Here is a 56,736-nt window from a genome sequence, read left to right on the forward strand (position 1 = left end):
AGCTGATGACCGCCGAGGTCAACGGCGAGGCGCTCACGCCGGACGAGCTGGCCGAGTTCTTCATCCTGCTCACCGGCGCCGGCACCGAGACCACCCGCAACGCGATCACCTGGGGCATCCACCTGCTCACGAAGCACCCCGAGCAGCGCGAGGCCTGGCTGGCCGACCTCGACGGCGTGACGCCGACCGCGGTGGAGGAGATCGTCCGCTGGACGACGCCGGTCATCGCGCAGCGGCGCACGATCGCCGAGGACGCCGAGCCGGTGGAGCTGTCCGGCCAGCTGCTCGTCCCGGGCGACAAGGTGATGATGTACTACTGGGCGGCCAACCGGGACCCGAAGTACTTCACCGACCCCGCGGGCTTCGACGTCCGCCGCGACCCGAACCCGCAGATCGGGTACGGCGGCCCGGGCCCGCACTTCTGCCTCGGCGCGCACCTGGCGCGGCTGGAGATCGGCGTGATGTTCCGCGAGCTGCTGACCCGCATCCCGGACCTGCACTCGACGGCGGAGCCGGCGCGGCTGACGTCGCCGATGATCAACGGCATCAAGCGCCTGCCGGTGGCCTTCACCCCCGGCGGTGCGCGGTAGCCGGTTGCCGGACGTGCCCGGGCGTCGAGGTCCGTGAGTTCCTCTCGCTCGGGCCGCAGCCGGCCTGCCTGTTCCCGGCGGACGCGGCGGCCGAACCGAGGTGGCCGCTCGACCTCGCGTTCTGCCCGCGCTGCGGCCTGGTCCAGATCGTGACGCCGGTGGGTGAACGCGTGCTGTTCGCCGGCGACTACCACCACCTCGACGGGGTGACCGGCAGCTACCGGCGGCACCTGCGCGGGCTGGCGGCGGACCTCGCCACCGCGTACCCGAGCGCCTCGGTCGTCGAGATCGGCAGCAACCACGGGGTCCTGCTCGCCGAACTGGCCGCCCGCGGGCTCGACGTGCTCGGCGTCGACCCGAACGGCTTCGGCCCGGCCCCGGTCGTCCGGGAGTTCTTCGGCGCGGAATCCGCGCGGCGACTGTCGCCTGTGGACATCGTCGCCGCGGTCAACACGCTGGCCTACGTCGAGGACCCGGCCGACTTCCTGACCGGGGTGCGCGCGATCCTGCGTCCCGGCGGGGTGTTCGTCTCGGAGTCGCACTACCTGCCGGATCTCCTCGAGACGCTGCAGTACGACTTCTTCTACCACGAGCACCCGCGGTACTACTCGCTGACGGCGCTCGAAGCGGCGTTCGCCCCGCACGGGCTGGAGGTGTTCCGCGTCGAGCGGATTCCCACGCGCGGCGGATCGCTGCGCGTCTACGCGGGCTCCCCCGGCGAGTCCGAAGTGGACGAATCCGTCGCCGCGCTGCGGGAGTTCGAGAAAACCCTGCGGCTGAACGAAGAAGGGACCTACCGGAAGTTCGCCGCGCGGGTGGCCGAGCACCGCGAACGCCTGCGCGGCTTGCTGGCGGCGGTGAAGCGGGACGGCTCGCGCGTCGCGGCCGCGACGTCACCGGCGCGCGCGACGACCCTGCTGACCTACTGCGGGCTGGGACCGGCCGACCTCGGGTTCGTCTCGGAGGTCAACCCGCGCAAGATCGGCAGGCTGTCCCCGGGCGCGCACCTCCCCGTGGTCGCCCAAGAGCGGCTGTGCGGGCCGGACCAGCCGGAGTACGCGCTGCTGCTGTCCTGGCACATCGCCGACGAGCTGATGTCCCTGCTGCGCGCCGACGGGTTCCGGGGGCGGTTCATCGTCCCGCTCCCGGAACCCGTCGTCGTCTGAGCTACGCGGCCGGCACTTCGTCCGGAATGGGCTCCGCCGCCGGCGCGGGTTCCTGGCCGCTCTTCGGCACGTGCCGGAACAGCAGCAGCGCCACCGCCGCGAGCACCACCATGAGCACCGCGCAGACGATCGCCGCACCGGCGAACCCGCTGGTGAAGGCCTCGCGGATGGCGGTCAGCAGCGAACCGGCCAGGTCACCGGGCAGGCTGCCGGCCGCGGCCGTGCCCTCGGCGATGCCCTCGCGGGCGGCCGCGGCGACGTCGGACGGCACCCCGGCCGGGACCTCGGCCACGCCGCGGTAGACGGCCGTGGCGATCGAGCCGAACACCGCGATGCCGAAGGCGACGCCGAGTTCGTTGCTCGTCTGCGAGATCGCGCCCGCCGCCCCGGCCTTCTCCGGCGGCGCCGAGCCCATCACCAGGCCGATGCCCAGCACCAGCATCGGCGAGAGCCCGGCGGTCGCCAGCACCGTGCCGAGCACGGTGATGACCAGGCCGCCGCTCGCCGGCACCTGCGTGAGCAGCACGAAACCGGCCAGGGACACCATCATCCCGGCCGCGATGACGACCGCGGGCCGGAACCGCTGGGCCAGGCCCGGCGAAACCATGTACCCGGCCACCATGCCGACGGTGTACGGGATCAGCCACAGGCCGGAGTTCAGCGGCGAGAGGCCGAGCACCAGCTGCAGGTACTGGTTGAACAGCAGGATGATGCCGCTGATCGTGGACCCGCCGAGCAGCATCATGCCCAGCGCGCCGCTGAAGGCCGGGCGGCCGAGCAGCCGCACGTCCAGCAGCGGGTCGGCGAGCCGCCGCTGCCGGCGCACGAACGCGACGCCGAACAGCAGGCCCGCCGCGAGGACCACCAGCGACACCACGACCGAGCTGCCGCGCGCGAGTTCCTTGAGGCCGTAGATGACCGGCAGGATGGTGGCCATCGACAGCACGATGCTGACGAGGTCGAGCTTGAAGCCGGCGCCGCCCGCCTTGTGCTCGGGCAGCAGGATCGGCGCGACGACCAGCAGCAGCCCCATCACCGGCAAGCCGAGCAGGAACACCGAACCCCACCAGAACGCCGACAGCATCACGCCGCCGACCAGCGGGCCGATGGCCATGCCGACCATGAAGAAGCTCGTCTGGACGCTGATCGCGACCGCCCGCTGCTTCGCGTTCCGGAACATCGTGGAGATCAGGCCCAGCATCGTGGGCATCAGCGTGGAGCCGGCGATGCCGAGCCCCGCGCGGGCCGCGATCAGCATCTCCGCGCTGGACGACCAGGCCGCCACCGCCGAGGCGACGCTGAACAGCGCGGCGCCGATCATCAGCAGCTTCCGGTGCCCGATGCGGTCGCCCAGGTTGCCCATGGTGACGAGGAGACCGGCGATGGTGAAGCCGTAGATGTCGACGATCCACAGCATCTGCGCGCTGCTGGGGTGCAGGTCCGCGGTGACGTGGGGAATGGCCAGGATGAGGACGCTCAGGTCCAGTGACAGCAGCAGGGTCGGGAGGATGAGGACGGCGAGGCCGATCCACTCCTTCTTGCCCGCCAGCTCGCCTGGGGGCGTCGAGCTGTTGGTGGTCATGATCCCCTTTGAGTGGTTTGTCTGAATCGTTTCAAGAGTCACCGGGTGTGACTCGTCCAACACTGATCGTCGGCCCCTCTCGAGGACGGCCGCATCTTTCTGATTGCTCTGCGTCACGAAGTCCGCAAGCAATCGGTGAGACGCTGGCGGCGGCGGGCGGCTGGGAACCTCGAACGATGCGGATCCTCTTCGCCACGGTGCCCCTCTCGGGACACTTCTTCCCCCTCGTGCCGCTCGCGTGGGCCTACCGGGCCGCCGGCGCCGAGGTCGTGGTGACCACGTCGGCGGACTACCTGCCGACGGTCCTGCGCGCCGGGCTCCCCGCGACGCCCGCCGGGCCCGCGGCGGACTTCACCGGCCTCGCCGGCCACGGCTACCGCGACGCCGGCGAGCACCTGCTCGCCCACGGCCGGGTGTTCGCCCGCGTCTCCGCCGCGAACCTGGTGGGCACGCTCCGGCTCGCCGAGAGCTGGCAGCCGGACCTCGTGGTGTACGAACGCGCGGCCGCGGCGGGCGCGATCACGGCGGCGGTGCACGGCGTCCCCGGCGTCGAGCTGCAGTGGGGTGTGCCCGCGCTGCGCGAGTACCGCGAGGCGGCGGACGAGGTGCTCGCCGGCGAGCTGTCCGCGCTGGGCCTGCCCGCGCTGCCGCGCGCGGACCACGTCGTCGGCACCTGGCCGCCGAGCCTGCGCCACCTGCACGCGGCGGAGCAGTCGAGCATGCGGCACGTGCCGTACAACGGCGACGCCCGGCTGCCGGACTGGCTGGCGGTCCCGCCGCGACGGCCGCGGGTGTGCCTGACGCTGGGCACCGTGCTCCCCGGGCTCGGCACGGCCGGGCTGTTCCTGGCCCTGCTCGAGAAACTGTCCACGTTGGACATCGAGCTGGTGGTCGCGGTGGCCGACGAGACGGCGGCGGCGTGGGGCCCGCTCCCGCCGTCGGTGCTGCACGCGGGACGGCTCCCGCTGGCGCAGGCGCTGCGGACGTGCGACGCGGTCGTGCACCACGGCGGCAACGGGACGTCGCTCGCGGCGCTCGAAGCCGGGGTCCCGCAGCTGGTGCTCCCGCACTTCGACGACCAGATCGGGAACGCGGAAGCCGTGGTGCGCTCGGGCGCCGGGCTGCGGCTGTCGCCCGGGGAGATCACGCCCGAGGCGGTGGCGGCCGGGTGCGCGCAGCTGCTGGACGAACCCCGGTTCGCCGAGGTGGCGGCCGGGGTCGCCGCGGAGAACGCCGCGCAGCCGTCGCCCGCCGAAGTCGTGCGCACGCTGACTCCCCTGGCTCTGCAACCGGAACTCCGCCGGGCGGGCTGACCCCGGCACGCGAAAAGGCCGCGGGCCGGGTGATCCCCGGCCCGCGGCCTCCGCACTGCCCGCCTCAAGCGCCCCAATGTGGCCTTGGTTGCGTCTGACGCACCCAAGGTGGCCTTCGGTGCGTCTGACGCACCGAAGGCCACCTTGGGGCGCTCGGGACCCGGGCTCAGCTCTGGTGGTCGAGCGTGAGCTGCTCCAGGATCTTCACGTACTCGGCCGGGCCGGGGACCGAGTTGATCTCCTTCAGCAGCCGCTGGGCGTTCTCCTTGAAGGACTTCTCCTCCAGCACCCGGCGGATCTGCTCGCGCATCACCGCGGCGTCCGGCTCGGCCACGTTCAGCACCAGGCCCGCGCCCTTCGCCAGGGTGAAGCGGGCCAGCGCCGGGCCGAGGCTGTAGCGCGACCGGGCCAGGCGGGCCGCACCCGAGGGGTTCGCGCGGATGCTGTGGCCGACGAAGTCGACCAGCAGCTGCGGGACGCTGTTCAGGATCGCCGGCATGACCGTGCCGACACCGCCGTGGTGGATGAGCAGCGAGCACGTCGGGACCAGCTGGTCCAGCGGGACGAACGGGAGGACGCGGACGTTCTCCGGGATCTGCTCGACCTTCGCCAGCTGCTGCTCGTCGAGCGTCGCGACGACCTCGACGTCCAATTCGGACAGTGCGTTGAGCAGCACCGGGATGTGGTCCCAGCCGCCCTCCATGAACGCGCGCTCGGACAGGCCCAGCGACACCGCGACGCGGGGGCGCTCCGGCACCGGGTACAGCCAGTCCGGCATCGGCTGCTGGCTCGAGTACGACACCCAGCGCATCGGGACGACGTTCGCGGACACCTCGGGGCCGATCTCCGTCGGCTGCGAGTTGATCGTCCACTGGCCCCACAGCAGCTCGTCGTCGATCTCGACGCCGTAGCGCTCGGCCGCCGCGCGGACCGTCTCGACCGCCGGGTTCGGCAGTTCGGGCGCACCGGGCTTGCTCGTGAGCTCCTTGAACTTGTCGATGCTGCGGCAGAAGACGTCGGGCGCGGTCCACCAGCGGGCGTGCGCCGCGCCGGCGACCTTCGCCGCCACCGCCGCGGCGGGCAGGCAGGCGTCCCAGATCACCAGGTCCGGCTGCCACGCCTTGGTGAACTCGACGAGGCCGTCCAGGAACGGCAGCGGCTCGTTCGGGTCACCCTTCCACGGCGCGAAGTCCCACTGCGCGGGCAGGTAGTACTGGCTGTAGACGTCCCAGTGCTCGCGGTCCGGGTCGTCGGCGTCGAAGCCGAGGGCCTCCAGCGCCGCGGTGATCTCGGCGAGGTCCGCGCGCTCCTTCTCGTAGGCCCGGCCGGGGCCCATCGGGATCGGCATGCTGTCGATGTCGCAGACCGAGACCGGGGTGATGCCCATCGACGCGATCGTCTCCACCCCGCCCGGGTGCGTGGCGATCACGACTTCGTGGCCCGCGGACTTCAGCGCCCAGGCCAGCGGCGCCAGCGGGTAGGTGTGCGCCGGGGCCGGCCAGATGGCGAATTGCACACGCATTGTTTCGGCTCCTCCAGGACGAGTCGGCGGGAGACTTTCTTCAGCCGCCAAGGGAAAATCGTAGGGACGCGAAGCGGGGCGGACATCTCCCCCAGTGCCGCTCAGGCCGCCTCGGCCCGCTGGTCACCGGGCTCTTCCGGGTCCGGGACCGCGGCCAGCCCCCCGCGTTCCGCGGCAATCCGGGAAAGCGCCGCATAACGGTCAGGACGGCGAGCCCGCAGCCAAAACGCGAAACCCGCGCCGGCCGCGACGACGACCACGAACGCCCACGGCAGCGAGTTCACCAGCGTGCTCGTCGTGCCGGTCAGCAGGTCGAAGTTCTGGACCACCAGCACCGCGGACGCCACCAGCCCGAGCAGCCCCAGGACGGGCGCGACCCCGGTGCGCCACCAGTGCCGGTCCGGCCGGCGGCGGAAGAACGCGATGACCGACAGGGAAGCGGCCGCCTGCAGCCCGACGATGCCGAGCGTGCCCAGCCCCGTCATGGTGGTGGCGAGGTTGACGTACGGGTCCGCGCCGGCGAGCGCGAAGATCGCGGTGACGGCGACGGTGAAGATCGTCTGCGTCAGGCTCGCGCGGTGCGGCGACCCGTGCTTGCGGTGCACCGCGCCGAGCCCGGCGGGCAGCACGCGGTCGCGGCCGAGGGCGTACAGGTAGCGGTTGGACGCGCCGTGCATCGCGAGCATCCCGGCGAACAGGCTGGTGCACAACAGGATCTGCATCCCGGTGGTGACCGCCGAGCCCAGGTAGTCGTCGGTGAGCCCGCCGAAGAGGTTGCCGAGCTGCTGCCCGGCGACGTCCCGCAGCTGCCCCGGCCCGACCGCGCCGACCGCGACCCAGCTCGTCAGCGCGTAGAAGACCGCGATCAGGATCACCGACCAGTAGGTGGCGAGCGGGACGCTGCGGCGCGGGTTGCGCGACTCTTCGCCGTACAGCGCGGCGGATTCGAAGCCGATGAAGGAGATGAGCGCGAACATCAGGGACACGCCGAGCCCGGCACCGACGATGGTCGCCGGGTCGAACGAGGCCGCGGGCAGCGCGCCACCGCCGTGCCGGAGCAGCACCGCGATGTCGAGCAGCACCAGGATCGCGACCTCGGCGATCATCAGGACGGCGAGCACGCGGGCGCTGAAGTCGATCTTCCGGTAGCCCAGCACGCCCATCAGCGCGAGCCCGATCGCGGCCCAGACCGGCCACGGCCAGTCGAGGCCGTAGGAGGCCGCGACGAGCTGCGCGAAGTAGGCGAAGGCGCCGGTCATCCCGACGGTGGCGGTGTTGTAGGCGAGCACGGCGGCCCAGCCACCCCCGACCGCGGCCGGCCGCCCGAGCCCGGCCGACAGGTAGCCGTAGAACCCGCCCGAGGTGACGATCCGCCGGCTCATCGCGGCGTACCCGACGGAGAAGCAGAGGAGCGTGAGCCCGGCGAAGACGAACATCGCGGGCACCGCGGCGCCGTTGCCGATGGCGAAGGCCAGCGGGACGGTCCCGACCATCGCGGCGAGCGGAGCCGCGGCCGCCACGACCAGGAAGACGATCTTCGGGGTACCGAGGGTGCGCCGGAGGGACGCCGGTCGCGCGTCCCCGGAACCGCGGTCGGATGCTGCGCTCACGGGTTCTTCCTCTCACTCGCTCGCGATGGGTTCGCGACCAAGTCTTCGCTTCGGGTGAGCACCCGCTCGTCTCCCCCGCTGCGGACTAAAGCGCCCCAATGTGGCGTTGGTTGCGTCAGACGCACCGAACGCCACATTGGGTGCGCTGGACGCACCGAACGCCACATTGGGGCGCTTGGGGCCGGGACGCGAAAGGGACGGCCGGCGGGGGTGCCGGCCGTCCCTTTCTCCGTGCGGGGAGCCGCGTCAGGAGGCCTTGGCCAGTGGCGTCGACTGCGCCCCGCGGACCAGGTCCGCGGCCTTCTCCCCGATGACGATCGCCGTCGCGTTCGGCGCGCCGCGGCCGACGGTCGGCATCACCGAGACGTCGGCGACTCGGAGGCCTTCGACGCCGTACACCTTGAGCTCGTGGTCGACGACCCGGCCCATCCCGCAGGCGCCGCTGCCGTGGAAGATCGAGTTCGTGTAGCGCCGCACGTACTCGCGCAGGTCGTCGTCCGAATCGGACGCCGGGGCGTTGAGCAGGCGCTCGTTGAACTTCGCGAACGCCGGCCGGCTCGCGATGTCCATGGCGATCCGGACGCCGGCCACGGCGACGTCGATGTCGCCCTCCGCGCTGAAGTAGCGGTGCTCGATCTTCGGCTTGGCCGTCGGGTCCTCCGCCACCAGCGTGATCTGGCCGCGGCTGCGCTGCGTCAGCAGCACCGGGCCGAACGTGATCGCGTGCCGGGTCGGCACCGTCAGGCCGCTGTCGGCGAACTCCATCGGGCCGGCGAAGTAGACGACGTCCGGGGCGGGCAGCCCGGGCTGGGTCCGCACGTACCCGCCCGCCTCCGGGCCGTTCGACGTCAGCGGGCCGCGGCCCTCTTCCTGGAACGCCCGGATGCTCTCCGGCTCGAACGCGCTCAGCAGGCTGTTCGGCTGCGAGTGTTCGTAGATCAGCGGGACCAGCGGGTGGTCCTGCAGGTTCTTGCCGACCTCGGCGTGGTCGAGCACGACCTCCATGCCGAGCCCGCGCAGCTGGTCGGCCGGGCCGATGCCGGAGAGCAGCAGCAGCTGCGGCGAGTTGTACGCCCCGGCCGAGAGGATGACCTCGCGCTCGGCGTGGATCGTGAGCTCGTCGTCGACCTGGCGGCCGGTGACGCCGATCGCGCGGCCGTTCTCGATGAGCACGCGGTAGACCTGGTAGTTCTTGATCAGCGTCAGGTTCGGCCGCTCGAGCGCCGGGTGCAGGAACGCCTGCGCGGTGCTCCACCGGCGCCCGTTGCGCTGGGTCACCTGGAAGCGGCCGAAGCCGTCCTGGGTGGGGCCGTTGAAGTCGTCGTTGGCCGGGTGCCCGGCCTGCAGCGCCGCCTCGACGAGCGCCGTCGTCGCGGGGTTCAGCGAACGACCGTCCGAAACGGACAGTGGCCCGCCCGCGCCGTGGTACTCCGACGCGCCGCGCTCGTTGTCCTCGGACCGCTTGAACAGCGGGAGCAGCTCGTCGTAGCTCCAGCCGGGCTGGTTCCAGCCGTCGTAGTCGATGCGGTTGTTGCGCAGGTACAGCATCGCGTTGATCGAGCTGGTGCCGCCGAGCACCTTGCCGCGCGGGTGGAAGACCCGCCGCCGGTTCAGCTGCTCTTCTTCGTGGGAGTCGTAGTCCCAGTCGACCCGGGTGCGGAACAGGTCGCCGAAGACGGCGGGGATGTGGATGTTCTCGACGTCGTCGTTGCCGCCCGCCTCGACGAGAGCGACCTTGACGTCCGGGTCTTCGGACAGCCGGGCCGCGAGCACGCAGCCCGCGGAGCCCGCGCCGACCACGATGTAGTCGTACATCAGCTGGCCTCCTTGATGAGGTCGGCGGCCTTCTCGCCGATCATGATGGCGGACGCGTTCGGGTTGCCCCGGCCGACGACCGGCATCACCGAGCAGTCGGCGACCCGCAGGCCGTCGACGCCCTGGACGCGCAGCTCGGCGTCGACGACCTCGCCGATCGCGCAGGTGCCCGCGGGGTGGAAGATCGAGTGGGTGTACCGGCGCAGGTACGCCTTGAGGTCGTCGTCCGATTCGGACGCCGGGAACTGGTAGAACGACTCGTGGAACGGCCGCAGGGCCTCCTGCTTGGCGATCTCCAGCGAGACCCGCAGCGCGCGCACGCCCGTCTCCAGGTCGGCTTCCTCGGCGAAGAAGTTGTTGAGGATGCGCGGTTTCGCCGTCGGGTTGGTCGACTGCAGGGTGATGTTGCCGCGGCTCTCCGGCGTGATGAGCACCGGGCCGAGCGAAATCGCGTGCTCGTACGGGAACGCGAGCCCGCTCTCCACGAACATCACCGGCGCCGCGAAGATCGCCGCGTCCGGGGCGGGCAGGTCCGGCAGGGTGCGGAAGTAGCCGCCGGCCTCCGGGCCGTTGCCGGTCAGCGGGCCGCGCTGCTCCTCCATGAACAACCGGAAGTTCTCCGGGGTGGCCGCCGCGGTCATGCTGATCGGCTGCGAGTGCACCGAAACCAGCGGCACCAGCGCGTGGTCGGAGAGGTTCTGCCCGACCTGCGGGCTGTCGGCGACGACCGGGATCCCGAACGCCGAGAGCAGGCACGACGGGCCGATGCCGGACAGCTGCAGCAGCTGCGGCGAGTTGTACGCCCCGGCCGAGAGGATGACCTCGCGCTCGGCGCGGATGTCGATGGGGGCGTCGTCGCCCTGCTGCCCGGTGACGCCGACCGCGCGCCCGTTCTCGATGATCACCTTGTGCGCGCGGAACTCCGTCAGCACGGTGAGGTTCGGCCGGCCGAGCGCCGGGCGCAGGAACGCGGCCGCGGTGCTCCACCGCTTGCCGTCGCGCTGGGTCAGCTGGAACTCGCCGAAGCCGTCCAGCTCGGCGCCGTTGAAGTCGTCGGTGGCCTTGTAGCCGGCCTGCACGGCGGCTTCGACGAGCGCCACCGAGCTCGGGTTGTGCGAGCGGTTGTCCGAAACGGACAGCGGGCCGCCTTCGCCGTGGTACTCCGACGCGCCGCGCTCGTTGTCCTCGGACTTCTTGAAGTACGGCAGCACCTCGTCGAAGGACCAGCCCGGCTGGTTCCAGCCGTCGTAGTCGATCTTCGTGCCGCGGACGTACAGCATCGCGTTGGTGGAGCTGGTGCCGCCCAGCACCTTGCCGCGCGGGAGGTACAGCCGTCGGCCGCCGAGGTGCGGCTCCTCCGCCGTGTCGTAGTCCCAGTCGTAGCGGGTGCGGAACAGCTGGCTGAACGCCGCCGGGATGTGGATCTCCTCGGCGTCGTCCGGCGGTCCCGCCTCCAGCAGGGCCACCTTGACGTCGGGATCCTCCGACAGCCGGGCCGCCAGCACGCACCCCGTCGAACCCGCGCCGACGATCACGTAGTCGTACATCTGCTCTCCAAGCTCCAGAAGGTCAATCGGGGTCGAGCTCGCTGCCGGAGCTCGGCGAGCGGGACGGCGGGCTCGCACCCGCCGTCCCACGGGGTCAGCGCGGTGCGAGCGTGCCGTCCGGGCGCAGCCGGGAAACGACTTCGACGACCGCCGCGGCCGCCCGGCGCGCCTCGGCCTCGGTGAACACCAGCGGCGGCGCGAGCACGAAGTTGTGCCCGTACGGCCGGGCGATCACGCCGTGGACCTTGCGCGTCTCGAACGCGACCGCCTCGACCTGCGACCAGTCGAGCGGAGCCGTCGTCTCCTTGTCGGCGACCAGTTCGAGGGCGGCGAGGGTGCCCTCGATCCGGACGTCCCCGACGTTGGGCAGCTCGCGGGCCGGGGCCAGCGCCTCCTCGAACCAGCCCTGGATGCGCCGCGCGTTGTCCAGCAGGCCTTCGCGCTCGATGATGTCGAGCGTGGCCAGGCCGAGGGCGCAGGCGACCGGGTGCCCCTGGAACGTGTAGCCGTGGAAGAAGCCGCCGTCGCCGATGAGGGTGTCGGCGATGTCGTCGGTCATCAGGGTGGCGCCCAGCGGCGCGTAGCCACCCGCGATGCCCTTGGCGGCGGTGATGATGTCCGCCTCCATGCCCTGGTTCGCCGACTCGAACCACGAGCCGATCCGGCCGAACGCCGTGACGACCTCGTCCGCGATGAGCAGGATCCCGTTCTTGCGCAGGACTTCCCGCACGCGCTTCCAGTAGCCCGGCGGCGGGGCGAGGACGCCGCCACCGGCCATGATGGGCTCGCCGATCATGGCGGCGATGTTCTCCGCGCCGATCCGCTCGATGGTGTCTTCGAGCTCCTGGACCAGGAAGTCGGTCGGGTCGACGTCGCCGTAGAGCTGCTTCGCCCGGTACGGGTAGGGCGGGGAGAGCTTCTCGACGTGCGGCAGGTTCGGGCCGACGCCGGCCTGCATGGGCGGGAAGCCGGTCGCGGTGCCGCTGCCGTAGGTCGCGCCGTGGAACGAGTAGTGCCGGGCGAGGATCCACGTCCGGTCCGGCGCGCCCTTGCGGGTGTGGTAGAGCCGGGCGGCCTTGATCGCGGTCTCCACGGCTTCCGAACCACCGCTGGAGAAGGCGACCCGGTTGATGCCGGCCGGGGCGAGCTGCGCGAGCCGCTCGGCGAGCCGGATCGCCTTCTCGTTGGTGAACTCGAGGAGGCTCGTGAAGAACTCGATCTCCTTGATCTGCTTCGCGGCGACCTCGGCGAGGTCGGCGCGGCCGTGACCGAGCGGCGAGTGCCAGACCCCGCCGCCGGCGGCGTCGAGGAGTTCGTTGCCGCGCGCGTCCCAGACCGTGCTCCCCTGCCCCTTGACGATGACCAGCCGGTCGGTGATGTCACCGCGGTGCATCGAGCGGACCAGGTGCTTGCGGTCGAGGTCTTCCAGTTCCGACGCCGGGGCGGACAACGGCGGGATCCCAGGTGTGGTCACGGCTTTCAGTCCAATCATGAGAGGAGACGACGTAATTCGCCCCAGGAACGTTGGCACACAACACTTTCCGAAACCGAGTTCACCGTACCCGGCGGTCGGTCGAGGACTTCTCCGCCGGTGCGGGGCGTCTCAGATGTACTGCGTGTTGGGTTCCAGGCCGAGCAGGACCCGGCCGTAGAGCTCGTTGTTCGTGTCGGGCGCCATCAGCGCGTGCAGGTTCACCACGTGGATGTCGCGCGTGATCCGCTGGATCGGCACGCTGCTGTAGGCCGACGAACCGCCGCTGGCGAGGCTCAGCGCGTCCACCGCCGACTTGGTGAGCCGGCAGATCGCGCCGATGTCCGCACGGGTGCGGGCGCGCTCGAGCAGCGACCACTCCGCGCCGGTGGCGGCCTTCTCGTCCGCGGTGCGGGTGATCCGGTCCGCGTGGAAGGCGGCCTGGTCGATCTGCAGCCGGGCCTCCGCGACCTTGAGGTGCGTGACGGGCGCCTCGGCCTGGTGCGCGTAGTCGGTGTAGGTGATCTTGCGGGTGCCGACGCGCTCGAGGAAGTTCTCCATCGCCGCCTCGGCGAGCCCGATCGCCGTGCCCGCCGAGGACGCGTTCGCCACGCCCAGCAACGGGTTCCGGTAGATCGGCAGCTCGGCGCTGGCCGGCGAGTGGCTCTGGCCCTGCAGGATCGACACCAGCGGGATGACGCGCTCGGCGGGCACGAACAGGTCGTTCGCGACGGTGGTGACGCTGCCGGAGCCGGCCATGCCCATCGTGTACCAGTCGTCGATGACCTGGAGATCGCTCAGCGGCACCAGCGCGGCGACCGGCCACATGCCCTGGCCGTCCGGCGTCGGGGCGATGGCGATGATCTCCTGCCAGTGGCTGTGCAGCGCGCCGCTGATGAAGCCCCAGCGGCCGTTGACGACGTAGCCGCCGTCGGTGGGCACGGCCTGCCCGCCCGGGCTGAGCGTGCCGCAGACGCGGACGTCCGGCGTCGAGTAGACCTCGTCCTGCACGGCGTCCGGGAACATGCCGACCATCCAGCCGGGGATGTTCCACACCGACGTCGTCCAGCCGACGGCGCCGTCCCCGCGCGCCAGCTCGACGAGCACGGCGTTCAGCGTGGCGGTGTCGACCTCGAACCCGCCGTAGCGCTTCGGCACGCGCAGCTTGAAGAACCCGGCGTCGCCCAGCGCCTCGAGCGTGTCGTCGTGCAGGCGGCGGTTCTCCTCGTGCCAGACGGCGTTCTTCTGGAGCAGGGGCACCAGGTCCTGGGCCCGGCGGACCAGTTCCTCGCGCGAAGGGACGGGGACGTTCGTCGTCATCGGTGGTCCTTCCGGGTTTCCACGTGCGGCTTCGGGTCGAGAATCCGCTTCCCCGCTCCGGCGGCGCACCTCCGCGATTGCGGAGCACGCCGCCGGGTGCGCGGCGCTCAGCCGCGGATCGGGCTGCTCTGGTGCGACAGGAGCGACCACTCGCCGTCGCGCTCCACCACGATCCAGGTGGCGCGGATCTGGCGCTCCGGCGCGGTTTCGGTTTCGCCGTCGAGGATGATGCCGCCCTGGGTGATCACCATCGCGGTGTCCTCGGCCAGGAACGTGACCTGCAGCGGCCAGCCCTTGACGTGCGCGCCGGCCAGCGGGCCGTCGAAGCCCGCCTGCATGTACGCGCGGATCTGCTCGCGGCTGGTCAGCTGCTCGTCCTGCATGAGCAGGCTGCCGTTCTCGGTGAAGACCCCGGCGAACTCGTCGGCGTCGTTGGTCTTCCACGCGTGCGTGATGCGCAGCGGCACGGTCAGCGCGGCGCGGTCGCGGGGATCGGTGAACTCGCGGTAGAAGTCCGTGTCCTCCTCGACCCCGTACGAGGCGAGGATTTCCGTTGCGGTGGCGGGCATTGCGGCTCCTTCGTCGGTGTTCCGGGTGTTCACCAGCGGAGGGTCGCGCCGGTGCCGCGCGGGCTGTTCTGGTAGCCGGCGAGGTACCACACGCCGTCTTCTTCCTTCTTGACCGTCCACGTCGAGCGGACGGCGAGCTCCGGCGAGATCTCGGTCTCCCCCGGCGCCAGGATGCCGCCGTGCGTGCGGATCAGCGCGACGGTGTCGGTCACGATCCGCAGGTCGACCGGCTTGCCGGTGATCCGCGAGCCCTTGAACGGGCCGGCGAACGCGGCCGCCAGGAACGGGCGGATCTCGTCGCGGCCGACCTTGTAGACGTCACCCGGCAGGATCAGGGTGCCGTCCTTGGTGAAGACGTCGACGACCGCGTCGACGTCGTTGCGGGCCCAGGCTTCCACCAGCCGCAGCGGGACGCCCAGCACTTCCTTCTCCCGTTCGCTCGTGAACGGGCCGTAGTAGTCGTCCAACGCGGACGACGCGTCGAGTTCAGCGGACACCGGGTCCTCCTCTTCGCCTCAGCGGACGGGTCCCGCCCATCATCGGCGCTCACCCCGTGACCCGGCGCCTTCTGCATTGCCGCTACGTCACGCGCTCCGGTCGAGGCCGGCGACGAGCGGCTCCGGGCGCACGTTGTGCGGGTACGGCCAGCCGCGCTGCGTCAGGTAGAGCACGAGGTCGACGGTGTTGCTCGCGACGTCGATCTGCGCGATGCGGTGGTTTTCGATCTTCAGCACAATTGTTTCCACCGACGTGCCCTCCCGGCCGGTCGGCCCGATGTGGAAAAACGGCTCGTCGTGTTTCCAGTGCAGGTTGAAGACGATGAAGCCGCGCCCGTTCCCCTGCTCGTCCAGCGCGAGGTGCTCGTCGATCAGGTCTATCCGCTTGCCGAGGCGCACGAACCACTTCGCCCATTCCTTCAGCGCGCCGAGGCCGATCTGACCGAATTGCGCCGGGCTGTTGATCAGGACGTCGTCGGCGATGATGGCGTCCCATCGCTCGAACTCGACGAGTTGCAAGCCGTCGTACAGTTCTCTGGTCAGCGTGGTTTCCGAATTCACGGTCACTCCTGTGGAGAGTAGGTTGTGGAACGACCGAGAATGGCACCGCCGCACCGCGCGCTGCCAGTTTCCGGCGAATCGGGAAACCCAGAGCGCACGCTCGGAGTAGAGCGCGGTACCGGCCCCGATTACCGTGCGACAGTGGAGTGAACCCGGCCCGCGGAAAGGGCGGACATGAATCCTTGGCCGACCGGGGAGCCGCCGGAAGCGCGCCTGCGGGCCGCGCTCGCCGCCGACCGGCCCCTCCTCCACGACCACCCCCGGCTGCGGGCGCTGCTCGAATCGAGCGCGGTGGCGGACCCGGGCGAGTTCTTCCTGCTGTTCCTGCACCACTGCATGGCCACCGGCGCCGCGCTCGACCAGGGCGCCGCCGAGGAGGACGTCGCCGATCTCGCCTCCGGGCGCTGGGCCGGCGCCGCGCTGCTCGCCGAACTGGGCCACGCCAACAGCAACTCCCGCACGCACACCGAGGCCGTCTTCGACCCGGCGACGCGGGAGTTCGTGCTGTCGACCCCGGTTCCCGGCGCGGCGAAGTACCCGGCCACCTTCGGCCCGGCCGGGCTCGCGACGCTCGCCGTCGTCAGCGCGCGGCTCCTCATCGGCGGCACGGAGCACGGCACCGCGCTGTTCCTGGTCCCGGTGCGCGACGAGCGCGGGCCCTGCCCGGGTGTGTCGATCGAACCCTGCCCGCCGACCGCGTTGCTGCCCCTGGACTACGCGACGGTCCGGTTCGACGGCGTCCGCGTGCCCTACCGGCGCTGGCTGCGCGACGGCGCGTCGATCACCCCGGACGGCGAGTTCCACGACCCGCTGGCCGACGCCGGCGCCCGCGGCCGCCGCACGATGAGCATGGGCCGCTTCGGCTGGGGCGCGATCACCGTCGGCCTCGCCGCGGTCGCGCGCGCGAGCGTCTCACTCGCCCTCGACCGCGCGGGCCGCCGCCGGACCCTCGACCGGCTGGCCGGCGAGATCCCCGCGATCGACCACCTCAACCAGCAGCGCCTGCTGTTCGGCGCGCTGGCGTCGGCGCTCGCGGCGACGACGCTCGCCCGGCGCGAGACCGGCCGCTACTGGTCCTTCGGCGCACCGCCCGGCGTGCACCGCGAGCTGGGGCTGACCAAGGTCGCGGTCACGGCGCTGGCCGACCGCGCGGTGAACCGCGCCCGCTCGGCCAGCGGTACGGCCGGGTTCTTCTCCGAGCACCGGCTGATCGGCTACCAGGGCCTGACCCTGGCGTTCCAGTCCGCCGGCGGCGACAACCGGCTGATCGCGCTCGACGCGGCGTGGACGATGGCGGCGGGCCAGGAGTACACGCCGCCCGCGGACGCACCGGGCGCGGACGAGTGGGTCACGCTCTTCCGGCACCGGGAACGCCTGCTGCACGAGGAACTCGCGACCGGCCTCGACGGCTCGTTCGACACCTGGAACGCGCGCTCGGAACTGGCGCTGCGCTTCGTTTCCGCGCACTCGGCCCGCCGGACGGCGGAGGTCGTCTCCGGCGAGCTGCCGTCCGACCTGTACGAGCTGCACTGCCTCGAGGAGGTCGAGGCGCACGCGGGGTGGTTCCTGGCCCACGGGCTGCTCACCGCCGACCAGGTGCTCGGCCTGCCGGACCGGATCAACGCGCTCTGCCGCTGCCTGCACCAGGACCCCACCCCGCTCGACCGGCTTCTGTGCCGTTAAGGCCACCTTACGGGCGTCTGACGCCCGTAAGGTGGCCTTAACGGCAGTGGGCTGGAAGCGGGCGTCAGCGGGCGACGGCCTCCACGACCGACACCGCGAACCCGGTGTCGAGAACCCGGGTCAGCTCCAGCCCGGCCTTGTCGAACAGCGCCCGGAACTCCTCCTCGGTGCGCTCCCGGCCCGGCAGGATCGACATGACCATGATGTCGAACAGCTTGCCCAGGTGCGGTTCGTTGCGCGGCGGGATCACCGTGTCCAGCACCACGATCCGGCCGCCGGGGCGCATCGCGCGGCGGCAGTTGCGCAGGATGCGCACGCACTGCTCGTCGTTCCAGTCGTGGATGATGTGCTTGAGCAGGTAGACGTCGGCCGGCGGGCACTCCTCGAAGAAGTCGCCGGTGACGAGCTCCCAGCGGTCGTCGTCGCCGAGCTCGCCGAGGCGGTGGCCGGCCACGACGTGGTCGCCCAGGTCCATCAGGAGGCCGTACAGGCTGTCGTCCGCGCGCAGCGCTTCGAGCAGCAACCCGCCGTACCCGCCGCCGACGTCGACGACCGTCGCCCCGGCCGGGAAGGTCAGGTTGCGGATGATGGAAGCGTTCTCGGAGTCCGACTTCGACTGCATGCCCGAATAGAACGTCTCGGGGGACTCGACGTCGCGGAAGTAGTCGAAGAACGTCGTGCCGAACACCTTGTCGAAGGACGCGTCGCCGTGCTCGACGCTGTGCGCCAGCTCGCCGTGGGAGTTCCAGAACGTCTTGTCGGTGAAGGTCAGGACGGCGGACCGGAGCGAGCCCGGCACGTCCGAGCGCAGCAGCTCGGCCTCGGGGGTCAGCTCGAAGCGCCCCCGGTCGTCCTCGTGGAACACCCCGCGCATGGCGAGGGCCCGCAGGACGCGGTTCAGGTTGTCGGCGTGGGCCCCGGTGGCCTGCGCCAGCTCGACGACCGTCTTCGGCCCGCTGGCCAGGTGGTCGGCGACGCCCACGGCGGCCGCGGCGCGCAGGGCCGCGGAATAGACGTAGCCCAACGTCTCCTCGAACAAGCGGATCCCGGCCTGTTCGGTGTCGGAGAGTCTTGCCGGTTTGCTGTCCACGGGATCACCTTCCGCTCGTCGCCTGTGGCTCCCCATCGTGGCGGCGCGCCGCGACCGGCGTCGACTCCTCCTGTGCGCGACCACAGTGGACACTTCACGCGCGAAAGCCACCCCAGCGCACCGGGGTGGCCTGCGCGCCGCGGCGGGCTCAGCCGCGGATCGGGCTGGTCTGGTGGGAGACGAGCTTGTAGTCGCCCGCCTCCTTGCGCACGACCCAGGTCGCCCGGTTCTCGTTCTCCGGCGCGATCTCGGTGGCGCCGTCCAGGATGATGCCGCCCTTGGTGATCGCCAGCGCGACGCCGTCGGCCAGGAACTTGCACTGGACGGGCTCGTCGGCGACCTTGCTGCCGCGGTACGCGCCGGCGAACTGCTCGGCCAGGTAGGCGCGGATCGCCTCGCGGCCGCGCAGCTGCTCGTCGCCGATCAGCATGCTGCCGTCGTCGGTGAACAGGTCGGCCAGCGCGTCGGCGTCCCCGGCGTCCCAGGCGGCGCGCAGGCGCAGCGGGACGGTGAAGACCGCGCCCTCCTCGCCGTTGGGGAAGTCGCCGTAGTAGCCGGCCCACTGCTTGGCCTTGGCGACCAGGTCGGAAGCCTTGGAAGTCATCGGTGTCTCCTCGAAGATGGGGGTTACCAGCGGAGGGTGGCGCCTTCGCCGCGCGGGCTGTTCTGGTAGCCGGCCAGGTACCAGGTCCCGTCGCGCTTGACGGTGATCCAGGTCGAGCGGACGGCCAGCTCGGGCGCGATCTCGGTCTCGCCCTCGGCGAGGATGCCGCCGTGCGTGCGGATCAGCGCGACGTCGTCGGTGACGAAGCGCAGGTCGACCGGCTGCCCGGTGACGCCGCTGTTCTTGAACGGCCCGGCGTACGCGGCCTTCATGAAGACGCGGATCTCTTCGCGGCCTTCCTTGTACACGTCACCCGGCAGCAGCAGCAGGCCGTCCTCCAGGAAGACGTCGGCGACACCGTCGGCGTCGTTCTTCGCCCACGCCGCCACCAGCCGCAGCGGAACCTGGAGCACCTCCTTCTCCTTGTCGCTGGTGAACTCTCCGTAGTACGCGTCCAAACGGGATTGTTCGGTGGTCGTCATTCCGGCCCCTTGTCGTCACGGATCTCTGCCGGGTTCGGCACAGCAAACCCCGGTTACCATGGTGGGCACCCGGTTCCGCGCGGGCGCCTCCATTCGTGCTTGCCGTCCTACGCGGCGCGACGCGCGCTTTCGGCGCTCTTGGCCGCGGCCAGGACGGCGTCGTAGTCGGGGTGCTCGCCGATTTCCGGCACGTATTCGGCGTGCACGACGGTGTCGTTCGCGTCGATCACGAAAACCGCGCGGGCCAGCAGCCGGAATTCCTTGATCACGACGCCGTAGGCGGTGCCGAAGGAGAGGTCGCGGTGGTCGGACCCGACCAGCGCGCCCTCGATCCCGGCGGCGCCGCACCAGCGCGCCTGCGCGAAGGGCAGGTCGACGGAGACGGTCAGCACGGAGACGTCGCCGAGCCCCGCGACCTCTTCGTTGAACCGCCGGGTCTGCAGGTCGCAGACGGGCGTCTCGAGCGAGGGCACGACCGAGACGATCCGCACCCGCCCGGCGAGCGAAGCGGACGCGACCGGGGACATGTCCGGCGCCACGAGGGTGAAGTCCGGAGCCTGGTCGCCGACACCGACGGCCGGCCCGAGCAGGGTCACCGGACGGCCGCGGAAGGTCGTGACGCCGGTGCGTTCGGGAATCGCGTTCATGGACTGGACCACTTTCGGCTGGGTACGGGTCGAGGCCCCAGTTTCGGGGTTCACGGGACGGCACGCCTCTCCTCGGCTGCCGAATTCCGGTGCTGCGGCCGCCGGTGGTGTCTTGAATGACTCATTCAAGACCTCCGGTGACAGGGCTCCGGCAAAGTCGCCGGGGGGCCGACCGCTCGGTCTGAACCGACCGGCGCCGGCCGCGGCGAGCGCGCCGGGCGGCTCTGCGGTGTCTTGAATGACTCATTCAGGACCTCCGAAGACCTGAATGACTCATTCAAGACGTCCGCGCCCGCTGCCCGCCGGAAGAAAAGCTTCAGTCTTTCACCCACACGATTGACCGGCGTCTTCTGCCGTGCGCTCCCATCCGCGACCGGTGTTCCGTGCCCGGGACCGCTGCTACGGTCGATTCCCCCGCTGCCGAAGAAAGGACCCACCCATGAATCGCCCGCCCGTCGTCTCGGCGGAGGAATGGCAGGCCGAGCGCGACAAGCTCCTCGTCAAGGAAAAGGAGCTCACCCACGCGCTGGACGACCTCGCCGCCCAGCGGCGGCGGCTGCCGATGATCCGTCTGAAGGACGACTACGTCTTCACCGGCCCCGACGGGGAAACCGGCGACCTCGTCTCGCTGTTCGACGGCCACAACCAGCTGATCATCTACCACTACATGAAGCAGCCGGGCAGCGACCACCTCTGCGTCGGCTGCGCGTCGCTGACCGACAACCTCTCGCCGTGGGCGCACCTGGCACCCCGCGGGGTGCGGCTGATCCTCGAGTCCGTGGCGCCGCAGGAAGAACTCGAACCGCTGCGGCAGCGGTTCGGCTGGCAGATCCCGTGGTACTCGAGCTACGGCAGCACGTTCAACGAAGACATGGGCACCGGCGGCGGGTTCGGCGTGAGCGTGCTGCTGCGCGACGGCGACGAGGTCTTCCGGACCTGGTTCACCAACGGGCGCGGGACCGACCGCCTCCGGCTCGACTTCAACCTGCTCGACCTCACCCCGTACGGGCGCCAAGAGGTCTGGGAGGACTCGCCCGAGGGCTGGCCGCAGACGTCGACCATGGGCTGGCTCCGGCTGCGCGACGAGTACTGAACCTCCGCACGCACGAAGGCGACCGCGGTCCCGGCGCGGCCTAGGCTCGCGGCCGGGACCGACGTGCGGGAGGCCAGGATGCCGGGAGCAGAAGACGCCGTGGCGGCGGAGAAGCCGTCGCCGGCGCGGATGTACGACTACTTCCTCCACGGGGACAACAACTTCCCGGTCGACCGGGCGGCCGGGGACGCCGTCATCGACCAGGTCGGCGAGGTGCTCACCAAGGACGTCGTCTGGGAGAACCGCCGCTTCCTCGGCCGGGTGGTGCACCACCTCGCCGCCGAGCACGGGGTGCGGCAGTTCATCGACGTCGGGGCCGGGCTGCCCAGCATGGAGAACACCCACCAGATCGCCCGCCGGTCCATCCCGGACGCCCGGGTCGCCTACGTCGACCTCGACCCGGTGGTCGCGAGCCACGGGAAAACCCTGCTCTCCGAAGAGGAGCAGAAGATCACCCGGCTGCTGACCGCCGACCTGCGCGCGCCGCTGTCCATTTTGGACAACCCGGAGCTGGCGGACCTGATCGACTTCGACCAGCCGGTCGCGCTGCTGTGCGTCGCCGTCTTCCACTTCATCACCGACGAAGACGACCCGCACGGCATTCTCCGGACGTTCCGGGAGCGGCTGGCGCCGGGGTCGTTCCTCGCGCTGTCGCACCTGAACGCCGACGAGTCCCCCGAAGCCGAGCAGGACACCATGCGCGCGATCTACCGCAACGCGACGTCGCCGATCGTCTTCCGGACCCGCGCCGAGATCGAGGCGCTGTTCACCGGCTTCCCGCTCCAGCCGCCCGGCCTGGTGCCGACCGGGCACTGGCGTCGCGAAGGCGACACCACCCGCCGGATGTACGGCGGCCTCGGCCGGCTGGGCTGACCACCGCGCTCGCGGCCGGGTCCGCGGCCGTGGTCACCACGAACGAAGGGCGAATCCCTTGCCTCAACCGGAACCGTTCCGCATCGCCGTGCCCGACGAGGACATCCAGGACCTCCGCGAGCGCCTCGCGCGCACGCGCCTCCCCGGCGACCTGGCCAACGACGGCTGGGAGTACGGGACCAACCAGGAGTACCTGGCCGGGCTGCTGGCCGACTGGCGCGACAGCTACGACTGGCGCGCGCACGAGGCCGAGATGAACGCCTACGCGCACTACCGCGTCGAGCTGGCCGGCCAGCCGGTGCACTACCTGCACGTCCCGGGCGACGGGAAGGTCCCGCTGCTGCTGATCGGCGGCTGGCCGTGGACGTTCTGGGACTTCAAGGACGTGCTGCCGCACCTGGCCGGCCACGAGGTCGTGGTGGCGGACCTGCCCGGCTACGGCTTTTCGACGCCGCTGGCCCGGCCGGGCATCGGGTACGCCGAGACCGCCGACATGTACCACCAGCTGATGACCGAGGTGCTCGGCCACGAGCGCTACGGCGTCTACGGCTCCGACTGGGGCTCGATCATCGGCCAGCACCTGGCCCACCACCACCCGGAGTCGGTCGCCGGGCTGCACACGACGATGCCGTTCAGCCTCGAGGGCCCGATCCCGGAGGAGCTCTGGGCGGACGACGAGAAGGTCCGGCGCGCGGCGAACACGGCGTGGGCGCGCTACAGCAACGGCTACTTCGTGCTGCACACGACCCGCCCGCAGAGCATCGCCTACATCGGCGACTCGCCGGCGGCGACCGCGGCGTGGCTGGTCGAGAAGCTGCACGACTGGACCGACCACGACGGCGACTTCGAGACCGGCTACCCGCGCGAGCGCGTCCTCACGACGTTGTCGCTGTTCTGGTTCACGAACTCGATGGGCAGCACCGCCCGGCTGTACGCGGAGAGCTTCCAGAAGCCGTGGACGCCGAAGAGCGACGCGCAGCCGCTGTTCAACGTCCCGACCGCGGTCGCGGCCTACCCGCGCGAACCCGCGGCGGTGCCGCGCAAGTGGGTGGAGAGCCGCTTCGACCTGCGCCGCTACACGGTGATGGAGCGCGGGGGCCACTACCCCGCCGTCGAGTCCCCGGAAACCCTCGGGCGCGACATCGCCGAGTTCTTCGCCGAGCTGCCGCAGTCCTGACCGCAGGTGGTCGTGAGTGTTTAGGGCGGTTAGAACCGCCCTAAACACTCACGACGTCACTGCTCGGGCAGGAACTTGGCGAGACCCGCGTAGCCGCTGTGCTTGAGGCGCTCGCCCGACAGGGACTTGTACTCGTCGTCGGCGCGGATGCCGAGGCCGTCGACCATGCGGTTCATGAAGTTGAACAGCGCGCAGACCAGCACCGCGTCGTGCAGCGCGCGCTCGTCCCAGCCGGCCGCGAAGACCGCTTCGGCGTCCGCGTCGGTCATCCGGGACGGCGTCCGCGTCAGCTTGCCGACGTAGGCGAGCACCGGCTTCATGCGGTCCTCGACCGGTGCGGTGTCCAGGTCGGTGAGGGCCGCGGTCAGCACGCCCGGCGGGACGCCGAACGCCTCCGCCGTCACCGTGTGGATGCCGTGGCAGTAGCCGCATTCGTTGACGCCGGAGACGTAGGCGGCGATCAGCTCCCGCTCGCCCGGCGTGAACGGCGAATCGCCGCGCAGCAGCACCTCGTGGAAGGCCAGCAGGTGCCGGGCGGGCTCGGGGTTGGCTTGGAAGACCTGCAGCAGCGTGGTCTCAGCCGGCAGGGACTTCAAGTACGACATCGGTGTCCTTTCGATCCGCGATCCGGTCGACGTCGGTGCGGCGGAGCACGCACGCCGTCAGGTAGGCCAGTGACGCGGCGCCCGCGCCGGGCACGGCCGCGGCAACCCGGGCCGAGGCCCGCTCCCACTCCCGCCGGAGCGAGCCCGGCGTCGACGTCGAGGGCGGGTCGCCGAGCGCCGAGCGCAGGCTCCGCCAGTGCTGCCGGCCCGTCTCCAGCAGCCCGGGCAGGCCGGCGTCCGGGACGCCGTGCCGGGCCTGGTCGACGACCTGCGTCACCAGCGCCGGGTCGTCCGCCAGCCGGGCGAGCCCGAGCCCGGCGAGCAGCCGGTCGGCCTCCAGGCCGAGCAGGATCACCCCGACCTCGGTGGCCGCGGGGGCGTCGACCTCGGGCAGGGCGAACCGGGTGTCCTCCATCGCGTTCCTCCCTCAGACCCCGACCGCGGTCTTCGCCGGCGCCGGGAGCCGGCCACCCTGCAGGACCTGCGCGATCGCCGCCGCCGCGCGGGTGGTCGCGACGCGGTGGCCGTCGATGTTGCGGGCCGCCGGGCCGAGGACCATCGCGGCCGCGGCGCCGACCACCGACACCCGCGGCGCGCGGACGTGGGCCAGCGTCCGTTCGTCCAGCTCGGGCCAGCCGTCGCGGACGGAAAGCGCTTCACCGGGCAGCAGGCCTTCGCCGATCGACGGCGTGGTGCCCAGCGCGAGCTGCACGTGGTCGGCGGCGATCCGCCCGCCGCCCGCCAGGCGCACCACGGTCGTCCCGCCGACGCCGGGGCCGATGCTCTTGACCGCGGCGCCGCGGTGCACGACCAGGCGTCCCTCGGCCTGCGCGCGTTCGAGCAGGGGCCGGAACTCGAACATGATCGACGCCCGCCGGAACGCGCTCATCAGCTCGAGCCGCTCGGACCAGCCGACGCGGTTGAAGCGCAGGCGCCCTTCGGGGCGGAAGAACGAGGAATTCACGTCGGCGCACTGGTAGCGCTCGCCGGTTTCCCGCACGACCCAGTGCACCTCGCGGCCTTCGGCGAGCGCGCCGGCGATCAGGTGGGCCGCGGTGAGCCCGGCGCCCACCACCGCCAGGCACTGCCCGCCGACCGGCACCGATTCGTCCCAATAGGACACTCCGGCCGGTGCGGAACCGCCGCCCCACCAGGAATCCGGGGCTTCCCGGCGCTCTTCGCCGAGGCACAGCACGACGTGCCGGGCGGTGACGGAGAACCGGTCGGCCCGCACGGTGACCGCGTCGCCTTCGGGCACGACCTCGCGCACGCGCGCCTGCCACGTCTTGCGGCCGATGTGGTGGCTGGCGATCAGGTGGTCGCAGTAGGCGTCGAAGACGTCGACCGGGACCACCGACCGGTGGCCCGCCTGCGACATCCGGATCTGGCGCCGCTCGGTCGGCGTCAGCCGCCCCCAGTGCAGGCGCGCGAAGTCCAGGAGCTCGCAGTCGCGGTAGCCCTCGACCCCGGGGTGGTGCTCGTACGGGGACCGCAGGACGCGCTGGCCCAGCCGGTCGATGCGGCCGAAGAACCGGCCGCACGGGCGGCCGGTCCGGTCGGCGATGACGACGTCGCGGACGCCGTGGTGCCACAGCGCGGAAGCCACCGCGACACCGGCGGGGCCGGCGCCGACGACCACGACGTCCGCCGAGGTGGCGGGCACCGTGCCGCGGACCGGGGCCGGCACCGGGGGCCGGGGCCACGCACGTCCGCGGGGTGAGTCCAGCAGGTGCGGCTCGGGCACGAACGTGATCATGTGCTCCCCAGCTCGATCGGGACCCGGCGGGTCGTCAGATGACGGTCACCGGGACGATCAGCTCGATCACGGGTCGCTGGTTCATGCCGTGCGCGACCAGCTCGTCCAGCGTCTGCTGCGACTGCTCGGCGCTGTCGGTGGGGATGGGGCTGTACCGGGAGTAGAAGTACGCCGGCTTGCGCCCGCCCGTCTCCATCGAATACGCCTTGAGCACGGTTTCGCCCGGGCGCACCTCGCCGTCGTAGAACGTGAGGCGGCGCTGGTCCGGCGTCATGAAGCTCTTGGTGAACTGGGGCGACATCAGCAGGTCGTCGTCGAGGAACGTCGATTCCTCGTCCAGCACGGCCTGCATGGCGACCCAGGTCTGGTCGGTCAGGTTGGTCTCCGCCTTGATCACGTGCCAGCGGCCCGGCTCGGGCAGGTTGACGCTGACCGAGACGTCGTGGTCGGTGGTGTCCACGGCCCCGGTGATCATGAGGACCCGGCGGCCGAGATCGGCAGTCCCGGTCATCTGGATGTCCCGCGCCCGGACCCGGCTGGAAACGTCAAGACCCGGCAGTTCAGGTGACGACATTGTGCTGCCTCCTCGTTATTCGCCCCAAAATAACGTTCTGACCAGCGAACATATGAAGAGTTCCATACCGGGAGGGCGATAGTCAAGGTGCGAAACACATGACCGGAGCAGGTGATATTGCGCCACTTACGCGGCGGTGTTCGGCCGCACGCGAACGCGCGTTGCGCCGTTCAGAGCAGGATCAGCGCCGGTTACTCCGGGTTGGCCGGGCCCGACTGGGCCGGCGCGACGTCGACGTCGTCCTCGAGCGCGCCGACATAACGGATTTCGAATGAAGATTCCGCGCGCTGCACCATGATTTTGAGGACGAGATTCGCTTTCACGACCACGACGAAATTGCGCGGGTTTTCCGCGTCGCCGAAAATGTCGTAGACGAGGAACGCCGAACCGTCGCCGACCGCGAACAGCGCTTCGTAGAGCGCGTTGCGCTGGGCCTGGGTCGCGGATTCGGCCCACTCCTCGAGGATCTCGAAGCCAGCGGTGAGCTGGAGGCGCACTGCCATTCGCCGGCCTCCCAACCGAACGTCCGCCGGTGCGCCCGGCCCACGCAGACGTGCATCGCGGACAGGCCACTGGCTCGCCCCGCCGGGAACCCCGTGACGCCCCGGCCGACCTCCAGTTTCCCGTGGCGGCCGGGACGTGGTCATCTTCGAAAGTGCGAGTCGGTGAGGCTTGTTCAGCCGTCGCCCGCCGCGGCGGGCTGACCAGAACAAGCCTCAGTTGTACCCGAGGACTATGTGCCCGAGTTCGTCCGCCGCCGGCTCGAGGTCGGGCACGGCGCTCAGGTGCCGTTCGGCCGCCCGCTCCGGCTCGGCGGGCTGCTCGGGTTCGGCCGGAACCGCTGCTGCTGTCATGGCTTTCTCCTTCCGGTGGGACCGGTCCACGATGCGCCCGCGCGGTCGCGGATCGGACGTGCGCGAATCAGGTCCGGGTGGATGCGCACCGCACGAGTGGCGGCGGGGAACGCACGGGGAGTGCACTGGGATGACCGAGATTTCACCCGGATCCCTCGAGCGAGGTGCGTCATGACCGATCACGAGACCCCACGGGGCGCCGCGGAGCGCCAGCGCACCTGCGCGGCCTGCGGGGGCGCGTTCGTCCCCGGCGAGCACACGGAGGTCGAGGTCCTCCTCGACGGGATCGTGCGCTACGTGGCGGTGCACCCGGGCCACAGCACGTATTCCCCGGCCCGGGAGGGTGCGGCGGCGGCCCGGCTGCGGGAGTTCGCGCAGGCCCGGGCGGCGGAGGAGCGCGACAGCCGAGCGGCCTGACCGCCGCCCAACGGTCTTGAACGACTCATTCAGGTCTCCGGAGGTCAGGGCCTCGGCAAAGTCGGGCCGTTGCGGCCGGTCCGCAATGTCATGAAAGGGTCGTTCACCTCACCAGACGACATGAACGACCCTTTCATGACATCCCCGCGGCGCCGGCCGCACCCCGGAAGCGCCGAAGGGGGCCTTCCCCGCGCCCAGGCGAGGAAAGCCCCTTCGGCTCACCACGTGCGGTGAACGTCCCCTTCAGCGCGGCAAGCCCGACAGCCGCCAAGCGCCCGGGCGCCGGAAGAGCGGCTCCCCCGACCCCCGCGCCCGCCAGCCACCGACCTCGACGGCCGGCGAAGGCGGCGCACCCGCCGCCAGCAGCGCCAGCGCCGTCACCAGCGCCGCCAGCTCCACGTCGTCCGGTGCACCCCGGACCACCCGCACCACCATCCCGGCCCCCTAGATCGGCAGGTTCCCGTGCTTGCGGGACGGTCCCGGCTTCCGCTTGTCCCGCAGCATCGCCAGCCCGCGGGCCAGCGCCGCGCGGGTCTCCGCCGGGTCGATGATGTCGTCCACCAGGCCGCGCTCCGCCGCGTACTGCGGGTTCAGGTACTCCTCGGTGTACTCCGCGACCAGCTTCGCCCGCAACGCCGCCGGGTCGGGGGCCGCCGCCAGTTCGCGGCGGTGCAGGACGTTCACCGCGCCCTCCGCGCCCATCACCGCGATCTGGTTGGTCGGCCAGGCCAGCGACAGGTCGCAGCCGATCGACCGCGAATCCATCACGATGTACGCGCCGCCGTAGGCCTTCCGCAGGATCACCTGGATCCGCGGGACCGTCGCCTCGCAGTACGCGTGCAGCAGCTGCGCGCCCTGGCGGATGATCCCGCTCCGCTCCTGCTCGACGCCCGGCAGGAAGCCCGGGACGTCGACCAGGCTGACCAGCGGGATGCCGAACGCGTCGCAGAACCGCACGAACCGCGCCGCCTTCTGGGAGGCCGGGCCGTCCAGGACGCCGGCGAACACCACCGGCTGGTTGCCGACCAGGCCGACGACGCGGCCGTCGATGCGGGCCAGCGCGCACAGCACGTTGCGGGCCCAGCCTTCGTGCAGCTCGAAGAACTCGCCGTCGTCGGTGATCTCCGCGAAGACGTCGCGCATGTCGTACGGCTGGTTCGGCTCGACCGGCACCAGTTCCGCCAGCCTCGGCCGGTAGTCGTCCTTCGCGCTGGACGAGCTCGCGTCCGGCGGCGGGTCCAGGTAGTTGCCCGGCAGCAGGGACACCAGGTAGCGGACGTCGGCGAGGCAGCTCTCCTCGTCGTCGTGCACGACCGTCGCGACCCCCGAGTGGGTGCCGTGGACGTCGGCGCCACCGAGTTCGTCGTGGGTTACGCGACGGCCGGTGACCGCCTCCACGACGTCCGGGCCGGTCAGGTACATCCGGGCCGTGTCGCGCACCATGAACGTGAAGTCCGCCAGTGCCGGCGAGTACGCCGCGCCGCCCGCGCACGGGCCGAGGATCACGCTGATCTGCGGGATCACGCCGGACGCCTCGACCTGGCGGCGGAAGATGCCGCCGTAGCCGTTGAGCGCGAGCACGCCCTCCTGGATCCGCGCGCCGCCGCTGTCGTTGAGCCCGATCACCGGGGCGCCGTTGGCCACCGCGAGGTCGAGCACCTTGTGGATCTTGGCCGCGTGCGCCTCGCCGAGCGAGCCGCCGAACAGCGTGAAGTCCTGGGCGTAGACGAAGACGCGGCGGCCGTCGATGGTGCCGGACCCGGCGACGACGCCGTCGGTGTACGGGCGGTTGCCCGCCAGCCCCGGCCCGCTCGCCTGGTGGCGCCGGTACGGCTCGATCTCGGTGAACGAGTCCTCGTCGAGCAGCAGGGCCAGGCGTTCCCGCGCGGTCAGCTTGCCGAGCGAGTGCTGGCGCCGCACCGCGTCGAGCTTGCCTTCGTGGATGTGCGCGCGGAGCTCGTCGCGGCGCCGCCGCAGCAGCGGCATGTCCGCGGGCTCCGCGCGCACCTGGTCGGCCGCCCTGGCCAGCTCGATGACCTGGGCGTCGCCCGGCTCCCCCGGCCGCGCGAGCCGGCGGCGGCCGTGCCGGGGTCCCTCCGGGACCGGCACCACCTCCGCGTCGGCCCGCTGGGCCCCGGATTCGTGGCCTCCGCTCACGCGGCATCCCTCATCCGTAGCTGCTGGTCGTGCTCGATCTCGGCGACGATGTCGGACCACACGATGCCGCGGCCGAGCCGGGGCATCGGGCGGACCGGCCACTCGGCGGGCACGTCCGGCACCACGGGCGGAGCCGCGGCCGACCGGGCGGCTTCGGTGGCATCGCTGGCGGTCATGGCAGAACCTCCTCGGTCGGGGCGCCGGCACCGGCGTCCACAGTGGACAGAATGCCCGCGGTGCCCGCCTGCCGGCCGGTCAGCCGCCCGGTGGCGTGCAGCCAGGCCACCGTGTCGCGCACGGTCTCGGGCGCCGGCCGCGCGGGAACGTCCCCGCGCGGCGCACCCGGCTCGACGGGCACGGCGGTGGCGCAGACGTAGAGCGCGCCGTACTGCGCCGGGACGTGCCACGGCCAGGCGCGCTGCAGCAGGTCGGCGGCCCGCCCGACCGGGAACATCGCGCGTGCCGGCAGGAACACCGCGGGCAGCCGCCGCCCGGTGGCGGCGCGGACCGCGGCGAGGTACTCGCGGGTGCTCAGGAAGTGCCCCGGCCCGAAGTACGCCGGGCCCGGCGCCGCCGCGTCGAACAGCCACGCGTGCAGCTCCGCCGAGTCGCGGACGTCGCCGATCGGCAGCCCGCCCGAGGGCCACATCGGCATCAGCCCGCGCAGCAGGTCCCGCAGCCGCGCGTTCTGGTCGCCCAGGTGCGGGTCGTCCGGGCCGAGCAACGCCGGCGGGTAGGTGATGGTGACCGGCGCGCCGGCCTCCCGGTGGCCGCGGGCGATCCGGTCGGCTTCGGCCTTGGCCGCGAGGTAGGCCTCCCGTGGCGCGCCGACCGGGCTCGCCGGACCGATCGACGGCTCGCGGGTCGGGAACAGCGCCCCGACCGTCGAGACGTGCACGATCCGCCCGGTGCCCGCGCGGCGGGCGGCGTCGAGCACGGCCGACGTGCCCTCGACGTTGACCCGCCACACCTCGTCCCGCCGCCGGCTGTCGAAGGTGTACACGCCCGCCGCGTGCAGCAGGCCGTCCGCGCCCTCGACGAGCCGGGCGACCGCGGCGGGATCGGTGACGTCACCCGCCACGGCGTCCACAGTGGACGGAACCCGACCGGGGTCACGGGCGAGCAGCCGCACCCGGTGACCCCGCCGCAGCAGCGCCGCGACCGTGTGGGTCCCGAGGAAGCCGGTCCCGCCCGTGACCGCGATCAGCATGTCGTCCGTCCCTTCAGGCCGCGCGGGCGCGCCCGTCGATCTGGTGGTAGCCGCCGCCGTAGAAGACCAGCGCATGCTCGCCCTCGCCGCGGCTGGTCGCGACCACCCGGCCGAGGAAGATCGAGTGGTCACCGCCCTCGACGACCTGGGCGAGCTCGCACTCCAGCCACGCCAGCGCGCCCTTGAGCAGCGGCGAGCCGGTCTTGCCGCCGACCGTGTAGCCGACCGCCTCGAACTGGGCGATCCCGTCGGGACGGCGCCAGTCGGCGAAGTACTTCGACAGCTCCTGCTGGTCCGCCCCGAGGATGTTCACCCCGAACGAGCCGGCGGTGACGATCGCGGCGTGCATCCGGGCCGCCTTCGAGACGCAGCACAGCACCATCGGCGGTTCCAGCGACACCGACGAGAACGCGTTGGCGGTCATGCCGTGCGCGTCCTCCCCGCCCGCCGTCAGGACCGTCACCCCGGTCGCGAACTGCGCCATCACCTGGCGCAGCCCCGGCTGGGCCGACAGCCCGCGGCGGGCGGGCGAGGTCCGCAGCCGCTTGAGGACGTGAGCCCTCTCGGAAGGCTCTGCTTCGTAGCCCACGTCAGACTCCCTTGCCGTTGACCGCGGCCGTCGAGTAGGGCACCAGCGCCTCGCGCAGCTGCTCGGGGACCCGCGACGGCACGGTCGCCGTGTTGGGCCCGCGCATGCAGGCGATGCGCTGCCGTCCCCGGGCCACCAGGCGCTCCTCACCGTCGGTGGTGAGGTGGACGTAGTCGAACGCGAACTGGATCTGCGTCGAGGTGAGCTCCTCCAGCCGCAGCCGGATGGACAGCTCGTCGAACGCGGTGATCTCGGCGAAGAACTCGCACTCCACCTTGAGGGTGAACAGCTTGAGGTCGTGGCGGACCTCTTCGAGCACCGCCGGCGCCTTCTCCTTCAGGAACATCTCGCGGCACCGGCCCTGCCAGCGCACGTAGTTCACGTAGTAGACGTTGCCCACCAGGTTGGTCTCTTCGAAGCCGACCGTGTGGCGGATCTCGTAGTAGTCGGACATCTTCAGTTCCCCTCTGCGTGGAGCACGGCGAACACGATCGGGTCGGTCCGGTCGTTGACGGTGGTCGACCAGGTGGCGATCCGGGCGTTGCCGGAGGCGAGCAGCGCCCACCCGTCGGCGTCGACCTGGCGGACGGTCAGCGCCTGGGTCATCAGCCCGGTCTTGCGGACGCACTCCAGCGCGCTCCAGACCCGGGTGTTGGCGACGCTGATCGGTTCCCCGGTGTCCGCGGCGAGCAGCCGGCCGAGGCCGAGCAGCTCCTCGCCGAGCAGGCCGGCCCAGTCCTCTTCGGTGCGTTCGATCGCCGTCTCGATGTCGCAGGCGACCTGGTCGGCGCCGGCGACCACGAGGGTCAGCTGCGAGGTGTGCGAAGCGCCGACGTTGCCGCCGTCGAACTCCGGCTTGCCGTCGGGGCGGTAGCGGACCTCGACCGGCTTGTCGAGCGCGCGGCCCGCCGCGAGCGCGGTCTGCGCCCGCCGCTCGGCGATGCCCTCCGCCGGGCGCCCGGCCGGGTCCGGCTCGAGCACGACCGACCGCGTCCCGCCGAGCAGCCGCTCACAGGCACGCTCCACGTAGGACCCGAGCATCGACGGGACCCACGGGCCGGCGCCGTCGCGCTTGCGGACCGCGCGCAGCTTCAGCCCTTCCCAGCGCTCGACCAGGGTGCCGTCCGGGTTGCGGACGTCGAGGTCGTAGACGTAACTGTCGCCGTCCTGGAAGCGTTCCTTCGCGTCCAGCAGGACGTACTCGTCGTGCTGGACACCCGGCTCGGCCAGGTACAGCTTCTCGATGCCCTGCGGCAGCAGCGTCGCGTCCGGGACGCAGCACTGGATCGCGTGCATCATCGCGTCCCGCGTGCCGGGGTCGGCCAGCAGCCGCTCCTGCGGGAGGAACGGGGCGAACCAGTAGTGGTCCGCGCTGGTCGCGATCTCGGCGACCGCGTGCCGCGCGCTCGCCCGCCGGTAGCCCAGCACCCGCTGGAACCGCTTGCCCTGGAACAGGACCGAGCCGTACAGCTCGCTGATCGGCTCCACCGGGACCGGCGGCAGCGCGACGTCGCGGGGTGCCCGCTCGCCGAGTTCCGCCGGCCGCGCGAAGCTCAGCCGCGCCCGGAAGTGGTCGGCGCTGAAGCCCGTCTCGTCACTGCGGATGACGACGTCGACGGTGTCCGCGTCGCGGGCCAGGGTGGCCAGCCGGACCGTGGTCGACCCGCCGGGCGAGACGATGATCGGCCGGAGGAACTCGACGTCCGACAGCACCGGGGTGCCGGTGCGGTCCAGCGTCGCCGCCGCGGCCTGCGTCATGGCTTCCATGCCGAGCACCGCCGGGAACAGCAGCTGCCCGTCGAGCAGGTGGTCGGTCAGGTACGGGTCGGCCCCGTCGGACAGGTCCGCCTCGGTGATCAGCTCGACGCCCGGGTAGTGCACGATCGCGCGGTCGACGAACCGGGTCAGCGGCAGCTCCCGCTTCTGGATCGGCAGCGTGGCCAGCCCCGAAGTGCGGCCGCAGACCACGAGCACCGGCGGCGCGGCCGGGTCGGCCAGCACCTGGCGGAGGATGGTGATGCCCTCCTCGGTCGGGATCGGCGTGATGCCGTCGCGCATCAGGGCGCTGACGACGCCGAGCTTCTCGCCCATGCCGGTGCCCGACCAGACCGACCACTCCAGCGCGATCGCCCGCGCCTTCGGGTGCTCCTGGCCGAAGCGCAGGGTCAGCTCGGTCATCCAGTCGTTCGCCGTGGCGTAGTGCGCTTCACCGCGCAGGCCCGCCCGGCCGATGATGCTGCCGAAGGTCACCAGCAGCTTGATCTTGTCCTGGTCGACCGCGTTCAGCACCGCGTTGAGCCCGCCGATCTTCGGCGCGAGCGTCTTGCGGAAGCTGTCTTCGGTCAGGGAGAACAGGGCGGCCGGCTCGTTGCGGCCGGCGCCGTGCAGGACCGCGGTGACCGGGCCGAGGTCGGCCTCGATCCGCGCGACCACCTCGGCCACCGCCGGTGCGCTGGTGACGTCGGCGCGCTCGTAGCGGTAGCGGATGCCCGCCGCCTCCATGCGGTCGAGGTTCTCCGCCAGCTCGCTGTCGGACTCGGGGTCGCTGCGCCCGAGCAGGGCCAGCCGCGCTCCGGAATCCTTGGCCAGCGCCAACGCGCTCTCCGCCGTGATGCCCTTGCCACCACCGGTGACGAGCAGTACGTCGGTGGCGTCCAGCGAGTCCTGGATCGGGCCGGGCTTCGGCGCGGCCAGCGCGGACAGCCGCGGCACGGTGCGCCCGCCGTCGGCGCCGTAGCGCGCTTCGGTGAAGTCCGTGGTCGCGGCGACCTCGGCCACCACGGTGGACACGGCCGAGGCGACCGCGTCCTCGTCCGACGGCGTCGGGTCCGCGAAGTCGATGATCGTCGTCTTCGCCGAGGGGTCCTCGAGCCGCAGGGTGCGGGCGAGGCCGGCGGCGCCGTAGCCGTGGTGCACGACCACGAAGCGCGTGCCGTTGGGGGCGGCCATGACCGCGCGGCCGGCGTCGAGGAACAGCCCGACGTGGCTCGAGTCGCAGTCCGCGGGCAGGACGAGCAGGACGCCGTCGCCGACGCCCGCCTTCGCCAGCGCGGCCTTCAGCGGCTCGGCCAGCGGGTGGCGCGGGGTCGCGAAGACCTGCCACTCGGCCTGCCCGGCGCCCGGCGTGAGGTCCGCCTTCGGCCGCGGCGCGGGCACGTACTCGACCGCGAACGGCCGGACCCACGGGCCGACACCCGGGGCCTCGCCGGCGCCGGAGTCGGTCGGCTTCGCCGTCTGCGCCAGCTCGTCGATCATCTCGGCGAGCTCACCGAGGCACACCGTCGCGAAGTTCGGCATGCCCTCCAGCGCGGGACGGCCCAGCGCCCGGGTGACGTCGTTGACCAGCTGCCCGACCGTGATCGACGACAGGTGCAGGTCGTCGAGCGGGTGGGTGTCGGCGGTGACGGCTTCCAGCGGCAGCTCGACGCGCTCGGCGGCGAGCTTGCGCAGCAGGTCCAGCGTCGAGCCGGACTCGCTTTCGCCGGACGCGGCGTCGGCCTCGGCGGCCTGCGCCTTCTCCGCGGCCAGCTCGGCGGCCAGCTCGCTGTCGATCGACGGCGCCGCCTCGCACGGGCTGGCCAGGAAGTTGAACACGCCGTCGGCGGGCAGGGCGCGCACGACGCGGCCCTCGAACAGCGTGTCCAGCGACAGCTCGGCGCCGAGCGCGAACGCCGCGCCGACGACCCGCAGCAGCGCCTGCAGCGACGCGTTGTCCGTGTCGATCGCGAGCACCGGGGTCTCCGGCGCGATCTCCTCGAACAGCCCGGTCAGCACCCGGCCCGGCCCGACCTCGACCACCAGGTCGCTGCGCTCGGCCACCTTGGCGGCGGCTTCGCGGAAGCGGACCGGCAGCACGATCTGGTCGCGCAGCAGCTCCGCCAGGTTCTCCGCCGCGTGCAGGACGTCGCCGCTCACGGTGGAGACGACCGGCCGCTCGAGGCGGGAGAAGGAGAACTCGCCCAGCTTCTCGGTCATCGCGTTCGCGGCGGGCTCGACCGCCGGCGAGTGGAAGGCGTGCGAGACCTTGATCCGGGTCGCGCCGACGCCCTGGGCCTTGGCCCGGGCGACGATCTTGTCGATCGCCGGGGCGGGCCCGGAGATGACGGTCTGCTCGGGCGCGTTGTAGCCGGCGATGACGACGTCGTCGCCCAGGCCCAGCTCCTCCACCCGGCTCGGCGAAGCGGCGATGCCTGCCATCGCGCCGGTGCCGTCGCCGGTCGTCGTGGCCATCACCTTGCCGCGGACCTTGGCCAGCGCCAGCAGCCCGCGCTCGTCGAGCGCGCCGCCCCAGTGCAGGGCGGTCAGCTCGCCGAGGCTGTGGCCGGTCGCCGCCGACGCCTCGATGCCGAACGAGCGCAGCACGCGCAGCGCGGCCAGCGAGCCGGTGACGATCCGGGGCTGCGCCACCTCGGTGGCGACCTGGTCGCCGGTGGCGGGCAGCCCGGCGGCGCGGTAGATCTCCTCGGCCGCGGCGAACCGGCGGCGCAGCGCGCTCTCGCCGCCGCGCCCGGAACCCTGGCCGGGGAACAGGTAGCCGATCTTCGGCGCGGTGCCGCGGCTGCTCGCGAAGATGCCGTCGGCGCTGTCGAAGACCGCGTCACCCGAGTCGAACTGCTCCAGCAGCTTCGTCAGCTTCCGTTCGGCGTGCTCCGGGTTGGCCGCGACGACCGCGGCGCGCACCGGCTTGCCCGAGACCTCCTTCGCCAGGGTGGCGGCGAGGTCGGTCAGCTCGGCGAAGGAGAGCTTCGGCACGGTTTCCAGCACCGCGGCGACGTTCCCGCGCAGGGTGGCGAGGTCGTCGGCGTCGAACAGCAGCAGTTCGGCGTCCTGGCGGCCGGCGACCAGCGTGCGGGCGCGCTCGTCGAGCTCGCGGCGCCGCGGCGCGGTCGGTGCCTCGGTGACGGTGATGTGGGAGTTGATCCCGCCGAAGCCCATCGCGGAAACACCCGCGCGGACCGGCTGGTCCTCCGGCCACAGCGTCGCGTCGCGCGGGACGTACATCCGCGCCGAGGACCCGGTGAGCGACTCGTGCGGGTCGTGGTGGCCGGTGGCCGGCGGGATGACCTGGTGGTAGACCGCCAGCGTCGCCTTGATCAGGCCGGCGACGCCCGCCGCGGCCTTGGTGTGGCCGATGTTGCCCTTGATCGTCGACAGCGCGGCCTGCTTGGCCAGCGGGTCGGCGTCGCGGCGGGCGGTGGACAGCGCCTCGATCTCGGTGGCGTCGCCCAGCGCGGTGCCGGTGCCGTGGCCCTCGAAGTAGGAGACGGTCTCGACGCCGTAGCCCGCGCGGTCGTAGGCGCGCTTGATGGCCAGCCGGTGCCCGGCGGCCTCGGGCCGGGTGATGCCGCCCTTGCCGTCGGAGGAGACGCCCCAGCCGCCGATCGACGCGTAGATCCGCTTGCCCTGCTCCAGCGCGTCGCTTTCGCGCATCAGGACCAGCATGCCCGAGCCCTCGCCGGGCCAGAAGCCGTTGGAGTCGGCGTCGTAGACCTTCATCTCGCGCTTGGCCAGCGCGCCGGTCTTGGCGAAGCCGATGACCTCGAACGGGTCGATCGACAGGTCGACACCGCCGGCGATGGCGAGGTCCAGGTCGCCCTGGACGAGCGCGTTGGCCGCGGTGACCACCGAGAGCAGCGAGGACGAGCAGGCGCCGTCGACGGTGTACCCGCCGCCGGCGAAGTCGAAGTGGTTGCAGACGCGGCCGGCGATGGTGTTCGCCAGGCCACCGGCGAGGGTGTCCTCGTTGATCTCGGGGAACGGCTCCTTGTACTGGATTTCGAGTTCCCGCAGGAAGTTCGCGGTCTCCTCGTCCTCCCAGCCGCGGGAGCTCAGCGCCGCCGCGACCGTGCGGCGCACGTACGGCCAGCGCAGCCGCATGATGTTGGCGCGGGAGAACTCGCCGGTGAGGCTGTTGCCGATGACGACGCCGGTGCTCTGCTTCGGGGCGCCGTCGCCTTCATCGAACCCGGCGTCGGCGAGCGCCTGCGCGGCGACGTCGAGGGCGAGCCAGTGCGTCGTGTCGGTCGCCCGGAAGGTGCTCCCGGCGACCTTGTGCGCCACCCGGTCGAACTCGTAGTCCCGCAGCACGGCCGCCTTCTGCGCGTAGAAGCGGTCCGGCGCCTTCGGGTCGGGCGAGTAGTAGTCCGCCCGGTTCATCCGCTCGTCCGGCAGCCTGCGGAACGCCCGGCGCCCGGCCAGCACGTTTTCCCAGAGCTCCTCCGGAGAACTCGCGTCGGGGTACCGGAGACCGATACCGACGATCGAAATCCGCTCTACGCTCATGCCACCGCACTCCCACTGGCTCTCGAGCCCCGTATCACCGGGACCATCAGGTCCCCGCTGTCCTCCGGTGCGGGGCTCGCGCCCCGCCCCCGGTCTGATTCCCCGGGCGGTAGCCGCCCGGTGCCCGTCCGCCGGGCGTTGAAGTCCAGCATCTCCCGGCCGGTGCGGACCGTCTTCTCTCTCCCTGCCCGCGGCGTGCACGTCAGCACGCTGGGACAAGGGACCCACACCGTCTACAATGGATTTTTCAGGCGCCGAACTGGCCGGGCTTGCGGCCCTGGCCCGCCGGCCCGCGGTAGGCCTGGGCGATGTCCAGCCACTGGTCCGCCAGCGTGCCCTGCGCCCGCACGTCGAGGTCGTAGCGGTGCCGCCGCCGGGTGACCAGCAGGCAGAAGTCCGCCGCGCTGCCGGTGACCCGCTGGGTCGCGTCCTCGGGCCCGAACGTCCACAGCGCGCCCGAGGGCGCGGTGAGCTCGAACCGGAACTCCTCCGCCGGCGGCTTCAGGTTCCGCGCCTCGTAGCCGAAGTCCCGGACGCGCACGGCGAAGCCGACCAGGTGCTTGATCCGGTCGGTCCGCTCGCGGCGCACGCCGAGCGCGTCGGCGATGTCCTGGCCGTGGCCGAACGCCTCCATCATCCCCGCGCACGCCAGCACGTACGGCGGCAGCGGGTTGACCAGCCACGGCACCAGCTGGTCGCCGGGCACGGCCGCGAGTGCCTTGATGCCGGCGTCGCGCTCGGCGCGCCAGCGCGTCAGCAGCACCTCGGCCGGGTCGTGGATGTAGTCCTCCAGCGCGGCGTTCACCGCGGCCTCGAAGCCGCCCTTGAGCGACTTCGTCATGGCGACGAAGGCTTCCGGCTGCGCGGCCGAGAGGCCGGCGATGCGGAAGATGAAGGCGAGGTGCCCGATCTGGTGCCGGACCGGCCAGCCCGGCGCCGGGGTGGGGGTGTCCCACTCCGCTTCGGAAAGGCCGGCGACGAGCGCGTCCACCTCGGCGGCCTCCGCGGTCAGGTCGGCGATCACGCCCGTGGTGTCAGTCACCTGTCTGTCCTCTCACCGATGCGACGTCTTCTCGTGGGACAGCGGCCGCCGCGACGGGGCGGGGGTAAGGGCGCCACCGCGCGGCGACCGCCGTCCGGAGCAGATCGGCTGCCGCGCGGGGCGGGCGAAGCGGTCCCGGGGAAACGTTGGTGTCCCGGTGCTGCGCGCCCCGGCGGGCGATCTGACCTCCCGATCATCACCCGCGCCGACCTGCAGGGTCTTCTCTTGGCGGGCGGACCGGCAGCCGCTCACCGGCCGCCACGGCCGCCGTGAAAGCGGCCCACGACACCAGCTCCACCAGGCCCCGATCGGTCGCGTCCACGGCGGCGACGTCGTCGGCCCCGACCTGGTACGCGGCCTTGGCGGTGAGCAGCGCCAACCGGCCCGCGGCACGTTCCCCGGCCGGCAGCTCGGCGAGCAGCGGCTCGACCCACGCGCGGCTCAGCCCGGGCGGTTTCCCGTCCCACGCCTTGACTTCCCGGCGGACGAGGTCCCGCACGCGAGAAGGCACCGACCGTTCCCCGGCGGCCTCGATGGCCGCCGCGGCGCGCGCGAAGGCGTCGGAGAGGGTGTCCCCCGGCCCGTCCCCGGCCGCGGCGGGCAGCAGTTCCAGCGCCCACCCGGCCGGCGGCGGGTCCCCGGGCTTGAGCAGGAACCCCAGCACGGCCTTGGCTTTCGCCCGCGCCTGCGGCGGCACGTTCTCCGCCAGCGGCGAAGGCCCGAGGAACACGCTCACGACCCGGTTGAGGTAGTGGAACGCGACGGCGACCCCGGCGAACTCGGCGGCGGTGCCGGCCGGGATGTCCGCGGGCAGCCCGCCCTCGCCCCGCGCCCAGGCCGCCAGCGCCCGCGTGTCGCGATCGGGAATGCCCCCGACGTCCCCGGCCTCGATGGCCGCGGCGGCGGCCGGGTCGCCCAGCGACCCCAGCGCCATCCCGTGCACCTCGACGCAGTAGGGGCACTCGTTGGCCGCGGACACGGCCGCCGCGACGACCTCCTTGTCCGCCCGGCTCGCGGACCCGGCGGCCACCAGCGACTCCCGCAGCACCAGCCACGCCGCGGCGAGCGCCTCGGGCGACGCCGAGTGCAGCGCCATCGGCGGCGCGAGCATCCCGAAGTCCCGCTCGACCTGCCGGTAGACGTCCTTCACGAGCCCCCGCGCCCGCCGCGGGCGCACAACCTCGACGTACTTCACGTCCCGCAGCGTCCGCCGCAACGCGATCCTGACCAGCCCCGGAGCCATGGCCCCTCCTCCTTTTTCGACGTCCGGCCAAGCGCCCCAATGTGGCGTTCGGTGCGTCAGACGCACCCAATGTGGCGTTCGGTGCGTTGGACGCAACCAACGCCACATTGGGGCGCATTCCGGCCAGTGCCCCAAACAACCGAACTCGCGCACCCGGACGAGTGCGCGAGTTCGTGGGTGGCGTGCCTCAGTTCCCGGCGACCAGGTCCAGTTTGGACACTGCCCGCCGTCCGGTGATCGAGCCGTCCGGGGCCGGGGCCCCGTACTTGACGTCGACGCCGCGCGACTGCAGCTCGCGGACGATGCCCGGGATGGACCGCTCGGCCAGCGCCGCGATGGTCATCGCCGGGTTGACCGTCAGCGCTCCCGGCACCGACGCGCTGTCGGTGACGAAGATGCCCGGGTGGTTGCGCAGCTCGTGGTTCGGGTGCAGCGCGGACGTCGCCGGGTCGTCGCCGATGCGGCAGGACGCCAGCGGGTGCACCGTGTACGCGCCGACGACGTCGTTGGTCCACGGCGAGACCTTCGCCAGGCCGTCCTTCTCGATGATCGCCTTGCAGTCGGCGTCGGCGAGCGCCCAGCCCCGGCGGGTGTTCTCCGTCGGGTCGTAGCGCAGCGGGCCGCGGCCGAGCATCTGCTGCGAAATCCGGTAGGCGTTGCCGGTCGGCGGCGGCGTGCCGAAGACGCCTTCGTTGTCGTCCTCGGTCATCAGGAAGATCGTGAGCCAGTTGGCCCACTGCTTGAGGATCTCCTTCTTCTCCGCCCCGTACCAGCGCGGCTCCTCCCCGCCCGGCACCTGCGCCAGGATGGTGCCCAGGCCCGGCGGGAAGTAGAGCTGCTCCAGCGAGTACCGCTCGTACTCCGGCAGCGACCCGTCGAGCTTGTCCCAGTTCGCGACGGTCGGGCCCTTGCCGATGTGGTTGGCCGAGTAGACCGGACCGTCCTCACGGGACAGTCCCAGCACCTCGCGGACGCGGTCCTCGTCGATGATCGCGGTGTTGAGCCGCTCGCCGTTGCCGGAGAAGTACCGCCCGACGCCGTGCGGCATCTCGCCCAGCGCCGCCTCCGAGCGCTGCAGGATCACCGGGGTCGCGCCGGCGCCCGCGGCGATGATGACGACCTTCGCCTCGATCACGCCGGTGCCGGTGTGCACCCGGTAGTCCTCTTCGTCCACGATGTCGAAGTGGACGCGGTAGCTGCCGTCCTCGGTGCGCTCCAGCCGCTGGACCTCGTGCAGCGGCCGGATTTCCGCGCCGTGCGAAAGAGCCGCCGGCAGGTAGTTGGTCAGCATCGACCGCTTGGCGTCGAACTTGCAGCCCGCCATCATGAAGTTGCAGTTGACGCAGGTGTCGTTGTCCACCGCGACCGGCGCCGGGTTCGCCGTGCGCCCCGAGTGGTTGCAGGCCGCGGCCCACAGCCCACCGGCGTAGGAGACGTCGCTCCAGTCCTGTTTGGACACCGGGATCGACTCGTCGACGCGGTCGTACCACGGCTCCAGCGTGTCGCGGGAGATCACCGACGGCCACATCCGGCGCCCGATGCTGCCGTGGCGCTCGAATACGAACCGCGGCGCGCGCGGCATCGCCGCGAAGTACACCACGCTGCCACCGCCCACGCAGTTGCCGCCCAGCACGCTCATCCCGTCGCCGACGACGAAGTCGAACGCGCGGGTGTAGGACGAGCCGAGCAGGTAGTCGTGCTCGAAGTCGGCCGCGGCCAGCCACGGCCCGCGCTCCAGCACCGTCACCTTCGCCCCGCCGGCGGCGAGGTGGTAGGCCGGGATGGACCCGCCGAAACCGCTGCCGACGATGACGACGTCGGTCTTGTCGATGGCAGTCATGCGGGGCTCCCGGAAGGCGTCGTGTCGGGGTGGAGCTCGGCCAGCTTGCGGCCGTAGCCGTACTTCGGGAACCGCCAGAACCCGTCGGCGTCCGGCGCCTGGTAGCCCAGTGCCAGCAGACCGGGGTGCCCCTCGCGGATGGCTTCGGCGGTGTGCTTGTGCGCGGCGCTGTCGAAGGCCATGTTGCAGAACAGCGCGAGGCTGACCCAGCCGTCCTTCTCCGGGTGCCCCGGCGTGGTCAGCCGGTGCACCAGCTCGCGGCGGTGCTCGTACGGCAGCGCGACGAACGGCGGGACGTCGTGGTCGAGCTCCAGCTCCACCTCGCCCGCGTAGGCCTTCGCGTGGTCGTTGAGCGACTGCGCGAGGTAGGGCAGGCCGGCCGTGACGCCGGTCGCGTCGAAGTTCAGCAGCTCGAGCGCGCCCGCGGCGACCGAGCCGGGACCGGGCGCGGCCCCGGCGACCGCCCGGTCGCCGTCGAACCGCTTCTCCCCGGGCACGATCGTGTCCGCGTACGCCTCGAGGGTCATGTTCATGACGCGTTCTTCTTCGGTGGCCTCGGGTTGCACCGGCCTACCTCCTCATCGAATGTCCACAGTAGACGTCAGGCTGCTTCGGACCGCCGCGCCCGCTCCCGGCGGTGCACGGTCATCGGCAGCCCGCCGCGCACCCGCAGCGAGAGCATCGCCTCGGGCTCGACGACCTTGTCCGGCACCTTGCGCAGCTCGAGGTCGCGCGCGGCCATGGCGAGCACGAACACCGCCTCCATCACCCCGAGGCTGTTGCCGATGCAGAACCTCGGGCCGGCCCCGAAGGGCAGGTAGGCGTACCGCGGCGGCCGCTCCGCGGCGGTGAACCGGCCCGGGTCGAAGCGCTCGGGGTCGGTCCAGAACCCCGGGTGCCGGTGCAGCGTGTAGGGCACCACGACGACGTCGGACCCGGCGGGCACGTGGTACCCGCCGATCTCGTCGTCGGCCTGGGCGATCCGCGGCAGCAGCCACACCGGCGGGTAGAGCCGCATGACCTCTTCGACCACCGCGACGGTGAACGTCAGCCGCCGCAGGTCCTCGTACTCGGGCAGCCGGTCGCCGAGCACCTCGACGGCCTCGGCGTGCAGCCGCTCGCCGACTTCCGGGTGCTCGTCGATCAGGTGGAACGCCCAGCCCAGCGTGCTCGCCGTGGTTTCGTGCCCGGCCAGCAGCAGGGTGATCAGCTCGTCGCGCATGCGCTCGCGCGAAGCGCCGTCTTCCGAGCCCGACGCGATGAGCCGGGACAGCACGTCCTCGCCGTTCTCGACCGGGTTCGCCAGGCGCTGGTCGACCAGCTCGTCGGCGATCCGGCGCAGGTCCTCGCGCGCGGTCCGGAAGTGCAGCTGCTTCTTGAGCGGCACCCACTGCGGGACCATGCTCAGCGTGACCGCCTCGAACATGGCCTGGTCCTGCACCGCCTCGAACGAGTGGCCGAGGGTTTCGTACCCGCCCAGTTCGGCGTCGAGCAGCGTCTTGCCGAGCACGCCGAGGGTCAGCCCGGTCATCTCGTGCAGGACCTCGACCGGCCCGTCGTGCGCGGCCAGCCGCTGGATCAGCCCGTCCACTTCGGCCGCCACGATGCCGGCCTGGCGCGAGATCCGCTTGGGCTGGAACACCGGCTGGATGGTCCGGCGCTGCTTCTTCCACGTGTCGCCGTCGCTGGTGAGCAGGCCGTCGCCGAGGGCCCGGCGGGCCTCCTGCAGGCCGATGCCCTTGTGGTAGTTCGCCGCGTTGTCCGCGAGCACGTGCTTGGCCAGGTCCGGGTGGTTCACCAGGTACATCGCCTTGGGTCCGATGGCGATGCGGACGACGTCGCCGTAGGCCTCGGCGTTGTCGCCCATGAGCGCGAGCCGGTCGGTGAAGAGCTGCTTCAGCAACCGGATCGTCGCCCGGCGCGGCGGCCCGGGCGGCGCGGTGCGCGCCGCCCGGGTGTCGTCCGTGGGACCCGTCATGCCGCGACGGCTCCCGGCTTCTCGTCGTCCGCCGGCGGGGCCGCGGCGAGCTCGAGCTTCGCCTTCTGCGCGGCCTGGTCGGCTTCGAACTTGATGCGCGCCTTGTTCGAGAAGTGCAGGCCCCACAGGAACATCCCGCGGATCAGGCAGACGGTCGCGGTGGCCAGGAACAGCCCGTAGGCCACGTGCACGGCGGTGAAGAAGCCGTACGCCAGCGCCACGCCGGAACCGAAGGCGAACTGCGAGACCGGCTTCGACGGCGACGTGCCCGGGTCGGTCACCATGTAGTTGGTGTAGAGCACGAACGCGACGCCGGTGCCCATCGCCAGCGCCCCGGGGATCGACGTGCCGAAGATCCAGCCGCGGACGAAGGCCTGGACCACGAAGAAGCTCAGCCAGCCCAGGATCAGCCACATCCGGTTGGTCAGCAGCGCGTTGAGCACCGTGCCCGACACCAGGATGATGCCGACGATCAGCCAGCCGCCCCAGGTGGGGATCTGCTCGGTGAAGTGGTACGGCGGGGCGATGCTGGCCCACGGGAACACCAGCAGGATGATCGTGATGCCGAAGTTCGACGGGTTCATGTAGTGCCGCATCCGGCCGTACACCGGGGCCTGCAGCACCCACTTCGCGCCGACGGCGACGACGACGCCGAACATCATCACGAGGATCCGGTCGTTGACGTAGGTCAGCATGTTCAGCGCGAGCCCGGTGATGTGCGCCGGCAGCAGGAACTCCACGAGCCCCTTGAAGCCGTTGCCCTTGAACCGGACCGCGCGATCGGTCACGCGGGCGTTGATGATCTCGAGCAGGATCTCCGTGGTGTACGCGGTCGCCAGCGCGACGAACGGGTACAGGTACGGCTGCTCGAAGCCGAGGAACGTGTAGCCGACGATGTTGAAGATCGTGATCGAGATCGCGAAGCGCCGCAGCGCGGTGATGACCTTGTTGGTCCGCTTCGGTGGCGCGCTGTCCACTTTGGTCAGAGTCGGGGTGGCCATGCCGGTCACTTCGCTTCCTTCGCCTGGGTACCGAGCTGGTAGGAGTACTGGCCGGGTGCCAGCTTCAGGTCCTGCGTCCGCAGCTGCCCGGTCCGGTCGCGCCACTGGAGGTGGACGTTCAGCGGGCCGGAGACCTTCGGCCCGAGACCGATCTGGACGTCGAAGCTGCGCCGGCCGGCCTCACCACTGCTGCCGTCGACCCGGCCGAGGTACTTCCGGCCGTCCGGACCCGTCACGGTGACCTCGGCGCCGATCGCGGGCGGGCCGGCCGCGGGCAGCGGGCCGGGCGCCACCGGGGCGTCGGTGAACAGCTTCAGCTGCAGGAACTTGCCGGGGTTCGGGCTGTCGTTGTGGTAGAAGATCGGCTGCTCCCACTGCCGCGCCACGGCGAACTCGGGCAGGCCGTCCCCGTCGGTGTCGCCGACGGCGATGCCGCGGGTCGGGACCGGCACGGCCAGGCCCAGCTTCGGCGCGAGGTCGACGTACCGGCCGTCCGGGCTCTTCACGAAGAAGTGCAGGGTCTGGTCCCCACCGATGTCGTCACCGGCGCGGGCGTTCGGCCACCAGAACGGGTTGGACAGCAGGCCGTCGTGCGCGGTGGCGATCTCCTGCAGGTTCGGCCAGCGGTTGACCTGGCCCTTGACGAACCCGGTCGCCTGGGCGATCTGGTTCTCCCCGCTGTTGTTGAAGTCCTGGATCTTGACGTCCCAGCCCCAGCCGGACCACGCCGTGCCCTTCTCGGCGCTGTCGTCGTGGAAGGGGGCGACCCCGTCCTTGAACTGCCGGGTCAGGTCCGCGTTGTCCTTGGCCCGGTTCATGAACTGGAAGTTCGACTCCTCGATGCCCCACGACGTCGTGATGTTGCTGACGAACAGGTCGTAGAGGCCGTCGTGGTTCAGGTCGCCGAAGTCGACGCCCATCCCCTTGAAGGAGTCGTGGCCCAGCACCTTCGACTTCGGGTCGTCGATCCCGCGGACGCCGGTGACCTCGCCGAACTCGATGTGGCCCGGCGTGGACTTGTTGTACAGGAAGTGGTCGTGCCCGAAGTCGTTGGCGATGTAGAGCTCGGGCAGGCTGTCGCCGTCGACGTCGGTGGCGCTGGAGGCCAGCGTCCAGCCGAGCCGCGCGGTTTCCGGGATGCCCTGGGACGCGTCGACGAACTTCGCGCTCGGGTTCGCCCCGGCCGTGGCGCCGGTCCAGCGGTAGACGTACTTGGCGCCGGAGTTCTCCGCGTGCGACATCGACTGGTTCAGCGTGATGCCGCCGTCGGCGTTCGGGTCCAGGACCCGGCTGTCCGGGAAGTAGTTCCCGACGAAGATGTCGACGTGGCCGTCGCCGTCGAAGTCGCCGATGGTGACGGAGTCGGTGTTCCACAGTGGACCGTTGTACTTGCCGTCGGCGCCGCGGTGGCTGCCCGGCACCAGCTCGGTCGGCTGGAACGCGGAGGCGTCGAACTTGGTGGCGTCGGCCTTCTGCAGGAACAGGACCGGCGTGCGGCCCCAGTAGTAGGCCAGGATGTCGGTGCGGCCGTCTTCGTTGTAGTCACCGGGGACGCAGCCCATCGGCGCCATGTAGTCCCACGTCGGCAGCGCCGGGGCGGGGTCGAGCGCGAAGGGCGCGTACCGCGGGCCGGAGTCCGGCGCCGGCGTGATGACGACCTGGTCGCTGCGCGGGTCGACCAGGCAGAGGTCGTTGGGCTTGCCGCTGCCGCTGATGTCGTTGATCGCGATCGCGGCGCCGACCGAGGAGATCCACGCGGCGATGTGCTCGTACTCCTTGTTCACCGTCCGGATCGACTGCGACTTCGTGGCCGCGGGCAGCGCGATCGTCATCGGGGTGAAGCGGAACTGCTCCGCCAGCTTGTCCTGCTCGGCGGCGGAGACGCTGGGCAGCCGTGCGACCAGGAACAGGCCGAGGACCAGCACCAGCGCCACGATGCCCGCCAGCTGCTTGCGCAGCCAGCCGAAGGTCGCGGTCATTTGTTCTTCCCTCCGTGGGTCAGCACTTCTTCGGCGATCCGCTGCCGCCAGGTTTCGAACGCCGGGACGTCGGCACCGTCGACGACCACGGCCGGCCGGACCTCTTGGGTGATGGCGGCGGCGCGTTCGGCGGACAGCCCGCAGATGGCCTGGGCCGCCATTTCGGTCTCCGGGATCATCAGGCCCGAGCGCACCCGGCACTCGGCGGCGAAGGCGCTCCCCTGTGCCAGCTGCCCGTGGTGGATCCCGGCGCGGTCGACGAGCTCCCCCAGCTCGTCGGCGGTGACGCCGCACGCGTAGGTCGAGGCCAACCCGACCCCGGCGTACAGGTCGCCGTGGCGCGACTCGGGGAACTCCTCGATGGTCTTGGTCACCAGCTCGACGTCGGTGCCGCAGATGAACCACAGCGCCCGGCCGATGCCCTGGTCGATGGCGCGCAGCGCGTAACCGTCGTACCGCTTGTCCGGCCAGGAGAAGCCGGGCTCCTGGTACTGCTGCCGGATGTACTTGTCGGTCTTGAAGTACGCCTGGTGGAAGCCGTAGCCGTCGAGCACGAGCCAGCGCAGCAGCGGGTCGAACGCGGACGCCTTCGGCCACGCGAACCGCGGGAGCCGGCACATGGCCCAGCCGACACCGACGTAGATGATGTAGTCGTGCTTTTCACCGGGCCCGGCGAGGAATTCGGCGATGTTCGTGCTCTTGCCGAACGGGAGCCCGTCGAGGACGCCGTACCCCATTCCGGCGCCTTCGTAGGCGAAGCCGCGGAACTGCGTCGGGATCTGCTCGAGCCATTCCTCGGCCTGCCCGACCGACCGCGCTTCGACCGCGTGCGCGTACCCGAGGAGGAATTTCTCCCCGACCGTCTCGAGTCGTTCCTGAGCGGCTGGGCTCTTCCGGTGGAAGCCCCGCTTTTCCAGCGTGGTCTCCGAGACATCTGGTGTCAGGATGCGGCGTCTGAGCGCGCGCCAACCATTGCCCAACGCACTCTCCCCCTTACGGGTCGAATAGGAAGGTGTCGCTTCTTCGCCTTCTACAGTCACAGATTCGCTGGTCAGCGCTCTACTCCACCCTTGCGTGGGGGAAGCAGGGCTCTTCGCGAATGCGGAATCGCGTCAGCTCGCGCGGCGCCGGGCGGCCACGTCGAATTCGTCGCGGATCCGCTGCCGCCACAGTTCGTAGGCCGGTTCCGGGCCGTCTTCGCCGTCGGCGCGCTCGGTGCGGTCCGCGAGGTTCTGCGCACCCTGCACCGACAGGTCGGTGAGCACGCCGGCCGCGAGGTGGGTGTGGGCCGGGACGTAGCCGGAGTACGTGCGGGCCTTGACCGCGAACACCACGCCGAGCGCGAGCTCGTCGTAGTGCTCGCCGGCCAGCCGCCGCAGCTTGCCGAGGCCGGGCTGGTCGCTGCCGCCGGCGAACGTCGCGGCGAGCCCGACCCCGCTCCAGAGGTCCGCCCGGCGCCGCTCGGCGAACCGGCCGACGGCGGCGGCCGCGGCTTCGGGGTTGCCGCCGTTGATGAACCACAGCGCCCGGCCGACGCCCTGGTCGAAGGCGCGCGCGAAGTACTCCGGGCGGCCCGCCCACGGGTAGGGCTGCGGCTCGGCCTGCTCGCCGACCCACTTCTCGGTGTCGAAGTAGGCGCGGTCGAAGCCGAAGCCGTCGACGGCGAGCCAGCTCATCACCGGGTGGTAGGGCACCCCGTTCAGCTCGGGCAGGATGTTCTTCCACAGTGGACGCGGCAGCCGCGCCATGGCGAAGCCGATCCCGATGTAGGTCAGGAAGATGTGCGGGCGGCCCGGTCCTTCGAGCAGCTCGCGCGTGCGGTTCCGGCCGCCGCCGGGCATCGCGTCGAGGATCGTGTAACCCATCGTGGCGCCCTCGTAGGCGAACCCGCGCTGCTCGGGCTCGATCAGCGCCAGGCGGCGCTCGATCTCCCACAGCGAAGCCCCTTCGATGGCCCATTCGAACCCGCACACCACCGCCTGCGGCACCGCCTCCAGCCGGGCCGTCGCGTCGGTGTGGGTGACGGGGAAGCCGCGGTCGGCGAACCCGACCGAAGCGAGGGAAGGCGCGAGCACCTTCTTGCGCAGAACTCCGATGAAGGTGGACATCGTCGTAGCCGTCCTTAAGGTTCGAAGGGGATCAGGCGACGGCGCGCAGGTGCGGCCGCTGGGCGGCGAGCATGCGCTGGGTGAACGGCGACTGCTTCGACGCCAGGGTGATCGCGATCGGCGCGTCGGTCGACGCGGGGGCGCGCAGGCCGACGCGGCCGGTGGACTGGCCGTGCGGGGCCACCTGCACGGGCGAGTAGCCGATCGAGAACCGCGGCCCGGCCGTGCCCGCCTGGTGCTGGGCGACCGCGATGGCCGTCCAGCGCCCGGCCGGGACGCCGTGGATGGTCAGCTCACCGGAGTTCATGTTCGCCATGCCGCCGAAGGCGACCGGGCCGCACTGGGGCACCGGGTCGGCGAACAGCCCGACCAGGGTGTCCGCCGGCGCCGCGCCGCGCGGCATGTCCAGCTGCAGCGACAGCACGCCGGAGCCGGTCTGCAGCGAGGCGCAGCTGCGACCGGCCGCGCGCAGCGTCCGCAGCGGCGGGAGCCGCTGGAACGTCGGCGAGATCGCCACGAGCAGCTCGGCCACCTGCGGCTCGCGGTACTGCGTCGGGGTCATCCCGACCGCCCGCGAGAACCGGCTGGTGAACGTGCCGACGCTGCTGTAGCCGACGCTGCACACGATGTCCGAGACGTTCAGCGACGTCGTCAGCAGCAGCCGCTTGGCCTCGAACAGGCGCACGGCGGTGAGGAACCGGCCGGGGGTCACCCCGGTCGCCTCGGCGAACATCCGGGAGAAGTGGAACCGGCTGACGAACACCTCGGACGCCAGCTCGGCCAGCGTGATCGGCTCGAAGTACCGCTCCTGGATGGACGAGATCGCTTGCAGGACGGCGGGCCGGACCGACTTCTCAACTCGCTCGAGCGCCGGCTCGCGGCGCGGTTCGCCGAACTCGCTGTCGTTCCCGACAGCCGCTATAGAGCGCAACATCATCAGTCCAAACCTCGAATTCCCCTGATGGCAGTTCTCCTGGTTCTCCTGGTGCCAGGGAAGACGCCACTTCTCGCAGATCGATCGACGAGCGATTGAGGAATGCCGATGTCCGTCCAACCCGGACGCGTGACACCCACCCGGGTGCGGGTGTTCCACCCGGGTGTGGCGTGCGCGACACCCGGGTCCGGCGTGCGCAACACCCGCGGTCTTGATCGTCCGCGGTCGGCCGGGAGTCCCGTTTGGTCCGTTCCGGGGACCCCCTCGACAGCCCGCCTCCCAGGTTCGGCCGGATGGCCGAGGGTGCGCGACGCACATCCGGGCCGTGCGAAACGCATGCGGGGACGGGGCGAACGCACAAGGAGTCTGGTGGGCGGTTCACTGGCCGCGGGGGCCCCGCTCTGTCACATTCGGATAGAAGCCCGGAGTTCGGCCGTCCACCGACCCGCGCGGCACGAACTGGGGAGCGCGAGGACGCATTGATGATGCTGGAGGCCTGCCATGTACTCCGAACAGCGGCGAACCGACGAGCCGGACCAGGGTGGTGTCCGCTTCACCGTACTGGGGCCGCTGGAAGTGCTGCGTGGGGGAATCGACTACGCTCCGACGACCCCGAAGGTGCTGGCACTGCTGGCCGTGCTCGTGATGCGACCGGGGAAGATGGTACACATCGACACCCTCATCCGGGAGCTCTGGTCGGACAACCCGCCGCGGACGGTCCGGACCACGCTGCACACCTACGTCTACCACCTCCGCCGCTGCATCGACCAGAACGGGCTCGCGGCCGACGGCGAGAAGATGCTGACGACCAAGCAGTCCGGCTACACCTTCCACATCGACCCGGCGCAGGTCGACACCCACGACTTCACGCGGTTGCAGCAGATCGGGCACGAGCACCAGGACGCCGGCGACCACTCGGCCGCGGCGGACGCCTACCGGGCGGCGCTGGACCTGTGGTCCGGCACCCCGTTCGCGAACGTCCACTGTGGACCGGTGCTGTCCGCGTACCGGACCGAGCTGCTGGAGCAGCGGCGCAGCGTGCTGCACCTGCGGATCGAAGCGGAGATCATCGGCGGGCGGCACCGCGAGCTGATCGGCGAGCTGCGCTCGCTGACCACCGGCAGCCCGCTCGACGAAGCCCTGCACGGGCAGCTGATGCGCGCGCTCGGCCGCAGCGGACGGCGGTCCGACGCGATGACCGTCTACCGCAGACTCCGCTCCCGGCTGGCCGGCGAGCTGGGCGTCGAACCCTGTGACGACCTGCAGACGCTGCACCGGGAGCTGATCTCCGAAGGCGACCACCGCTGATCCGCCCAGACTTCCCCGGCACCCGCCGAACCCGTCGGATCGCCCGAGAAAGAAGTGAGGAACGTTCGATGCCCACTGCACCCACCCGTGCCTACGGCCAGTTCTGCGGCGTCGCCCGCGCGCTCGAGCTCATCGGCGAGCGCTGGTCGCTGCTGATCATCCGCGACCTGGTGCTCGGCGCGAAGCGCTACGACGAGCTGCAGGCCGGCCTGCCGAAGATCCCGCCGTCCATCCTGTCGGCCCGGCTCAACGAGCTGGAGGCGACCGGCGTGATCCGCCGCCGCGTCCGCGCCGAGCTCGACGCGGGCCTGGTCTACGAGCTGACCCAGTACGGCAGCGAGCTCGACCACATCCTGCTCGACCTCGGCCTCTGGGGCGCCCGCTCGCTGCACGCCCCCGGCGCCGACGACGTGTTCACCCTGGACGCCGCGATCCTGTCGCTGTACACGACTTTCCGCGCCGAGTGCGCGGAAGGCGTCCAGATCAACTTCGAGATCCGCTACGACGACCGCATGATCGTGCACGCCCTCGTCGAAGACGGCGCGGTCAAGGTCGGCGAGGGCCGGTTCGCCGGCGCCGACCTGGTCATCAAGGCCGTGCACGGCGCGGCGCTGCTGGACCTGATGAGCGGCCAGCTCACCGCGCCGACGGCGCTGCGCTCGGGCAAGATCGCGATCGAGGGCGAGCTGTCCGACCTGGAGCTGTTCGCCCAGCTGTTCCACGTCCCGGCGGCCCCGGAGCCGGCCACCGGCATCGTGGTCCGCTGACCCGGTGGCTCGGAGTCCGGTCAGGACTCCGAGCCGAGCCGGTCCGCTTTCGCTTGCAGGTAACGGCGTTCCGGGCCGCTCCCGGTCCGGTTCGCTGCCCGCAGGTAGAACTCCCGCGCCTCCGCCGCGCGGCCCGCTTCTTCCAGCAGGTGCGCGCGCACGGCGTCGGCACGGTGCGCCACGTCGAGGCCGTCCAGCAGTGCCAGGCCCGCCGCCGGGCCCGACACCTGCGCGACGGCCACCGCGCGGTTCACCGTCACCACCGGCCCCGGCATCAGCTCTTCCAGCACGCCGTACAGCTCGACGATCTGCGGCCAGTCCGTCGTTTCCGTGCTCGGCGCCTCGTCGTGCAGCGCCGCGATCGCCGCCTGCACCTGGTACGGCCCGACCGGCCCGCGGCCGAGCACGGCGCGGACCAGCCCGGCGCCCTCCGCGATCATCGCCGCGTCCCAGCGCGTGCGGTCCTGCTCCGGCAGCGGGACCAGCTCGCCGTCCGGGCCCGTGCGCGCCGCCCGCCGCGCGTCCGTCAGCAGCATCAGCGCCAGCAGCCCCGCCACTTCGCCTTCGCCCGGGATCAGCGCGCGCACGGCACGCGTCAGCCGGATCGCCTCCGCCGCCAGCTCGACGTCCAGCAGGTGTTCCCCCGACGTCGCGGTGTAGCCCTCGTTGAAGATCAGGTACAGCACCTGGAGCACCACGCGCAGCCGCTCCGGGAAGTCGGCGGCCGACGGCTCGCCGAACGTCGAGCCCGCCGCCGCGATGCTCTCCTTCGCGCGGGTGATGCGGCGCGTCATGGTCGCTTCGGGCACCAGGAACGCGCTGGCGATCTGCGCCGTCGTCAAGCCGCCGACCGCACGCAGCGTCAGCGCCACTTGCGAGGGCGGCGAAACCGCGGGGTGGCAGCACAGGAACAGCAGCGTGAGCGTGTCGTCGGAGTCCGGCGGCCGCTCTTCGCCGGGACCGGCGACGACGGCGGGCGGCTCGCGCACGGCGACCGCCTCTTCCCGGCGCCGCCGGGCGCTTTCGCTGCGCCAGAGGTCGGTGAGCCGCCGGGTCGCGACCGTGATCAGCCAGCCGCGCGGGTTCTCCGGGACCCCGTCGGACGGCCACTGCTCGCTAGCCGCGAGCAGGGCCTCCTGGACGGCGTCCTCGCACGCGTCGAACTGGCCGTACCGGCGGACGAGCGCGCCCAGCACCTGCGGCACGAGCGGCCGCAGGACCTCGGCGACCCCGGTCACGCCATGGGGACTTCGGTTTCGGCGTCGGCGAAGAAGACGACCTCGCGCACCTCGATGCCGAGGCCTTCGATCGCGGCGTCGGGGATCATCGCGGCGAGCTCGACGGCGCGCTCCTTGCTCGCGCACTCCACGAGGTAGTAGCCGGCGAGGAACTCCTTGGACTCCAGGAACGGCCCGTCGGTGACGGCGGGCAGCCCCGAGCGCACCCGCACGACGGAGCTGTCGCCGACCGCGCCGAGCGCCTGGGTGTTGATCATCTCGCCGGATTCCCTGATCGTGCGGATGAAATCCTGGTGCCCGGTCATGATGGTGTCCATCTCGGCCTCGGAGAGGTTCGCCATCACGTCGGGGTTCAGGTACATCGCCAGCAGGTACTTCACGCCCGCTCCCTTCGTCCGTGCGGATGAACATAGCCGAGGCGGACGTCGCAACCGCGGAGTGGAGCCCCCGCGAGCCCGCCTGCCAGCCTGGACCCGGGCAGTCCCGGACCCCAGGAGGGTGGCAGCGATGGCCGACGTGTTCACGGACCTGCAGACCGAGACGGAGGCGCTGGCCGAACTGGCGGAGCGCCACGGGTACGGTCCGGGCCCGAACATCACCGGGCACTTCGCCCGGTTGACGTCGACCGCGCGGCTGGTCCGGCTCAGCGTCGAGAACCCCGGCGCCTTCGGCGTCACCCCGCAGATCTCCTACGACTCGCTGGACGAGGCCATCCTGATCTGGCTGATCGAGCAGCGGAAGGCCAACGCGCTGCTGGCGTCGGCCCCGCCGGAGCCGGAGCTGCCGTGGAGCGACGGCCCGCTGCGCCCGTCGGTCCTCGCCGCGGCCGTGCTGACCGAGGTGTTCGCCGGCGGCCAGGACATCGCCGACCTGTTCGGCGTCCAGCCCCAGCGCGACGACGCGATCGGCCACGTCGCCTACTACGGCGTCCGGACCAGGGACCGCGCCTACCGGCGCCACCAGGAGACGCCACCGGCGAAGCCGTTCCGCTTCGAGCTGGTGGCGCCGTCGGGAACCCGCTGGGACTTCGGCCCGGAGAACGCGACCGACCGCGTCACCGGTCCGGCGGAGGACTTCTGCCTGCTGGTCACCGGCCGCCGGTTCGCCGAGGACCTGGACCTGACGTTCACCGGGCGGCACACCGCCGAATGGCTGGAACTGCTGGAAAGCTGACCGCGCGGGTGCCACCGGCCGGTCCGGCGGTCCGCGATGTCATGAAAGGGTCGTTCACCTCGCCAGACGCCATGAACGACCCTTTCATCTCCTCAGACGATGCTGCTGGCGACTTCGGGGCTCGCACCGACCGGAACGGCCAACACATCCGGGACTCCGGTGTGTTGGCCACTCCGGTCGCCGAACTGGCCGTTCCGGGCGATCCGCCCCCACACCGGCCGCTCAAGCGACGTTGCCGGAACCCTGTCGTCCGGCGACATGAACGACCCTTTCATGGCACCGCCGCGGCTGGCGTTACTCGAACGGGGCAGGATCGCCGGCACCGACGCGCAGGATCTCCGCTTCCCCCGAGGAGAAGTCCACGACGGTCGTCGGCTCCACCCCGCAGTCCCCCGAGTCGAGGACCGCTTCCAGGACGTTGTCGAGCTCTTCCTTGATCTCCCAGCCCTGCGTCATCGGCTCGCCCTCGCCGGGCAGCAGCAGCGTGCTCGACAGCAGCGGTTCGCCGAGCTCGGCGAGCAGCGCCTGGGTGACGCGGTGGTCCGGGATGCGCACGCCGACCGTTTTCTTCTTCTCGTGCATCAGCCGCCGCGGCACCTCCTTGGTGGCGGGCAGGATGAACGTGTAGCTGCCGGGCGTCGCGGCCTTGATCGCGCGGAACACCGAGTTGTCGATGTGGACGAACTGCCCGAGCTGGGCGAAGTCCTGGCAGACCAGCGTGAAGTGGTGCCGGTGGTCCAGCTTGCGGATGCTGCGGATCCGGTCGAGCCCGTCCCGGTTCCCCGGCCGGCACCCGAGCGCGAAGCACGAGTCGGTCGGGTAGGCGATCAGCCCGTCGGCGCGGAGGATCTCCACGACCTGGCCCAGCGACCGCTTCTGCGGGTTCTCCGGGTGCAGGTCGAAATAGCGTGCCATGGCCCGAGCCTAGGGTCGCCCGCCCGGACCGGCACGGCGGGCCTCCTCCGACCGGGCTCATCGGGCTTGCCGCGGCCGGTCCGGCGCCACTCGTCGCGGGCCGGAGTCCGGCGCGCTCCCGCCCCACCCGTCCTCCCCCGACACGCCGGGCGCGTCTCCTAAGGTGCGGTTCCCCGGCCGAACGCTGGGCTCCCGCCGCGGCACCGCCGCACAATCCGCTGTGGGACCACAGGCTGGGAGGACGAGTCATGACGGAGCTGACCGTGCCGGAGCTGGATCGCCCCCGCGTCGTCGCCGGGGCCGGGTACCTGTTCGAGGGTTCGCGGGGCCGCGTCTCGCTCGCCGAGCTGTTCGGCGGTCACCGGCGCCTGGCCGTGCACCACCCGATGGCCGACCACAGCGGACCCGCCGATCTGGTGCCCGCCGCCGACGTCGCGGCCGCGCTGGACGACCCCGGGCTGCGGCTGGTGCTGGTGTCCCGCGCGTCCTACGAGAAGTTCGCGCAGTACCGGCGGCACCTCGGCTGGGACGTCGCCGTGTTCTCGGCCGCGGGCACCCGGTTCACCGACGACTTCCCCGCGACCCGCCACATCCCCGGTGCCGCCGGTGGCGATTCGTGGGACGACGACGAGTCCGGGCTGAGTTTCTTCCGGCTCGACGGGGGTTCGGTGCTGCACACCGGGTCGGTCGCCGTGCCCCGCCTCGACTTCCTCGGCCTGCTCGCGCACGCGTTCGGGTTCCCGCCGGGAGCCGGCGGCCACTGACCCCTGTCAACCCCCTTTTTCCGGTGTCCGAACAGGTCGCCGGGACCGTTCTGCGCGCTTTCACACCGTTTTCGGCGCGCTCCCGTGAGTTAGGATCTACCGCACGCATGCACACCGCGCCCAGGTTCCGGCCTCCCGAGCGGACCGGCCGCCACGCTGACTCCGAGGGGTTCGCAACCATGTCTCCGGTCGCCGCACTCGAGCCCGCCGGGCGCTCAGCGACCGCCGAACCGCGCGGCACCACCGCGGCGGACCGGCGCCCCAGACTGGCCACGTACCTCGCGGCGGCCATCCTCGTCACCGTCGTCGCCGGGTTCGGCGTGATCGGCGTGGTCAGCCTGCTGCCGAACTCGGTCGACGCCTGGGAAGGCGCGTACGCCATCGGCGCCGTCGCCGGGCTGCTGGCGATCCAGCTGCTGTGGTTCAGCCGGCCCGCCGCGCGGCTCGACTCGGTGACCAGCCGGGTCCTGCTCGGCGTCATGGTCGTGCTCGCCTACGCCCCCGTCGCGACCTTCGGGCTCTTCTGGGCGGACATGCCGGACTTCGTCGGCGGCGCGGTGCTGCTCGTGCTGCCCCCGCGGTACGCCTGGCCCTCGGCGGGCGCGGCCTGCCTCAGCATCGCGTTCATCTACTGGTACCACGGCGCCGAGCCGCTGACCGTGGTCTACAACGCGATCGCGGCGGTCTTCTACATCATCCTGTTCTACCTGCTGGCCCGGCTGCCCCGGATGGTCAACGAGCTCCACGAGGCCCGCAGCGAACTGGCCCAGCGCGCGGTCGCCGAACAGCG

53 protein-coding genes and 1 pseudogene (2 of these 54 only partly in view) are annotated in these 56,736 nt (G+C 71.7%); 14 read left to right on the top strand and 40 right to left on the bottom strand.

Going from position 1 to position 56,736, the window contains the following annotated elements:
* The 3 genes and pseudogenes from EIY87_RS38955 to EIY87_RS49370 form a co-directional block, all read left to right on the top strand.
* Positions 1-590: the final stretch of a cytochrome P450 gene (locus EIY87_RS38955; protein ID WP_125314918.1), read on the top strand. It extends 664 nt beyond the left edge of the window; the window shows 590 of its 1,254 coding nt (coding positions 665-1,254); the start codon falls outside the window, past its left edge; the stop codon is at positions 588-590.
* Positions 591-607: 17 nt separating this feature from the next.
* Positions 608-757: pseudogene (locus EIY87_RS49365) on the top strand (hypothetical protein); the annotation flags it as partial.
* A gap of 39 nt (positions 758-796) precedes the next feature.
* Positions 797-1,756 carry a class I SAM-dependent methyltransferase gene (locus EIY87_RS49370; RefSeq protein ID WP_404800138.1) on the top strand — a complete coding sequence of 320 codons (960 nt, stop codon included), beginning with the start codon at positions 797-799 and terminating at the stop codon, positions 1,754-1,756.
* Position 1,757: 1 nt separating this feature from the next.
* On the opposite strand, the gene EIY87_RS38970 is transcribed toward EIY87_RS49370, so the two are convergent.
* On the bottom strand, positions 1,758-3,338 hold the full coding sequence (locus EIY87_RS38970) for an MFS transporter (protein WP_125314919.1): 1,581 nt from the start codon (positions 3,336-3,338) through the stop codon (positions 1,758-1,760).
* 176 nt (positions 3,339-3,514) lie between these two features.
* On the opposite strand from EIY87_RS38970, the gene EIY87_RS38975 reads away from it, so the two are divergent.
* Positions 3,515-4,651: a nucleotide disphospho-sugar-binding domain-containing protein gene (locus EIY87_RS38975; RefSeq protein ID WP_125314920.1), complete on the top strand. Its 1,137-nt coding sequence runs from the start codon at positions 3,515-3,517 to the stop codon at positions 4,649-4,651.
* A gap of 166 nt (positions 4,652-4,817) precedes the next feature.
* Here the strand turns inward: EIY87_RS38975 and EIY87_RS38980 are convergent, their stop codons facing one another.
* The 9 genes from EIY87_RS38980 to EIY87_RS39020 all read right to left on the bottom strand — a co-directional run bounded on the left by EIY87_RS38980 (position 4,818) and on the right by EIY87_RS39020 (position 15,563).
* Entirely contained in the window at positions 4,818-6,173 is a 1,356-nt protein-coding gene (locus EIY87_RS38980; protein WP_191984421.1) for a nucleotide disphospho-sugar-binding domain-containing protein, read from the bottom strand.
* A 101-nt stretch (positions 6,174-6,274) separates the two neighbouring features.
* A complete protein-coding gene (locus EIY87_RS38985; protein ID WP_225440318.1) occupies positions 6,275-7,783 on the bottom strand; it encodes an APC family permease in 1,509 nt (502 codons plus the stop codon).
* Between the two features lie 246 nt (positions 7,784-8,029).
* Complete coding sequence (locus EIY87_RS38990; protein ID WP_125314921.1) at positions 8,030-9,598, bottom strand: GMC family oxidoreductase; 1,569 nt, start codon at positions 9,596-9,598, stop codon at positions 8,030-8,032.
* A complete protein-coding gene (locus EIY87_RS38995; protein ID WP_125314922.1) occupies positions 9,598-11,145 on the bottom strand; it encodes a GMC family oxidoreductase in 1,548 nt (515 codons plus the stop codon). The genes EIY87_RS38990 and EIY87_RS38995 overlap by 1 nt, the downstream gene beginning before the upstream one ends.
* Positions 11,146-11,239: 94 nt before the next feature.
* Positions 11,240-12,619 (bottom strand): aminotransferase family protein, encoded by a 1,380-nt coding sequence (locus EIY87_RS39000; RefSeq protein ID WP_225440319.1) that lies wholly within the window; start codon positions 12,617-12,619, stop codon positions 11,240-11,242.
* A 129-nt stretch (positions 12,620-12,748) separates the two neighbouring features.
* Positions 12,749-13,936 carry an acyl-CoA dehydrogenase family protein gene (locus EIY87_RS39005; protein ID WP_125314924.1) on the bottom strand — a complete coding sequence of 396 codons (1,188 nt, stop codon included), beginning with the start codon at positions 13,934-13,936 and terminating at the stop codon, positions 12,749-12,751.
* A 107-nt stretch (positions 13,937-14,043) separates the two neighbouring features.
* Complete coding sequence (locus EIY87_RS39010) at positions 14,044-14,505, bottom strand: SgcJ/EcaC family oxidoreductase (RefSeq protein ID WP_125314925.1); 462 nt, start codon at positions 14,503-14,505, stop codon at positions 14,044-14,046.
* A gap of 29 nt (positions 14,506-14,534) precedes the next feature.
* Positions 14,535-15,002 carry an SgcJ/EcaC family oxidoreductase gene (locus EIY87_RS39015; RefSeq protein ID WP_191984422.1) on the bottom strand — a complete coding sequence of 156 codons (468 nt, stop codon included), beginning with the start codon at positions 15,000-15,002 and terminating at the stop codon, positions 14,535-14,537.
* An 87-nt stretch (positions 15,003-15,089) separates the two neighbouring features.
* On the bottom strand, positions 15,090-15,563 hold the full coding sequence (locus tag EIY87_RS39020; RefSeq protein WP_125314926.1) for a nuclear transport factor 2 family protein: 474 nt from the start codon (positions 15,561-15,563) through the stop codon (positions 15,090-15,092).
* A 174-nt stretch (positions 15,564-15,737) separates the two neighbouring features.
* Between EIY87_RS39020 and EIY87_RS39025 the strand changes: the two genes are divergently transcribed.
* Positions 15,738-17,246, top strand: a complete 1,509-nt coding sequence (locus EIY87_RS39025) for an acyl-CoA dehydrogenase family protein (protein ID WP_125314927.1) — start codon at positions 15,738-15,740, stop codon at positions 17,244-17,246.
* A 64-nt stretch (positions 17,247-17,310) separates the two neighbouring features.
* Here EIY87_RS39025 and EIY87_RS39030 read toward each other — a convergent pair whose 3' ends face one another.
* From EIY87_RS39030 to tpx, 4 genes are all read right to left on the bottom strand, one after another.
* Positions 17,311-18,336 carry a methyltransferase gene (locus EIY87_RS39030; RefSeq protein WP_225440320.1) on the bottom strand — a complete coding sequence of 342 codons (1,026 nt, stop codon included), beginning with the start codon at positions 18,334-18,336 and terminating at the stop codon, positions 17,311-17,313.
* A 148-nt stretch (positions 18,337-18,484) separates the two neighbouring features.
* Positions 18,485-18,940 carry an SgcJ/EcaC family oxidoreductase gene (locus EIY87_RS39035; protein WP_125314929.1) on the bottom strand — a complete coding sequence of 152 codons (456 nt, stop codon included), beginning with the start codon at positions 18,938-18,940 and terminating at the stop codon, positions 18,485-18,487.
* Positions 18,941-18,963: 23 nt separating this feature from the next.
* A complete protein-coding gene (locus EIY87_RS39040) occupies positions 18,964-19,422 on the bottom strand; it encodes an SgcJ/EcaC family oxidoreductase (protein WP_125314930.1) in 459 nt (152 codons plus the stop codon).
* A gap of 107 nt (positions 19,423-19,529) precedes the next feature.
* A complete protein-coding gene (gene tpx / locus EIY87_RS39045) occupies positions 19,530-20,069 on the bottom strand; it encodes a thiol peroxidase (RefSeq protein WP_125314931.1) in 540 nt (179 codons plus the stop codon).
* A gap of 439 nt (positions 20,070-20,508) precedes the next feature.
* Between tpx and EIY87_RS39050 the strand changes: the two genes are divergently transcribed.
* From EIY87_RS39050 to EIY87_RS39060, 3 genes are all read left to right on the top strand, one after another.
* Positions 20,509-21,162 carry a DUF899 domain-containing protein gene (locus tag EIY87_RS39050; RefSeq protein WP_125314932.1) on the top strand — a complete coding sequence of 218 codons (654 nt, stop codon included), beginning with the start codon at positions 20,509-20,511 and terminating at the stop codon, positions 21,160-21,162.
* A gap of 78 nt (positions 21,163-21,240) precedes the next feature.
* On the top strand, positions 21,241-22,035 hold the full coding sequence (locus tag EIY87_RS39055; protein ID WP_125314933.1) for an SAM-dependent methyltransferase: 795 nt from the start codon (positions 21,241-21,243) through the stop codon (positions 22,033-22,035).
* A 58-nt stretch (positions 22,036-22,093) separates the two neighbouring features.
* A complete protein-coding gene (locus tag EIY87_RS39060) occupies positions 22,094-23,212 on the top strand; it encodes an epoxide hydrolase family protein (protein WP_125314934.1) in 1,119 nt (372 codons plus the stop codon).
* 56 nt (positions 23,213-23,268) lie between these two features.
* Here EIY87_RS39060 and EIY87_RS39065 read toward each other — a convergent pair whose 3' ends face one another.
* The 6 genes from EIY87_RS39065 to EIY87_RS47895 form a co-directional block, all read right to left on the bottom strand.
* Positions 23,269-23,817, bottom strand: coding sequence for a carboxymuconolactone decarboxylase family protein (locus EIY87_RS39065; RefSeq protein WP_125314935.1), 549 nt, complete (start codon positions 23,815-23,817; stop codon positions 23,269-23,271).
* Positions 23,789-24,232, bottom strand: a complete 444-nt coding sequence (locus tag EIY87_RS39070; RefSeq protein ID WP_125314936.1) for a DUF6187 family protein — start codon at positions 24,230-24,232, stop codon at positions 23,789-23,791. The genes EIY87_RS39065 and EIY87_RS39070 overlap by 29 nt, the downstream gene beginning before the upstream one ends.
* A 12-nt stretch (positions 24,233-24,244) precedes the next feature.
* Entirely contained in the window at positions 24,245-25,573 is a 1,329-nt protein-coding gene (locus EIY87_RS39075) for an FAD-dependent oxidoreductase (protein WP_125314937.1), read from the bottom strand.
* A 34-nt stretch (positions 25,574-25,607) separates the two neighbouring features.
* Complete coding sequence (locus EIY87_RS39080; protein WP_125314938.1) at positions 25,608-26,084, bottom strand: DUF6423 family protein; 477 nt, start codon at positions 26,082-26,084, stop codon at positions 25,608-25,610.
* Between the two features lie 254 nt (positions 26,085-26,338).
* Entirely contained in the window at positions 26,339-26,650 is a 312-nt protein-coding gene (locus EIY87_RS39085) for a DUF6235 family protein (protein WP_125314939.1), read from the bottom strand.
* A gap of 213 nt (positions 26,651-26,863) precedes the next feature.
* Positions 26,864-27,001: a hypothetical protein gene (locus tag EIY87_RS47895; RefSeq protein ID WP_158641443.1), complete on the bottom strand. Its 138-nt coding sequence runs from the start codon at positions 26,999-27,001 to the stop codon at positions 26,864-26,866.
* Positions 27,002-27,172: 171 nt separating this feature from the next.
* Between EIY87_RS47895 and EIY87_RS39090 the strand changes: the two genes are divergently transcribed.
* Entirely contained in the window at positions 27,173-27,418 is a 246-nt protein-coding gene (locus EIY87_RS39090; protein WP_125314940.1) for a hypothetical protein, read from the top strand.
* Positions 27,419-27,661: 243 nt separating this feature from the next.
* On the opposite strand, the gene EIY87_RS39095 is transcribed toward EIY87_RS39090, so the two are convergent.
* The 17 genes from EIY87_RS39095 to EIY87_RS39175 all read right to left on the bottom strand — a co-directional run bounded on the left by EIY87_RS39095 (position 27,662) and on the right by EIY87_RS39175 (position 49,784).
* Positions 27,662-27,841, bottom strand: a complete 180-nt coding sequence (locus EIY87_RS39095; protein WP_263855655.1) for an acyl-CoA carboxylase epsilon subunit — start codon at positions 27,839-27,841, stop codon at positions 27,662-27,664.
* A gap of 21 nt (positions 27,842-27,862) precedes the next feature.
* Entirely contained in the window at positions 27,863-29,575 is a 1,713-nt protein-coding gene (locus EIY87_RS39100; protein WP_125314942.1) for an acyl-CoA carboxylase subunit beta, read from the bottom strand.
* Positions 29,572-29,751, bottom strand: a complete 180-nt coding sequence (locus EIY87_RS39105; protein WP_125314943.1) for a DUF6222 family protein — start codon at positions 29,749-29,751, stop codon at positions 29,572-29,574. Before EIY87_RS39105 ends, EIY87_RS39100 begins: the two co-directional genes overlap by 4 nt.
* Positions 29,748-30,785 carry an SDR family NAD(P)-dependent oxidoreductase gene (locus EIY87_RS39110; protein WP_125314944.1) on the bottom strand — a complete coding sequence of 346 codons (1,038 nt, stop codon included), beginning with the start codon at positions 30,783-30,785 and terminating at the stop codon, positions 29,748-29,750. Before EIY87_RS39110 ends, EIY87_RS39105 begins: the two co-directional genes overlap by 4 nt.
* Positions 30,786-30,798: 13 nt before the next feature.
* The gene (locus EIY87_RS39115; RefSeq protein WP_125314945.1) at positions 30,799-31,374 is read right to left on the bottom strand and encodes a flavin reductase family protein; all 576 of its coding nucleotides are present in this window, start codon (positions 31,372-31,374) and stop codon (positions 30,799-30,801) included.
* A 1-nt stretch (position 31,375) separates the two neighbouring features.
* Positions 31,376-31,828 (bottom strand): acyl-CoA thioesterase, encoded by a 453-nt coding sequence (locus EIY87_RS39120; protein ID WP_125314946.1) that lies wholly within the window; start codon positions 31,826-31,828, stop codon positions 31,376-31,378.
* 2 nt (positions 31,829-31,830) lie between these two features.
* Entirely contained in the window at positions 31,831-37,656 is a 5,826-nt protein-coding gene (locus EIY87_RS39125; protein ID WP_125314947.1) for a type I polyketide synthase, read from the bottom strand.
* 247 nt (positions 37,657-37,903) lie between these two features.
* On the bottom strand, positions 37,904-38,698 hold the full coding sequence (locus EIY87_RS39130; RefSeq protein WP_125314948.1) for a TIGR03084 family metal-binding protein: 795 nt from the start codon (positions 38,696-38,698) through the stop codon (positions 37,904-37,906).
* A 196-nt stretch (positions 38,699-38,894) separates the two neighbouring features.
* Positions 38,895-39,941 (bottom strand): carboxymuconolactone decarboxylase family protein, encoded by a 1,047-nt coding sequence (locus EIY87_RS39135; protein ID WP_191984423.1) that lies wholly within the window; start codon positions 39,939-39,941, stop codon positions 38,895-38,897.
* Between the two features lie 187 nt (positions 39,942-40,128).
* Positions 40,129-41,781: a GMC family oxidoreductase N-terminal domain-containing protein gene (locus tag EIY87_RS39140; RefSeq protein ID WP_125314949.1), complete on the bottom strand. Its 1,653-nt coding sequence runs from the start codon at positions 41,779-41,781 to the stop codon at positions 40,129-40,131.
* Complete coding sequence (locus tag EIY87_RS39145) at positions 41,778-42,347, bottom strand: DUF5987 family protein (RefSeq protein ID WP_125314950.1); 570 nt, start codon at positions 42,345-42,347, stop codon at positions 41,778-41,780. Before EIY87_RS39145 ends, EIY87_RS39140 begins: the two co-directional genes overlap by 4 nt.
* Before the next feature lie 35 nt (positions 42,348-42,382).
* The gene (locus EIY87_RS39150; RefSeq protein WP_125314951.1) at positions 42,383-43,759 is read right to left on the bottom strand and encodes a cytochrome P450; all 1,377 of its coding nucleotides are present in this window, start codon (positions 43,757-43,759) and stop codon (positions 42,383-42,385) included.
* Entirely contained in the window at positions 43,756-44,760 is a 1,005-nt protein-coding gene (locus EIY87_RS39155; protein WP_125314952.1) for an enediyne biosynthesis protein, read from the bottom strand. The genes EIY87_RS39150 and EIY87_RS39155 overlap by 4 nt, the downstream gene beginning before the upstream one ends.
* 5 nt (positions 44,761-44,765) lie before the next feature.
* Positions 44,766-46,739 carry an FG-GAP repeat domain-containing protein gene (locus EIY87_RS39160; RefSeq protein WP_125314953.1) on the bottom strand — a complete coding sequence of 658 codons (1,974 nt, stop codon included), beginning with the start codon at positions 46,737-46,739 and terminating at the stop codon, positions 44,766-44,768.
* Positions 46,736-47,719: a DUF1702 family protein gene (locus tag EIY87_RS39165; protein ID WP_125314954.1), complete on the bottom strand. Its 984-nt coding sequence runs from the start codon at positions 47,717-47,719 to the stop codon at positions 46,736-46,738. Before EIY87_RS39165 ends, EIY87_RS39160 begins: the two co-directional genes overlap by 4 nt.
* 132 nt (positions 47,720-47,851) lie before the next feature.
* A complete protein-coding gene (locus EIY87_RS39170) occupies positions 47,852-48,847 on the bottom strand; it encodes a DUF1702 family protein (RefSeq protein WP_125314955.1) in 996 nt (331 codons plus the stop codon).
* A gap of 31 nt (positions 48,848-48,878) precedes the next feature.
* Positions 48,879-49,784, bottom strand: coding sequence for a helix-turn-helix domain-containing protein (locus EIY87_RS39175; protein ID WP_191984424.1), 906 nt, complete (start codon positions 49,782-49,784; stop codon positions 48,879-48,881).
* Positions 49,785-50,282: 498 nt separating this feature from the next.
* On the opposite strand from EIY87_RS39175, the gene EIY87_RS39180 reads away from it, so the two are divergent.
* Both EIY87_RS39180 and EIY87_RS39185 read left to right on the top strand, forming a co-directional pair.
* Positions 50,283-51,089, top strand: a complete 807-nt coding sequence (locus EIY87_RS39180) for an AfsR/SARP family transcriptional regulator (protein ID WP_125314956.1) — start codon at positions 50,283-50,285, stop codon at positions 51,087-51,089.
* A gap of 68 nt (positions 51,090-51,157) precedes the next feature.
* A complete protein-coding gene (locus tag EIY87_RS39185) occupies positions 51,158-51,856 on the top strand; it encodes a winged helix-turn-helix transcriptional regulator (protein ID WP_125314957.1) in 699 nt (232 codons plus the stop codon).
* A gap of 20 nt (positions 51,857-51,876) precedes the next feature.
* Here the strand turns inward: EIY87_RS39185 and EIY87_RS39190 are convergent, their stop codons facing one another.
* Positions 51,877-53,094: an RNA polymerase sigma factor gene (locus EIY87_RS39190; protein WP_125314958.1), complete on the bottom strand. Its 1,218-nt coding sequence runs from the start codon at positions 53,092-53,094 to the stop codon at positions 51,877-51,879.
* Positions 53,091-53,474 (bottom strand): YciI family protein, encoded by a 384-nt coding sequence (locus EIY87_RS39195; RefSeq protein ID WP_125314959.1) that lies wholly within the window; start codon positions 53,472-53,474, stop codon positions 53,091-53,093. The genes EIY87_RS39190 and EIY87_RS39195 overlap by 4 nt, the downstream gene beginning before the upstream one ends.
* Before the next feature lie 127 nt (positions 53,475-53,601).
* Here EIY87_RS39195 and EIY87_RS39200 point away from each other — a divergent pair, with 127 nt between their 5' ends.
* Positions 53,602-54,267 carry a maleylpyruvate isomerase family mycothiol-dependent enzyme gene (locus tag EIY87_RS39200; protein WP_125314960.1) on the top strand — a complete coding sequence of 222 codons (666 nt, stop codon included), beginning with the start codon at positions 53,602-53,604 and terminating at the stop codon, positions 54,265-54,267.
* Between the two features lie 294 nt (positions 54,268-54,561).
* Here EIY87_RS39200 and EIY87_RS39205 read toward each other — a convergent pair whose 3' ends face one another.
* A complete protein-coding gene (locus EIY87_RS39205) occupies positions 54,562-55,182 on the bottom strand; it encodes an L-threonylcarbamoyladenylate synthase (protein ID WP_125314961.1) in 621 nt (206 codons plus the stop codon).
* A 248-nt stretch (positions 55,183-55,430) separates the two neighbouring features.
* Between EIY87_RS39205 and EIY87_RS39210 the strand changes: the two genes are divergently transcribed.
* A complete protein-coding gene (locus EIY87_RS39210) occupies positions 55,431-55,946 on the top strand; it encodes a DUF899 family protein (protein WP_125314962.1) in 516 nt (171 codons plus the stop codon).
* 179 nt (positions 55,947-56,125) lie between these two features.
* Positions 56,126-56,736, top strand: the start of a protein-coding gene (locus EIY87_RS39215; RefSeq protein WP_125314963.1) for a sensor histidine kinase. It continues 1,777 nt past the right edge of the window; only the first 611 of its 2,388 coding nucleotides appear in the window; the start codon lies at positions 56,126-56,128; the stop codon falls past the right edge of the window.

The sequence above is a fragment of the Amycolatopsis eburnea genome (genome assembly GCF_003937945.1).
GTDB lineage: Bacteria > Actinomycetota > Actinomycetes > Mycobacteriales > Pseudonocardiaceae > Amycolatopsis > Amycolatopsis eburnea.

Bases quoted from the DNA above. Each gene is read 5' to 3' on its own strand.
- EIY87_RS38970 (WP_125314919.1), bottom strand. From the start codon at position 3,338: ATGACCACCAACAGCTCGACGCCCCCAGGCGAGCTGGCGGGCAAGAAG.
- EIY87_RS38975 (WP_125314920.1), top strand. From the start codon at position 3,515: ATGCGGATCCTCTTCGCCACGGTGCCCCTCTCGGGACACTTCTTCCCC.
- EIY87_RS38980 (WP_191984421.1), bottom strand. From the start codon at position 6,173: ATGCGTGTGCAATTCGCCATCTGGCCGGCCCCGGCGCACACCTACCCG.
- EIY87_RS38990 (WP_125314921.1), bottom strand. From the start codon at position 9,598: ATGTACGACTACATCGTGGTCGGCGCGGGCTCCGCGGGCTGCGTGCTC.
- EIY87_RS38995 (WP_125314922.1), bottom strand. From the start codon at position 11,145: ATGTACGACTACGTGATCGTCGGCGCGGGTTCGACGGGGTGCGTGCTG.
- EIY87_RS39005 (WP_125314924.1), bottom strand. From the start codon at position 13,936: ATGACGACGAACGTCCCCGTCCCTTCGCGCGAGGAACTGGTCCGCCGG.
- EIY87_RS39010 (WP_125314925.1), bottom strand. From the start codon at position 14,505: ATGCCCGCCACCGCAACGGAAATCCTCGCCTCGTACGGGGTCGAGGAG.
- EIY87_RS39025 (WP_125314927.1), top strand. From the start codon at position 15,738: ATGAATCCTTGGCCGACCGGGGAGCCGCCGGAAGCGCGCCTGCGGGCC.
- EIY87_RS39035 (WP_125314929.1), bottom strand. From the start codon at position 18,940: ATGACTTCCAAGGCTTCCGACCTGGTCGCCAAGGCCAAGCAGTGGGCC.
- EIY87_RS39040 (WP_125314930.1), bottom strand. From the start codon at position 19,422: ATGACGACCACCGAACAATCCCGTTTGGACGCGTACTACGGAGAGTTC.
- tpx (WP_125314931.1), bottom strand. From the start codon at position 20,069: ATGAACGCGATTCCCGAACGCACCGGCGTCACGACCTTCCGCGGCCGT.
- EIY87_RS39050 (WP_125314932.1), top strand. From the start codon at position 20,509: ATGAATCGCCCGCCCGTCGTCTCGGCGGAGGAATGGCAGGCCGAGCGC.
- EIY87_RS39055 (WP_125314933.1), top strand. From the start codon at position 21,241: ATGCCGGGAGCAGAAGACGCCGTGGCGGCGGAGAAGCCGTCGCCGGCG.
- EIY87_RS39065 (WP_125314935.1), bottom strand. From the start codon at position 23,817: ATGTCGTACTTGAAGTCCCTGCCGGCTGAGACCACGCTGCTGCAGGTC.
- EIY87_RS39070 (WP_125314936.1), bottom strand. From the start codon at position 24,232: ATGGAGGACACCCGGTTCGCCCTGCCCGAGGTCGACGCCCCCGCGGCC.
- EIY87_RS39075 (WP_125314937.1), bottom strand. From the start codon at position 25,573: ATGATCACGTTCGTGCCCGAGCCGCACCTGCTGGACTCACCCCGCGGA.
- EIY87_RS39080 (WP_125314938.1), bottom strand. From the start codon at position 26,084: ATGACCGGGACTGCCGATCTCGGCCGCCGGGTCCTCATGATCACCGGG.
- EIY87_RS39085 (WP_125314939.1), bottom strand. From the start codon at position 26,650: ATGGCAGTGCGCCTCCAGCTCACCGCTGGCTTCGAGATCCTCGAGGAG.
- EIY87_RS47895 (WP_158641443.1), bottom strand. From the start codon at position 27,001: ATGACAGCAGCAGCGGTTCCGGCCGAACCCGAGCAGCCCGCCGAGCCG.
- EIY87_RS39090 (WP_125314940.1), top strand. From the start codon at position 27,173: ATGACCGATCACGAGACCCCACGGGGCGCCGCGGAGCGCCAGCGCACC.
- EIY87_RS39105 (WP_125314943.1), bottom strand. From the start codon at position 29,751: ATGACCGCCAGCGATGCCACCGAAGCCGCCCGGTCGGCCGCGGCTCCG.
- EIY87_RS39110 (WP_125314944.1), bottom strand. From the start codon at position 30,785: ATGCTGATCGCGGTCACGGGCGGGACCGGCTTCCTCGGGACCCACACG.
- EIY87_RS39120 (WP_125314946.1), bottom strand. From the start codon at position 31,828: ATGTCCGACTACTACGAGATCCGCCACACGGTCGGCTTCGAAGAGACC.
- EIY87_RS39125 (WP_125314947.1), bottom strand. From the start codon at position 37,656: ATGAGCGTAGAGCGGATTTCGATCGTCGGTATCGGTCTCCGGTACCCC.
- EIY87_RS39135 (WP_191984423.1), bottom strand. From the start codon at position 39,941: ATGGCTCCGGGGCTGGTCAGGATCGCGTTGCGGCGGACGCTGCGGGAC.
- EIY87_RS39140 (WP_125314949.1), bottom strand. From the start codon at position 41,781: ATGACTGCCATCGACAAGACCGACGTCGTCATCGTCGGCAGCGGTTTC.
- EIY87_RS39150 (WP_125314951.1), bottom strand. From the start codon at position 43,759: ATGACGGGTCCCACGGACGACACCCGGGCGGCGCGCACCGCGCCGCCC.
- EIY87_RS39155 (WP_125314952.1), bottom strand. From the start codon at position 44,760: ATGGCCACCCCGACTCTGACCAAAGTGGACAGCGCGCCACCGAAGCGG.
- EIY87_RS39160 (WP_125314953.1), bottom strand. From the start codon at position 46,739: ATGACCGCGACCTTCGGCTGGCTGCGCAAGCAGCTGGCGGGCATCGTG.
- EIY87_RS39170 (WP_125314955.1), bottom strand. From the start codon at position 48,847: ATGTCCACCTTCATCGGAGTTCTGCGCAAGAAGGTGCTCGCGCCTTCC.
- EIY87_RS39175 (WP_191984424.1), bottom strand. From the start codon at position 49,784: ATGATGTTGCGCTCTATAGCGGCTGTCGGGAACGACAGCGAGTTCGGC.
- EIY87_RS39180 (WP_125314956.1), top strand. From the start codon at position 50,283: ATGTACTCCGAACAGCGGCGAACCGACGAGCCGGACCAGGGTGGTGTC.
- EIY87_RS39185 (WP_125314957.1), top strand. From the start codon at position 51,158: ATGCCCACTGCACCCACCCGTGCCTACGGCCAGTTCTGCGGCGTCGCC.
- EIY87_RS39200 (WP_125314960.1), top strand. From the start codon at position 53,602: ATGGCCGACGTGTTCACGGACCTGCAGACCGAGACGGAGGCGCTGGCC.
- EIY87_RS39205 (WP_125314961.1), bottom strand. From the start codon at position 55,182: ATGGCACGCTATTTCGACCTGCACCCGGAGAACCCGCAGAAGCGGTCG.
- EIY87_RS39210 (WP_125314962.1), top strand. From the start codon at position 55,431: ATGACGGAGCTGACCGTGCCGGAGCTGGATCGCCCCCGCGTCGTCGCC.